The sequence below is a fragment of the Halolamina sp. C58 genome (assembly GCF_051195095.1).
In the GTDB taxonomy this organism is placed as follows: domain Archaea; phylum Halobacteriota; class Halobacteria; order Halobacteriales; family Haloferacaceae; genus Halolamina.
In genome coordinates this window covers 430988-486506 of sequence record NZ_JBNTJY010000001.1, presented here as the reverse complement: position 1 = coordinate 486506, position 55519 = coordinate 430988, and the positions used below count along the sequence as shown (strand labels likewise).

53 protein-coding genes (2 of these 53 cut by a window edge) are annotated in these 55519 nt (G+C 69.8%); 30 read left to right on the top strand and 23 right to left on the bottom strand.

Features of this window, described 5'->3' with window-relative positions:
* From ACQUSM_RS02595 to ACQUSM_RS02585, 3 genes are all read left to right on the top strand, one after another.
* A protein-coding gene (locus ACQUSM_RS02595) for a DNA topoisomerase VI subunit B (RefSeq protein WP_435115422.1) crosses the window boundary here: on the top strand, positions 1–2433 show its 3' portion. It extends 27 nt beyond the left edge of the window; the window shows 2433 of its 2460 coding nt (coding positions 28–2460); the start codon falls outside the window, past its left edge; the stop codon is at positions 2431–2433.
* Positions 2430–3527 carry a DNA topoisomerase IV subunit A gene (locus ACQUSM_RS02590; protein WP_435115420.1) on the top strand — a complete coding sequence of 366 codons (1098 nt, stop codon included), beginning with the start codon at positions 2430–2432 and terminating at the stop codon, positions 3525–3527. Before ACQUSM_RS02595 ends, ACQUSM_RS02590 begins: the two co-directional genes overlap by 4 nt.
* 212 nt (positions 3528–3739) lie before the next feature.
* Positions 3740–4549 (top strand): nucleoside phosphorylase, encoded by an 810-nt coding sequence (locus ACQUSM_RS02585; protein ID WP_435115418.1) that lies wholly within the window; start codon positions 3740–3742, stop codon positions 4547–4549.
* Here ACQUSM_RS02585 and ACQUSM_RS02580 read toward each other — a convergent pair whose 3' ends face one another.
* From ACQUSM_RS02580 to ACQUSM_RS02550, 7 genes are all read right to left on the bottom strand, one after another.
* The gene (locus tag ACQUSM_RS02580) at positions 4550–5320 is read right to left on the bottom strand and encodes a class I SAM-dependent methyltransferase (RefSeq protein WP_435115415.1); all 771 of its coding nucleotides are present in this window, start codon (positions 5318–5320) and stop codon (positions 4550–4552) included.
* Between the two features lie 62 nt (positions 5321–5382).
* Positions 5383–6000: a CDP-alcohol phosphatidyltransferase family protein gene (locus tag ACQUSM_RS02575; RefSeq protein WP_435115413.1), complete on the bottom strand. Its 618-nt coding sequence runs from the start codon at positions 5998–6000 to the stop codon at positions 5383–5385.
* Complete coding sequence (locus ACQUSM_RS02570) at positions 5997–6533, bottom strand: adenylate kinase family protein (RefSeq protein WP_435115411.1); 537 nt, start codon at positions 6531–6533, stop codon at positions 5997–5999. Before ACQUSM_RS02570 ends, ACQUSM_RS02575 begins: the two co-directional genes overlap by 4 nt.
* Positions 6530–7618 (bottom strand): histidinol-phosphate transaminase, encoded by a 1089-nt coding sequence (gene hisC, locus ACQUSM_RS02565; protein WP_435115408.1) that lies wholly within the window; start codon positions 7616–7618, stop codon positions 6530–6532. The genes ACQUSM_RS02570 and hisC overlap by 4 nt, the downstream gene beginning before the upstream one ends.
* A 602-nt stretch (positions 7619–8220) precedes the next feature.
* Positions 8221–8961: a hypothetical protein gene (locus ACQUSM_RS02560; RefSeq protein ID WP_435115405.1), complete on the bottom strand. Its 741-nt coding sequence runs from the start codon at positions 8959–8961 to the stop codon at positions 8221–8223.
* A 124-nt stretch (positions 8962–9085) separates the two neighbouring features.
* On the bottom strand, positions 9086–10435 hold the full coding sequence (gene hflX, locus ACQUSM_RS02555; protein WP_435115403.1) for a GTPase HflX: 1350 nt from the start codon (positions 10433–10435) through the stop codon (positions 9086–9088).
* A 328-nt stretch (positions 10436–10763) separates the two neighbouring features.
* Positions 10764–11693, bottom strand: coding sequence for an FKBP-type peptidyl-prolyl cis-trans isomerase (locus ACQUSM_RS02550; RefSeq protein WP_435115401.1), 930 nt, complete (start codon positions 11691–11693; stop codon positions 10764–10766).
* Positions 11694–11822: 129 nt separating this feature from the next.
* Between ACQUSM_RS02550 and cyaB the strand changes: the two genes are divergently transcribed.
* The 7 genes from cyaB (at position 11823) to ACQUSM_RS02515 (ending at position 17556) form a co-directional block, all read left to right on the top strand.
* Positions 11823–12377, top strand: a complete 555-nt coding sequence (cyaB, locus tag ACQUSM_RS02545) for a class IV adenylate cyclase (RefSeq protein ID WP_435115399.1) — start codon at positions 11823–11825, stop codon at positions 12375–12377.
* Between the two features lie 59 nt (positions 12378–12436).
* Positions 12437–13651 (top strand): methionine adenosyltransferase, encoded by a 1215-nt coding sequence (locus ACQUSM_RS02540; protein ID WP_435115397.1) that lies wholly within the window; start codon positions 12437–12439, stop codon positions 13649–13651.
* A 30-nt stretch (positions 13652–13681) separates the two neighbouring features.
* The gene (locus ACQUSM_RS02535) at positions 13682–14152 is read left to right on the top strand and encodes a phosphatase (protein ID WP_435115395.1); all 471 of its coding nucleotides are present in this window, start codon (positions 13682–13684) and stop codon (positions 14150–14152) included.
* A gap of 48 nt (positions 14153–14200) precedes the next feature.
* Positions 14201–15253 carry a CNNM domain-containing protein gene (locus ACQUSM_RS02530; RefSeq protein ID WP_435115393.1) on the top strand — a complete coding sequence of 351 codons (1053 nt, stop codon included), beginning with the start codon at positions 14201–14203 and terminating at the stop codon, positions 15251–15253.
* Between the two features lie 56 nt (positions 15254–15309).
* Positions 15310–16494: a tRNA sulfurtransferase gene (locus ACQUSM_RS02525; protein ID WP_435115391.1), complete on the top strand. Its 1185-nt coding sequence runs from the start codon at positions 15310–15312 to the stop codon at positions 16492–16494.
* 51 nt (positions 16495–16545) lie between these two features.
* Entirely contained in the window at positions 16546–16992 is a 447-nt protein-coding gene (locus tag ACQUSM_RS02520) for a DUF5804 family protein (protein WP_435115389.1), read from the top strand.
* A 171-nt stretch (positions 16993–17163) separates the two neighbouring features.
* On the top strand, positions 17164–17556 hold the full coding sequence (locus tag ACQUSM_RS02515) for a hypothetical protein (protein ID WP_435115387.1): 393 nt from the start codon (positions 17164–17166) through the stop codon (positions 17554–17556).
* 3 nt (positions 17557–17559) lie between these two features.
* Here ACQUSM_RS02515 and ACQUSM_RS02510 read toward each other — a convergent pair whose 3' ends face one another.
* Complete coding sequence (locus tag ACQUSM_RS02510; protein ID WP_435115385.1) at positions 17560–18501, bottom strand: PLP-dependent cysteine synthase family protein; 942 nt, start codon at positions 18499–18501, stop codon at positions 17560–17562.
* Positions 18502–18603: 102 nt separating this feature from the next.
* Here ACQUSM_RS02510 and ACQUSM_RS02505 point away from each other — a divergent pair, with 102 nt between their 5' ends.
* From ACQUSM_RS02505 to ACQUSM_RS02490, 4 genes are all read left to right on the top strand, one after another.
* The gene (locus ACQUSM_RS02505; protein ID WP_435115383.1) at positions 18604–19167 is read left to right on the top strand and encodes a transporter; all 564 of its coding nucleotides are present in this window, start codon (positions 18604–18606) and stop codon (positions 19165–19167) included.
* Positions 19168–19237: 70 nt separating this feature from the next.
* Positions 19238–19633, top strand: a complete 396-nt coding sequence (locus ACQUSM_RS02500; protein ID WP_435115381.1) for a thioredoxin family protein — start codon at positions 19238–19240, stop codon at positions 19631–19633.
* Positions 19634–20105: 472 nt separating this feature from the next.
* Positions 20106–20240: a hypothetical protein gene (locus ACQUSM_RS02495; RefSeq protein ID WP_435115378.1), complete on the top strand. Its 135-nt coding sequence runs from the start codon at positions 20106–20108 to the stop codon at positions 20238–20240.
* Positions 20241–20359: 119 nt separating this feature from the next.
* A complete protein-coding gene (locus ACQUSM_RS02490; RefSeq protein ID WP_435115376.1) occupies positions 20360–20530 on the top strand; it encodes a hypothetical protein in 171 nt (56 codons plus the stop codon).
* Between the two features lie 50 nt (positions 20531–20580).
* Here the strand turns inward: ACQUSM_RS02490 and ACQUSM_RS02485 are convergent, their stop codons facing one another.
* The 3 genes from ACQUSM_RS02485 to ACQUSM_RS02475 are packed head-to-tail and all read right to left on the bottom strand — an operon-like array spanning position 20581 to position 25745.
* The gene (locus tag ACQUSM_RS02485; RefSeq protein ID WP_435115373.1) at positions 20581–22773 is read right to left on the bottom strand and encodes a thioredoxin domain-containing protein; all 2193 of its coding nucleotides are present in this window, start codon (positions 22771–22773) and stop codon (positions 20581–20583) included.
* Between the two features lie 45 nt (positions 22774–22818).
* A complete protein-coding gene (locus ACQUSM_RS02480) occupies positions 22819–24360 on the bottom strand; it encodes a glycosyltransferase family 39 protein (protein WP_435115371.1) in 1542 nt (513 codons plus the stop codon).
* Entirely contained in the window at positions 24357–25745 is a 1389-nt protein-coding gene (locus ACQUSM_RS02475) for an arylsulfotransferase family protein (protein WP_435115369.1), read from the bottom strand. Before ACQUSM_RS02475 ends, ACQUSM_RS02480 begins: the two co-directional genes overlap by 4 nt.
* 116 nt (positions 25746–25861) lie before the next feature.
* On the opposite strand from ACQUSM_RS02475, the gene ACQUSM_RS02470 reads away from it, so the two are divergent.
* The 3 genes from ACQUSM_RS02470 to ACQUSM_RS02460 all read left to right on the top strand — a co-directional run bounded on the left by ACQUSM_RS02470 (position 25862) and on the right by ACQUSM_RS02460 (position 29942).
* Positions 25862–27628: an ABC transporter substrate-binding protein gene (locus ACQUSM_RS02470; RefSeq protein ID WP_435115367.1), complete on the top strand. Its 1767-nt coding sequence runs from the start codon at positions 25862–25864 to the stop codon at positions 27626–27628.
* A complete protein-coding gene (locus tag ACQUSM_RS02465; RefSeq protein ID WP_435115365.1) occupies positions 27625–28491 on the top strand; it encodes a phosphatase PAP2 family protein in 867 nt (288 codons plus the stop codon). Before ACQUSM_RS02470 ends, ACQUSM_RS02465 begins: the two co-directional genes overlap by 4 nt.
* Before the next feature lie 203 nt (positions 28492–28694).
* Positions 28695–29942, top strand: coding sequence for a PQQ-binding-like beta-propeller repeat protein (locus ACQUSM_RS02460; RefSeq protein WP_435115362.1), 1248 nt, complete (start codon positions 28695–28697; stop codon positions 29940–29942).
* Between the two features lie 15 nt (positions 29943–29957).
* Here the strand turns inward: ACQUSM_RS02460 and surE are convergent, their stop codons facing one another.
* The 3 genes from surE to ACQUSM_RS02445 form a co-directional block, all read right to left on the bottom strand.
* Positions 29958–30794 (bottom strand): 5'/3'-nucleotidase SurE, encoded by an 837-nt coding sequence (gene surE, locus ACQUSM_RS02455; RefSeq protein ID WP_435115360.1) that lies wholly within the window; start codon positions 30792–30794, stop codon positions 29958–29960.
* A 44-nt stretch (positions 30795–30838) separates the two neighbouring features.
* Complete coding sequence (locus tag ACQUSM_RS02450) at positions 30839–30964, bottom strand: hypothetical protein (RefSeq protein ID WP_435115358.1); 126 nt, start codon at positions 30962–30964, stop codon at positions 30839–30841.
* Positions 30965–31614: 650 nt separating this feature from the next.
* A complete protein-coding gene (locus ACQUSM_RS02445; RefSeq protein WP_435115356.1) occupies positions 31615–32808 on the bottom strand; it encodes an NAD(P)/FAD-dependent oxidoreductase in 1194 nt (397 codons plus the stop codon).
* A 164-nt stretch (positions 32809–32972) separates the two neighbouring features.
* Between ACQUSM_RS02445 and menD the strand changes: the two genes are divergently transcribed.
* Positions 32973–34784, top strand: a complete 1812-nt coding sequence (menD, locus tag ACQUSM_RS02440; RefSeq protein ID WP_435115354.1) for a 2-succinyl-5-enolpyruvyl-6-hydroxy-3-cyclohexene-1-carboxylic-acid synthase — start codon at positions 32973–32975, stop codon at positions 34782–34784.
* A 59-nt stretch (positions 34785–34843) separates the two neighbouring features.
* The gene (locus ACQUSM_RS02435) at positions 34844–35761 is read left to right on the top strand and encodes a 1,4-dihydroxy-2-naphthoyl-CoA synthase (RefSeq protein WP_435115352.1); all 918 of its coding nucleotides are present in this window, start codon (positions 34844–34846) and stop codon (positions 35759–35761) included.
* Positions 35762–35773: 12 nt separating this feature from the next.
* On the opposite strand, the gene ACQUSM_RS02430 is transcribed toward ACQUSM_RS02435, so the two are convergent.
* Complete coding sequence (locus ACQUSM_RS02430) at positions 35774–36286, bottom strand: NUDIX hydrolase (protein ID WP_435115350.1); 513 nt, start codon at positions 36284–36286, stop codon at positions 35774–35776.
* 127 nt (positions 36287–36413) lie between these two features.
* Between ACQUSM_RS02430 and ACQUSM_RS02425 the strand changes: the two genes are divergently transcribed.
* On the top strand, positions 36414–37307 hold the full coding sequence (locus ACQUSM_RS02425) for a 1,4-dihydroxy-2-naphthoate polyprenyltransferase (protein WP_435118266.1): 894 nt from the start codon (positions 36414–36416) through the stop codon (positions 37305–37307).
* Positions 37304–38365, top strand: coding sequence for a mandelate racemase/muconate lactonizing enzyme family protein (locus ACQUSM_RS02420; protein WP_435115348.1), 1062 nt, complete (start codon positions 37304–37306; stop codon positions 38363–38365). The genes ACQUSM_RS02425 and ACQUSM_RS02420 overlap by 4 nt, the downstream gene beginning before the upstream one ends.
* A 288-nt stretch (positions 38366–38653) precedes the next feature.
* Here ACQUSM_RS02420 and ACQUSM_RS02415 read toward each other — a convergent pair whose 3' ends face one another.
* Positions 38654–40129 carry a Na+/H+ antiporter NhaC family protein gene (locus tag ACQUSM_RS02415; protein WP_435115345.1) on the bottom strand — a complete coding sequence of 492 codons (1476 nt, stop codon included), beginning with the start codon at positions 40127–40129 and terminating at the stop codon, positions 38654–38656.
* A 176-nt stretch (positions 40130–40305) separates the two neighbouring features.
* Here ACQUSM_RS02415 and ACQUSM_RS02410 point away from each other — a divergent pair, with 176 nt between their 5' ends.
* The 4 genes from ACQUSM_RS02410 (at position 40306) to ACQUSM_RS02395 (ending at position 45082) form a co-directional block, all read left to right on the top strand.
* Complete coding sequence (locus ACQUSM_RS02410; RefSeq protein WP_435115343.1) at positions 40306–41580, top strand: O-acetylhomoserine aminocarboxypropyltransferase/cysteine synthase family protein; 1275 nt, start codon at positions 40306–40308, stop codon at positions 41578–41580.
* A complete protein-coding gene (metX, locus tag ACQUSM_RS02405; RefSeq protein WP_435115341.1) occupies positions 41577–42890 on the top strand; it encodes a homoserine O-acetyltransferase MetX in 1314 nt (437 codons plus the stop codon). Before ACQUSM_RS02410 ends, metX begins: the two co-directional genes overlap by 4 nt.
* 84 nt (positions 42891–42974) lie before the next feature.
* The gene (locus tag ACQUSM_RS02400) at positions 42975–43571 is read left to right on the top strand and encodes a TetR/AcrR family transcriptional regulator (protein ID WP_435115339.1); all 597 of its coding nucleotides are present in this window, start codon (positions 42975–42977) and stop codon (positions 43569–43571) included.
* Positions 43568–45082: an MATE family efflux transporter gene (locus ACQUSM_RS02395; protein ID WP_435115336.1), complete on the top strand. Its 1515-nt coding sequence runs from the start codon at positions 43568–43570 to the stop codon at positions 45080–45082. The genes ACQUSM_RS02400 and ACQUSM_RS02395 overlap by 4 nt, the downstream gene beginning before the upstream one ends.
* A gap of 498 nt (positions 45083–45580) precedes the next feature.
* On the opposite strand, the gene ACQUSM_RS02390 is transcribed toward ACQUSM_RS02395, so the two are convergent.
* Together ACQUSM_RS02390 and ACQUSM_RS02385 are read right to left on the bottom strand one after the other, a co-directional pair.
* The gene (locus ACQUSM_RS02390) at positions 45581–45826 is read right to left on the bottom strand and encodes a MarR family transcriptional regulator (protein WP_435115333.1); all 246 of its coding nucleotides are present in this window, start codon (positions 45824–45826) and stop codon (positions 45581–45583) included.
* A gap of 54 nt (positions 45827–45880) precedes the next feature.
* Positions 45881–46642, bottom strand: a complete 762-nt coding sequence (locus ACQUSM_RS02385; RefSeq protein WP_435115331.1) for a TrmB family transcriptional regulator — start codon at positions 46640–46642, stop codon at positions 45881–45883.
* A 127-nt stretch (positions 46643–46769) separates the two neighbouring features.
* Between ACQUSM_RS02385 and ACQUSM_RS02380 the strand changes: the two genes are divergently transcribed.
* Positions 46770–49289, top strand: coding sequence for an efflux RND transporter permease subunit (locus ACQUSM_RS02380; RefSeq protein WP_435115328.1), 2520 nt, complete (start codon positions 46770–46772; stop codon positions 49287–49289).
* 4 nt (positions 49290–49293) lie between these two features.
* On the opposite strand, the gene ACQUSM_RS02375 is transcribed toward ACQUSM_RS02380, so the two are convergent.
* On the bottom strand, positions 49294–50730 hold the full coding sequence (locus tag ACQUSM_RS02375) for a hypothetical protein (RefSeq protein ID WP_435115326.1): 1437 nt from the start codon (positions 50728–50730) through the stop codon (positions 49294–49296).
* 120 nt (positions 50731–50850) lie between these two features.
* On the opposite strand from ACQUSM_RS02375, the gene ACQUSM_RS02370 reads away from it, so the two are divergent.
* A complete protein-coding gene (locus tag ACQUSM_RS02370; protein ID WP_435115324.1) occupies positions 50851–51402 on the top strand; it encodes a hypothetical protein in 552 nt (183 codons plus the stop codon).
* A gap of 44 nt (positions 51403–51446) precedes the next feature.
* Here ACQUSM_RS02370 and ACQUSM_RS02365 read toward each other — a convergent pair whose 3' ends face one another.
* The 3 genes from ACQUSM_RS02365 to ACQUSM_RS02355 all read right to left on the bottom strand — a co-directional run bounded on the left by ACQUSM_RS02365 (position 51447) and on the right by ACQUSM_RS02355 (position 53458).
* Entirely contained in the window at positions 51447–51755 is a 309-nt protein-coding gene (locus tag ACQUSM_RS02365) for a cupin domain-containing protein (RefSeq protein ID WP_435115322.1), read from the bottom strand.
* A gap of 64 nt (positions 51756–51819) precedes the next feature.
* Positions 51820–53169, bottom strand: coding sequence for a hypothetical protein (locus tag ACQUSM_RS02360; RefSeq protein WP_435115319.1), 1350 nt, complete (start codon positions 53167–53169; stop codon positions 51820–51822).
* Between the two features lie 55 nt (positions 53170–53224).
* Positions 53225–53458 (bottom strand): DUF2249 domain-containing protein, encoded by a 234-nt coding sequence (locus tag ACQUSM_RS02355; RefSeq protein ID WP_435115317.1) that lies wholly within the window; start codon positions 53456–53458, stop codon positions 53225–53227.
* Positions 53459–53790: 332 nt separating this feature from the next.
* On the opposite strand from ACQUSM_RS02355, the gene ACQUSM_RS02350 reads away from it, so the two are divergent.
* Genes ACQUSM_RS02350 through ACQUSM_RS02340 form a run of 3 tightly spaced genes read left to right on the top strand, consistent with a single transcriptional unit; the run spans position 53791 to position 55334 of the window.
* The gene (locus ACQUSM_RS02350; RefSeq protein ID WP_435118264.1) at positions 53791–54165 is read left to right on the top strand and encodes a helix-turn-helix domain-containing protein; all 375 of its coding nucleotides are present in this window, start codon (positions 53791–53793) and stop codon (positions 54163–54165) included.
* A complete protein-coding gene (locus ACQUSM_RS02345) occupies positions 54162–54428 on the top strand; it encodes a DUF7521 family protein (RefSeq protein ID WP_435115315.1) in 267 nt (88 codons plus the stop codon). The genes ACQUSM_RS02350 and ACQUSM_RS02345 overlap by 4 nt, the downstream gene beginning before the upstream one ends.
* Positions 54429–54482: 54 nt before the next feature.
* Positions 54483–55334, top strand: coding sequence for an SDR family oxidoreductase (locus ACQUSM_RS02340; RefSeq protein WP_435115313.1), 852 nt, complete (start codon positions 54483–54485; stop codon positions 55332–55334).
* Between the two features lie 49 nt (positions 55335–55383).
* Here the strand turns inward: ACQUSM_RS02340 and ACQUSM_RS02335 are convergent, their stop codons facing one another.
* A protein-coding gene (locus ACQUSM_RS02335; RefSeq protein ID WP_435115311.1) for an ABC transporter permease crosses the window boundary here: on the bottom strand, positions 55384–55519 show its final stretch. It continues 749 nt past the right edge of the window; only the last 136 of its 885 coding nucleotides appear in the window; its start codon lies beyond the right edge, outside the window — the gene reads right to left on this strand; the stop codon is at positions 55384–55386.

Here is a 55519-nt window from a genome sequence, read left to right as displayed (position 1 = left end):
GAGGGCACCACCACGGCCGAGGAGTTGGCCGAGGGGCAACGCGAGATCTCCATCGCCGAGTTCTTCGAGAAGAACAAACACATGCTCGGGTTCGACTCGGGCGCCCGGGGGCTGGTGACGGCCGTGAAGGAGGCCGTCGACAACGCCCTCGACGCGACCGAGGAGGCCGGCATCCGGCCCGACATCTACGTCGAGATTCGGGAGGTGGGGGACTACTACCGGCTCATCGTCGAGGACAACGGGCCCGGGATCACCAAGGAGCAGCTCCCCAAGGTGTTCGGGAAGCTGCTGTACGGCTCGCGGTTCCACAAGCGCGAGCAGAGCCGCGGCCAGCAGGGGATCGGAATCTCCGCGGCCGTGCTCTACTCACAGCTCACCTCCGGCAAGCCCGCGAAGATCACCTCCCGCACGCAGGGCAGCACCGAAGCGGAGTACTTCGAGCTCATCATCGACACCGACACCAACGAGCCGGAGATCGGGACCGCCGAGACCACCTCGTGGGACCGCAGCCACGGGACGCGCATCGAACTGGAGATGGAGGCCAACATGCGCGCCCGTCAGCAGCTCCACGACTACATCAAACACACGGCGGTCGTCAACCCCCACGCCCGAATCGAACTCCGGGAGCCGGGGCTCGACGAGCCGCTGAAGTTCGAGCGTGCGACCGATCAGCTCCCCGCCGAGACGAAGGAGATCCGACCACACCCCCACGGCGTCGAACTGGGGACGCTGATCAAGATGCTCGACGCGACCGACTCCTACTCCGTCTCCGGGTTCATGCAGGAGGAGTTCACCCGCGTCGGGAAGAAAACCGCCGACAGCGTCCTCGACAACTTCCGCGACCGCCACTTCGGCCGCGAGCTCGGCTGGCCCGCCCGGAACGGCGCCCCGACTGCCGACGTGGCGGCCGACGTGGAGGCCGCCCTCCGCGAGGCTGTCTCGAACAAGGGCGCCGACGCGACCGACGTGTTCGCCGAGCGGATCGCGAACAGCCTGACCGAACGCGAGCGGACGACGTACTCCGGGCTCGTCGAGATCGTCGGCACCGTCGCCGACGAGGTCGGTGCCGAGACGGGCAAGACGTTCGGCTCGACCGTCCGGGAGAACGCGGTCGAGGCGGCGTGGGGCGAACTCACCAAGTTCGGTAGCTCTGAAGACGACGAGGCGGACGACGACCTCGACCGGCTCACCCCGACGCTGTACGAGCTAGTCGACGACGCCACCTCGACGCGGAAGGACGACGCCGCGGTCAACGGGCTGGCCGAGCGACTCGCCGAACGGTTCGTCGCGCTCGGTGACGACGGCCCGAACCGGATGCGGCTCACCCTCGACGGGCTGAAGACGCTCGTCGACGAGGCCGCCGACACCACCGAGGAGTACGACGACGAGACGTTCGGCGACACCGCCCGCGAGAACGTCGTCGAGACGCTCTGGTCGCGGATGGAGACGGTGCCGGACGACCCGCCGAACGTGGGCGAGATCGCGGCCGACCGCGACACCGCCTCCGAACTACTGGAGGCGATGCGGGAGACCGACATCCTCTCGCCGCCGACGGACTGTCTCGCTCCGATCACGGCCGAACTGGTCGAGGCCGGGCTCCGGAAGGAGTACGACGCCGACTTCTACGCCGCCTCGACCCGGGACGCCGAGGTCCACGGCGGCGACCCGTTCGTCGTCGAGGCCGGCATCGCTTACGGCGGCGACATCCCCGCCGACGGCGGCGTCGAACTGCTTCGCTTCGCGAACCGCGTGCCGCTCGTCTACCAGCGCGGCGCGTGTGCGACGACGAACGTTGTCAAGCGCATCGGCTGGCGGAACTACGGGCTCGATCAGCCCGGCGGCTCGGGGATGCCCTCGGGGCCGGCAGTGATCTCGATTCACGTCGCGTCGACGAACGTCCCGTTCACCAGCGAGTCCAAGGACGCGCTGGCGTCGGTGCCCGAGATCGAAGACGAGATCGAGCTCGCGATCCGCGAGGCCGCCCGCGAGCTGAAGTCCTACCTCAACAAGCGCCGCTCGATGGCCAAGCGCCGGGAGAAACAGGACGTGCTCGGGCGCATCCTCCCGCAGATGGCCGAGAAGGTGGCCGAGGTCACCGGCCGCGAACACCCCGACATCGAGGGGGCGATGGCCCGGATCATGAACAACGTCGGCGTCGACCGCGAGCGCGACGGCGAGACAGTGACCCTGCGAGTCGAGAACCACTCCGACCGGAACGAGAGCCTGGAGATCATCGAGATCGTCTCCGCCGAGCCCGAGGGGCTGCCCGACGGCGTCGACGCGATCGAGATGGACGAGGAGTGGTTCGTGAACTGGAACCCCGACGTGGGGTCGGGTGAGACGGTCGAACTGGAGTACAGCCTGCCGACCGACGCCGACGCCGACGCGACCGTCGACGGCGTCGACGACGAGAAACTCACGGTGAACGCATGAGCACGAAAGACCTGAGCGACGCGGAAGCGCGGGAACGGCTGATCGATCTGGCCGCGGACTTTTACGACCAGTTTGCGGCCGGCGAGATCCCCCGGATGGAGCTGCCCACCCGGACGAAGAGCAACATCGAGTACGACCCCGAGAAGAGCGTCTGGGTGTACGGCGACCGGAAGTCCACCCGCTCGGCCAACTCCGTCAGCGGCGCCCGGAAGCTGCTGAAGGCCGCCTACACGATCGAGTTCCTCGCGAACCAGCTCGACGAGGACCGCTCCTCGACGCTGCGAGAGCTCTACTACCTCTCCGAGTCGTGGGACAACGAGGAGGCCCAGTTCAACGGGCAGGACGAGTCGAACAACCTCGTCGAGGACTTGGAGATCATCACGGGCGTCACCCGCGAGGACTTCCACATGCGGCCCGAGGAGTCCGGCGCGACCCTGATGGGGCCGCTGAAGCTGCGCGAGCAGACCCGCCGCGGCGAGCGGGAGATCCACTGCCAGCTCGACGTGGGCGAAGGCGGGTACCAGATCCCCAACAACCCGGACACGATCGAGTTCCTCGACCACGACATCGACTTCGTGCTCTGTGTCGAGACGGGTGGGATGCGCGACCGCCTGATCGAAAACGGGTTCGACGACGAGTACAACTGCCTGATCGTCCACCTCAAGGGCCAGCCCGCCCGCGCGACCCGGCGGATCACCAAGCGGCTCCGCGACGAACTCGACCTCCCGGTCGTGGTGTTCACTGACGGCGACCCGTGGTCCTACCGGATCTACGGCTCCGTCGCGTACGGCTCGATCAAGTCCGCCCACCTCTCGGAGTACCTCGCGACGCCGGAGGCCCAGTACGTGGGGATCCGCCCGCAGGACATAGTTGACTACGACCTGCCGACGGATCCGCTGTCGGACTCCGACGTGAACGCGCTGGAGTCCGAGCTGGAGGACCCGCGCTTCCAGACGGAGTTCTGGAAGGAGCAGATCGAACTCCAGTTGGAGATCGACAAGAAAGCCGAGCAGCAGGCGCTCGCTTCGCGGGGGCTGGACTTCGTGACGGACACGTACCTGCCCGACCGGCTGGAGACGATGGGCGTGCTGTAACCCCTTTCCGTCAATTTCCGCCGAACAGTTGCTCCCGCAGGATTCCTTCACCGACGCGTCCAGTCTCGCCCTCGACAGATCGATATAGCTGATAGCGGTTGAAAGCCGACACTCGGGGCGAAACGATCGCGCTGGGGTCGAACTGGACCCGAGACAGACGCGACCGACAGCGAACGACAGCCTTACGCCCCACAGCGGAGAACCCGGGAAGCATGTCCGACGCGTCCGACGAGATGCAGTACCACGTCGAACTCGAACCCGGCGACGTCGCCGACAGCGTCCTACTCCCCGGCAACCCCGAGCGGATCGACAAGGTCACGCCGCTGTGGGACGATCACGAGGAGGTCGCCCACCACCGCGAGTACCGCACGGCCACGGGCTCGTACGAGGGGACGCCCATCTCCGTCACGTCCACGGGGATCGGCTCGCCCTCCGCCGCGATCGCCGTCGAGGAGCTCGCCCGCGTCGGCGCGGACACGTTCATCCGCGTCGGCTCCTGTGGCGCGATCCAGCCCGAGATGGACGTGGGCGATCTGGTGATCACTCGCGGCGCCGTCCGACAGGAGGGGACGAGCAAGGAGTACGTTCGCGAGGACTACCCCGCGGTCGCCGACGAGGAGGTCGTCTCCGCGCTGATCGCCGCCGCCGAGCGACTCGGCCACGACTACCACGTCGGGCTCACGATGTCCGCCGACTCCTTCTACGCCGGCCAAGGCCGGGAGGGGTTCGACGGGTTCGAGGCCGCCGGCAGCGAGGACCTCGTCGAGGACCTCAAGGAGGCGAACGTCCTCAACATCGAGATGGAGGCCGCCGCGGTCTGTACGCTCGCAAACGTCTACGGGCTGCGGGCGGGCGCGGTCTGCTCGGTGTTCGCGAACCGCACCACGGGGGAGTTCATGACCGAGGGGGAGTCCGTCGCCGCCGAGACCGCCAGTCTGGCGGTGAAGCTGCTCGCGAAGATGGACGAAGTGAAGGAAGAAGCCGGCGCGGACCGCTGGCACGCCGGGCTGAGTCTGGACTGATTACTGCGCGACCGCCCAGAACCGAACACTCTGAGGGATTTTCCACAGCACGTCCGGCTGATCGCTCTCCTCCGGCTCGTTCTGTTCGACCTCGTGGTTGTGGTGTTCGAGCAGCCGCCGCACCTCGAAGCCGGCGTCGACGAGGCCGTTGTGGAGGTCCGCAACGGTGCGATCGAAGACGGTGAGCGTCTCCTCGAACGCCTCGTCGATCTCGATCTCTCTGGGCCCCGGATCAACGTAGCTCTCCGCGAGCGTTCCAGTCTCGGGGTCCAGCGCCTCGTGGAGGGGGTGCAGCACGCTGAACACGAACACGCCGCCCTCACGGAGCACGCGGTGGGCCTCCGCGAACGCACGATCGACGTGTTCGACCATCTGGAACGCCGCTTCCGAGGAGGCCACGTCGAAGCGGTCGTCCGGCAGCGGGAGGTCGGTCACGTCGCCCTGCACGAACTGCGCGTCGACGCCGTACTCGTCGCGGAGCTGCCGCGCGTACCGGAGCTGTTCGCCCGAGAAGTCCACCCCGACGGCGGGCTCGGCACCGATCTCGGCGGTGCCGACGGTGCCCTGCCCGCCGCCACAGCCGAGTTCGACGTACGCCTTCCCCTCGACGCTTTCGAGGATCTCCGGCTGCGGGCCGCCGGGGGCGTCGGCGGCGAACGGAGAGGGTGCGGGCGGGAGTTCGTCCTCGTCGGTGTCGGAACGCCAGATAGCCTGGAAGTCGTCGCTCCACTCGTCCCAGAGCCGTCGGTTCGACTGGTGGAGGTCGCGCATGGCGCCGGCTGTGCGCGGGGTAGGTATCAGTTTTCTGTTCGTTCGAAACGTGTTCGCACGTGTCAGGAGAGGTCCGACCACGCACCCCAGAACCGCTGGAGTGCGGTGAGGTGGCCGACGATCGCGAAGAGAACGAGCAGCAGTTCGACCGCGCCGAAGCCGGCGACGATCTCGCCGGGGAGTACGAACGCGACGACGCCGACGATCCCCACGAGCGCGAGGCGGTCCGCGCGGCCGAGCAGGCCGCCGTACTCCCGGCCCAGCCCGACAGCCTGAATCTGCGTGCCGAGGTAGGAGGTGAGCAGCACGCCCGTCACCGCGAGCAGGCCCAGCGCGTACGCGTCGGCGCCCGCCGCGAGCCCGGCGATGATGAGCACGTCCGCGTAGCGATCGAGCACGTGATCCAGCAGGTCGCCGCCCTCGGAGTCGGTGCCGAGGCTGCGGGCGAGCGCGCCGTCGACGAGGTCGAGCCAGCCGTTCGCGAACACGAAGACGCTGGCCGCGAGGTAGAGCCAGAGCGGCCCCTGCCCGCCCGCGAGCGCGAACGCGCCGCCGGCGGCGCCGGCGAAGAGGAACGCGATCACGCTCACGCCGTCAGGGGTGAGCCCCAGCGCCTCCGCGGCGTCGACGAACGGGACGAGCAGGCGGTCCGCGATGTCGCGGTACTGATCGAGCGTCACAGCGCCCCCGTGAAGTCGACCGTGCCGGCCGACGGTTCGCGCTCGCCACGCAGGGCGGCGATCACGTCGTCGACGACCGCCTCGACAGGCCGGTCTGTAGTGTCGATCTCGTAGACGTTCTCCTCGCCGTACGTCCGGACCGCCTCGCTGAGCACGATGTCCAGCGCCTCGCTCTCGGCGTTCTCGGCGATCTTCGCGTCGGGCTCGTCGCGCTCGGCCAAACGCCCTTCCAGTTCATCGGGGTGACAGCGCAACACGATCGCGGCGTCGGCGTCGAGGTGGTGGGCGAGGTGGGAGTCGAGCAGCCCGGACCAGTCGCCGAGGTACTCCCGGATCGCGTCGAGGTCCGCGACGAGCGAGCCGCGTTCTTCGTCTTCACCTTCGTGAAGTCCCTCCTCGCGGATCAGGTCGTTGAGGTGGTGGACGGGGATGTCGAGGCGTTCGCCGACCGCCTCGGCAACCGTGCTCTTGCCGGTCCCGGGCGTGCCCGTGAGCGCGACGCGGTCGAACGCGAGGTCGTCGCTCCCGCTCATGCCGTGGCCTCCAACTCGGCGAGCACGTCGTTCAGCGTCTCGACCGCCCGACGCGTCTCGGCTTCGGTCCCACAGGAGATCCGGACACAGCCCGGCAGGCCGAACGAGCTGCAGTCCCGGACGATCACGCCCTCCCGCTGGGCGGCCTCGGCGACGGCGCTCCCGTCGCCCACGTCACAGAGCACGAAGTTGGCCTCGCTGTCGAACGTCGGCGCGTCGAGGTGGTCGTGGATGTGCGCCCGCGCCCACTCGGCGCTCTCGACGGACTTCTCGACGTGTGCGTCGTCCGCTAACGCGGCCATCGCGGCCCGCAGCGCCATCTCGCTGGCGGCGAAGGGCGTGGAGACCTTCGCGTAGGCGTCACCCCACGCCGCGGGAACGAGCGCGTAGCCGATCCGCAGGCCCGCCAGCCCGTACGCCTTCGAGAACGTCCGGAGGATCGCGAGGTTCTCGTAGTCGTCGAGCAGGTCGACGGCGGAGGGCTCCTCGGCGAACTCGCCGTACGCCTCGTCGATTACGACCAGCGAGTCGTCGCCGACCGTCCGGAGGAGCGTCTCGATCTCCTCGCGGGCCATCGTCGCCCCCGTGGGGTTGTGCGGCGACGTGACGAACACCATTCGCTCGCCGTCGTAGGCGTCGAGCACGGTGTCGGCGGTCATCTCGAATCCCTCGGCCTTCGAGAGCTCGTAGGTGTGCACGTCGCCGTGGTGGTAGCGCGCGCTCATCCCGTAGTAGGAGAAGCCGGGGTCGGGGACCAACACGGGGTCGTCGGGGTCGAGCATCGCCCGCGAGAGGTAGTCGATCGCGCCGTCGGCGCCGGGGCTGACCCAGACCTGCTCGGTGTCGACGTTCCAGTAGTCGGCGAGATCGGCCGTGAGGTCGGTGTGGGCGGCTTTGGGGTAGACGGAGATCTCCTCGGCCGCGCCGCGGACGGCGTCGACGGCCGCGGGGCTGGCGCCGTGTGGGTTCTCGTTCGAGGAGAGCTTCACGAGCTCGTCGGGATCGAGGCCGAGGTCGCGAGCGACCTCCTCGACCCCCCGGCCCGGAACGTACTCGACGTGGGCGGAGAGGTCGCGTGGTTGCATATCGCGACGTTCTCGGTGATGGGGGATAAGGCTCCCGCCCTCTGTTCGGGTGTGGCAGTATTGGGGTTTAGTCAAGGGGTGGTGACAGATTCTCGGGTTGGGGATTGCGGTGACAGCAACAGCAGCTCGATCGCTGGCCACTTGCGACCGCAGTGTGCCGGGCACGAGGCCCGGCACAGTTCGGAGTCCCCCACCCCTCCCCCCGCGAGCGCCAACGTGGCGCTCGCGAGGCGTCCACCGCCACCGCACCGCGGCCGCGGTCGGCGCGTAGCGCACGCGGCCTCGTGCCGCGTGTCAGAGCGGGATCGAAGATCCCGCAGGCCGTACGGGCGACGCACGGGTCGCCCGTACGACAGCGCGAGGGACGAACGAGCGAACGAACGTGAGCGAGTGAGTCGGCTGGGGAGGAAGCGAGGCGGGAAAACTCGCCGAAGGCGAGGTAAACCGCCTCGAAGCGAGCGGGGAGCAAAGCGACCCGCGAGCGATGAGAGCTGTGCGGGGCGGTTGCGGTCACAAGTGGTCAGGCTCACTCCGCGGTCCTGTCGCTAGCTGTCTCCACGAACTCGACGAAAACATCCGAAACCGCCCGGACGAAAACGCCGCTACTCCCGCCGCTCCTCGATCAGCCGCGTCTCGACGGCCGCCTGCACGACCTCGGACACGTCGCCGAGGCTGTTCGAACTGTTCGCCACAACACCGTTCAGCATCGCCTCGTGGTCGCGCAGCCCGGCGACGGTCAGCTCGTCGTCTTCGGGCACGTCGTACGCCTCGGCGACCGCCGCGACCACCACATCACCGCGGTCCTGCTCCTCGTCGGCGACGGCGTCGAGCAGGCCGCCGAACACGTCGTCGGCCTCGACCTCGACCCGCCGCTTCAGCGTGCCCGGCGACTCCACGTCGCCGCCGAGCAGCCCCGCGAGATACCCCTTCACCGAGCCGACGACGTACTCGTCGAGCGTCTCGTCGCTCTCGTCGGCCCGCCGCGCGGCGAAGGCGCGCACGAACGGGTCGAGTTCGATGTCCAGCGACGAGCGGTCCTCCTCCTCGCTCTCGTGGTCGTCGGTGCTCGCCTCCGGCGTCACTTCCGTCTCGCGCTCGGGAGCGTCCTCGCTGCCGTGATCGTCGGCCTCCGGCGTCACGCCCGTCTCGCGGTCGGTCTCCTCGTCGCCGCCGCGGTCGTCGCCGTCGGCTTCCGGCGTCACGCCCGTCTCCGGGTCGGCGTCGTCGCCCTCGGTTGCGTCGGCGCCGTGGCTCCGCCGGCCGCTCACGTTGTTGCCCGTGCCGAGCGTGTCGATTCGCCCCTCGATGTCCCGTCGTCGGTCGTTACCGCCGTTGTCAGTCATGGTTGAGCACCGCGTGCGTGGCCGGCGGGCGCCGCCGTGACCGCACCCGCGGCCGTGTGCCGCACACACAAGCCCCCTCGGGGCAGAGTGAGAAAAAGTCAGCGGAGCAGCACTGGGGTCGCGATCAGTCCCTCTTGATCGACGCCGCCCGGGAGCGCGCGCGGTCGACGACCGTTGGCCGGCCGGCAAACCGAACGCGGACGCGGTCGCCCTCGTACTCGGCGTCGGCGCGGCCGTGCTCGTGAGCCCACGCGAGGAACGACTGCGTCGTCCCGGTGTTGGGGAGCTCGAACCGCAGTTCCTCGGTCGGCAGTACCTCGGCCACGGTGTCGCGCAGGCGGTCGATCCCGGCTCCCTCGATCGCGCTGACCGGGAGCACGGCCGCGGCACGGTCGCCGGCGACAGATTCGACCACCTCTCGGCGCCGGTCGAACCCGTCGTCGTCCACGAGATCGACCTTGTTGAGCACGATCAGGAGCTCGCCGCGGGGGTCGTCGAGCTCCCCGAGCGAGACCCGGAGTTTCTCGCGCAACTCCGAGAGCGGGTCGCTCGCGTCGGCGACCAGCAGCGCGGCGTCGCTGTCGGCGACCGCATCGAGCGTCGCGCTGAAGGAGGCCACGAGATCGTGCGGGATGCCGTCGACGAGGCCGACGGTGTCGGTCAGCAGCACGCGCCGCGCGTCGATCTCCGCCCGCCGGGTGGTCGTGTCGAGCGTCTTGAACAGCCGATCTTCCACTTCGGCGACGCCGTCGAGGTCGTTGTGGCCCGGCGCCATCTCGTCGACCGTGAGGTCGTCCGCCAGCCGGTGCAGCAGCGTCGACTTGCCCGCGTTGGTGTAGCCCGCGATCGCGACGAGATCGAACCCCTGCTCGCGGCGCTCGGCACGGCGCTCGCCGGCTCGGTCGGCGAGTTCGTCGAGCTTGTTCTCGACGGTTCGAATCCGTCGCTCGGTGTCGACCACGCGGGAGCCGGTCTCCGCGGCGCGCTGGAGGTGAGTCCGTTCCTCGGTCTCGCGGAGGCGGGGGAGTTCGTACCGCAGCCGCGCGAGTTCGACCTGCAGACGGGCGGCCTCGTCGCCGGCCCCGGCCTCGAAGATATCGAGCACGAGCCGGTGGCGGTCGAGGACGGCGGTGTCGTCCGGGAGCAGTTCGGTCAGCGAACTGTACTGCCCGGGCGTGAGTTCCACGTCGAACAGCGCCGCGTCGGCGTCGGTCGCGACCACGCGCCGGGCGAGCGCCTCGGCCTTCCCGCGGCCGACGTTGTACTGCCCGTCCTCGGCGCGGCGCTGGGTGAGCGCGTCGACGACCTCGTACCCCGCTGCGGCGGCGAGGCGCTCGATCTCGGTCGTGTCCGGCTGTTGGTCGGCGTCGCGGGCGACGACGATCGCGGTCCGGTCGGCGTCGCTCGCTGGCTGCTGGTCGTCGCTGGTGGTCGCCGGCTGTGCGTCCGTTTCGGCAGGTGGTGAATCTTGCAACGTTGGTGGGGGGTGGGCCCCTCGCCGTGGACGGGCGACGACGGCAGGATCGACCCGCGGCCGGCGGGAGACCCGAGGCTGTCGGAAAACGGTGCCACAGGTGGTCTCCCGCCGCTCACAGCGTGGTTTCGGAACCACGGGTGCCGAGGCTGGATCCTCGCTGCATGCCGAGGCTACTGCCTCGCTGCTTTCCGAGGCTGTCGCCTCGCCGCCGTCACGTGAGCCGCGCGGGCTCAGTAGAAGTCGAGCTCCATCGGCTACGCGCTACTGGCGTCGGATTGCGCAAAAAGGTTCGGCCGGTGTGTGACGGCGTCGCGTGTCGGCTGCGTTACTCGTCTTCGAGCTCGTCGACGATCTCCTCGGCGTCGACGTCGGCGTCTTCGAGATCCTCCTCGATGTCCTCGATCTCCTCCTCGATCTGCTCGGCGCCGCCCATGCCGCCCATCATACCGCCCATGCCGCCCATCATGCCGCCGCCGCTGCCGTCGAAGACCTCCTCGACGACCACGCGGTCGAGGTCGAGGCGGTCCATCAGGTCCTGAGCGACCTGGCTCTTCTGGAACATCCACTGCTGGTTCATCTGCATCTGCTGGGTGGCCTCGATGTAGAGGGAGCGCTGCTCGACCTCCTCGGTGGTCTCCTCGCCGTCCTCGTCCTCGACGGTCTCCTCGACCGTCTCGGTCTCGATGCGCAGGTCCGGCTCCATCTGGAGGTACATCCCCAGCAGCCCCTTGGCCTTCTCCTCGTCGTCCTCGACCACGTCGACGATCTCGTACTCGTACTCGAGATCCTCACCCGCCAGCGGGTGGTTGAAGTCGACGCGGGCGCGGCCGCCGATCACTCGCTCGACGTAGCCCTGATCGCCGTCGATCTGGACCTGTGCGCCGGGACGACGGTTCTCCTCGTCCAGCTTGTTGGCGCTGACGGTACGGACCTGCTCCTGATCGTACTCGCCGAAGCCGTCCTCGGCGTCGATCTCGACGGTGCCCTCGTCGCCGACCTCGCCGCCGATCAGCGCGTCGTCGACGCCGGGGAACACGTGGCCCTCGCCGACGACGATGATGCGCGGCGAGAAGTCGTACTCGTCGTCGTCGATGCCGGCCTCCTCGGCCACGTCCTTCCGGGTCGTGTCGACGACGCGGTCGTCGCTGACGGTGCGGACGTTGTAGTCGATGCGGACGAAGTCTCCCTCCTGAATTCCCGACTCGGTCTCGGCTGCCTCGGCCTCGCTCTCGGCGTCGGCCTCGTTTTCGCTCATACGTCTACGGTCACGTGTTCCACTCTTAAGGACAACGTTTCGGGGCTGGACGCCCCGACGCCGGCGGCCCCGCCGGCGCGCCGAGGCCGAGAGGGCAGGCTTTTCGTCGCCGCCGCCGTCGCCGAAGCTATGTACGAGGTCGAACTCAAAGTCGCGGCCGACCACGGGCCCGTCCGGGAGGCGCTTGCCGACGCCGGCGCCGAGCCCGTCGATCACGTCCGACAGGTGGACACGTACTACGACGCCCCCCACCGCGAGTTCGCCGAGACCGACGAGGCGCTCCGCCTGCGCGAAGAGACCGACCTCGACGCCGACGTGACGACGACGAAGCTCACGTATAAGGGGCCGCTCGTCGAATCCGAGTCGAAGACCCGCGAGGAGCACGAGACCGCCGTCGCCGACGGCGTCGCCGCCGCTGGCGTCCTTGACGGGCTCGGGTTCGAGCCGGCCGCGACCGTCGAGAAGGAGCGCGAACGGTTCGAACTCGACGGCTACACCGTAACCCTCGACACGGTCGACGGGCTCGGTTCCTTCGTCGAGATCGAACGCGAGGCGCCCGAACCCGAGATCGAAGCCGTTCGTGAGCGGGCACAGGAGCGACTCCGCGCGCTCGGGCTCGATCCCGACGACCAGATCCGCACGTCCTACCTCGGCCTGCTGCTGGACGGCGATGCTTCGCAGTAATTTCCGCCTCCCGGATCGTTTCCGAAGGTTATAGACCACGCGCCGCGGAAGAGAGGGCAATGACGCGGAACGTTCAGGTTTCCGAACTCGACCGGCGGGCGGTCGAGGACCAGCAGGTCGAGATCGTCGAGCGAAAGGGGATCGGCCATCCCGACTCTATCTGCGACGGTATCGCCGAGAGCGTCTCTCGGGCGCTCTCGCAGCTCTATCTCGATCGTGTCGGCAAGGTACTTCACTACAACACCGACGAGACACAGCTCGCTGCGGGGCGTGCGGCGCCGGCCTACGGCGGGGGCGAAGTGATCGAGCCGATCTACATCCTCATCGTCGGCCGCGCGACCAAGAGCTACGAGCGCGACGGCGAGACGATCGAGCTGCCCGTCGACTCGACGGCGCTGGCGGCCGCCCGGGAGTACCTCCAAGAGGAGATCCCCGAACTGGAGTACGGCACCGACGTAGTCGTCGACATCCAGCTCGGCGAGGGCAGCGGCGACCTGCAGGACGTGTTCGGCGAGGAGGAGGTCCAGGTGCCGATGGCCAACGACACCTCCTACGGCGTCGGCCACGCACCCCTGACCGAGACGGAGACGATCGTCCACGAGATCGAGCGGGGGATCAACGGCGAGTACGCCGCCGAGAACCCCGAGGTCGGCCCGGACGTGAAGGTGATGGGCAAGCGCGAGGGCGACTCGATCGACGTGACCGTCGCCGTCGCGATGGTCGACAAGTACGTCGAGAGCCTCGAAGCGTACAAAGCCGCGGTGAAAGAGGTACAGGCGTACGCCGAGAGCCTCGCCCGCGAGCACACCGACCGCGAGGTCAGCGTCGAGGTCAACACCGCCGACGACTACGACGCCGGCTCGGTGTATCTCACCGTCACCGGCACCTCCGCCGAGCAGGGCGACGACGGCTCCGTCGGCCGCGGCAACCGCGCCAACGGCCTCATCACGCCGAACCGACCGATGAGCATGGAGGCCACCTCGGGGAAGAACCCGGTCAACCACATCGGGAAGATCTACAACCTCCTCTCGACGGCGACCGCCGAGGACGTGGTCGCCGAAGTCGACGGGATCCGCGACCTCCAACTGCGCCTGCTCTCCCAGATCGGTCGCCCGATCGACGAGCCCCACGTCGCCGACGCACAGGTCGTCACCGCCGACGGCGTCGACGTGGCCGACATCGAGGCCGAGGTGAGCGAGATCGTCGACGACAACCTCGCGAACGTCACCGAGATCACCCGCGAGGCGATCGAGGGCGACATCTCGACGTTCTGACCGTCCCTCGACCCGGGCGAGTCGGGGCCGATGAGTGAAATCTCGGACGACACGGACTGGACGTTCCTCCGACCGATCGGCTCCGTCGCCGACGAGCCAGTTATCGCACCGCTGAACGAGCGTGGGCTCCACCTCGGCAACCGTCACGCCGCCGATCCCGACCGCCACGAGCGTCGGTTCGACGCCGTGGTCTCCGTCTCGACTGCGGCGTCCCCCCTGACGACGCACCACCACCCGTTGACCGACGGCGAAGGGAACGACTGGAGCGCGTTCGCGGCCGCCGTCGACGCCGTGCGACGGCTCTCGGGGACGGGCGACGTGCTCGTCAACTGCAAGGCGGGTGTGAGTCGGAGTACTGCGGTGCTCGCGACGGCGGTCGCCGCCGAGCGCGGCGCGTCGTTCCGGGACGGGCTGGCAACCGTCGAGGCGGCGCGGCCGGAGGCGGTTCCCCACCCGGCGCTGGTCGAACTCGGGGTGGTGTACCTCGCCGCGAGGGGGTAGGCCTCGGAGCCACCGGGCATTTACCGGGGGCGATCCAGAGACACGCCCATGCAGACGTTCGAACTCGCAGTCAGACTCGTCGCGGGGCTGGGACTGATCCTCGCGAACGGTTTCTTCGTCGCGATCGAGTTCGGGCTCACCCGGGCCAGACAGTTCTCGAAGGAGGAGTTCCTCGGCGACAGCGACAGCGCCGCCCTCCGGCGCGCCTGGGAGATGACCAACGACCTCGAACTGTACCTCACCACCTGTCAGGTCGGGATCACCGCCTCCAGTATCGCGGTGGGGATCGTCGCCGAGCCCGCGCTCGGCGCGCTGTTCGAGCCCCTCGTCGGGGTCAGCATCGGGGCGATCATCGCGTTCCTGATCATCAACCTCGTCCACCTGACCCACGGGGAGCAGACGCCCACCTACCTCGGCGTCGAGCGCTCCCGGATGGTCTGTAAGTACGGCGCGACGCCGCTGTACTGGTGTAACCGACTCATCCTCCCGATCATCAAGCTGGGCGACTGGGTCGCGAAGGCCACCCTCGGCCTGTTCGGCATCGAGATGACCGGCGCGTGGCTGGAGGCCGAGGAGGACGCCATCGAGTCCCGTGCCGACCTCCACAAACGGCTGGGCTCGGTGCTCTCGAAGGGCGAGATGTCCGAGGAACGCCGCGAGGAGGTACTGAACGCGCTCACGATCGGCGATCAGCAGGTCAAGGACGTGATGGTGCCGACCGAGGAGATCGTGGCGCTCTCGACCGAGGTCGACACCGAGGAGAACTTCCGCCGGATGGAAGACCACCCGCACACGCGCTACCCGCTGATCGGCGAGGATCTCGACGACTTCCGCGGGATCGTCTACTTCCCGATGCTCGCTCGCTACCGCGACAGCGTCGCCGACGGCGATATCGACTTCACGAACCTCTCGGCGGCGCCGATGACGATCTCCGGCGACACGAGCGTCAGCAACGCTATCGACCAGTTCCAAGTCGAGAGCCAAGAGCTCGCGTTCGTGCTGGAAAACGGCGACGTGGTCGGGATGGTGACCGTGACCGACCTGCTCGAGTCGATCACCGGGCAGATCGAGGACCCGATCGACCTGCTGGACGAGGAGTAACGGTCGCGTCCGCCCCGGAAGGAAACACCCATGCTCGCCCGCCCGCTACCCCGCCCGTGCAGCAGTCACCGGAGCTCGCCGTCGTCCGCTACGGGGAGGCGGGGATCAAGAGCGACAAGGTCCGCGGGCAGATGCTCGACCGCCTCGCCGCGAACGTGCGGGCGGTTCTCGACGATCGCGGGATCGCCGGGGCGGTCGAGCGCACGTGGTCGCGGCTCCTGATTCGACCGACCGATGGCGACACCGATTTCTCTGCGGACGAGGCCGCCCGCGCGGCCGCCGACACCTTCGGCGTCGTCTCGACGCGGCCGGCGATCTCGACCGCCCCCGAGATGGAGGCGCTGGCCGAGGCGGCGGTCGCGCTGACCGACGACCACCCGGAGGGCGCCACGTTCGCGGTCCGCGCGAACCGCGCCGGCACGGCTGAAGTCCACCCGTTCACGAGTCAGGAGGTCGCGAGCGAGGTCGGCGCGGCGATCGGAGAGGCGACCGGCGCCGACGTGGACCTCGACGACCCCGACCGCACGTACCGCCTCGACGTCCGGGAGGACGAGGCGTTCGTCTCCGCCGCCGAGTACGAGGGGCCGGGCGGGCTCCCCGTCGGCACGCAGGGGACGACGGTCGCGCTGTTCTCCGGCGGGCTCGACTCCCCGGTCGCGGCGTGGGAGCTGTTCAAGCGCGGGCTCGAAGTGGTGCCCGTCTACCTCGATCTCGGCGACTACGGCGGCCCGGACCACCTCGCCCGCGCGACCGAGACCGCGCGGACGGTCGCCCGCTCGGCGCCGCACGTCGACGCCCGACTGCGGGTCGTGCCCGCGGGCGACCTCGTCGACGATCTGGTTGCCGAGACGGGCCCCACCAGAATGCTCTCGCTTCGACGCGCGATGCTCCGGGTCGCCGAGGCAGTCGCCGACGACGTTGGCGCCCACTCGATCGCGACGGGGGAGTCGATCGGGCAGAAGTCCTCCCAGACCGGCCCGAACGTCCGCGTCACCGACGCTGCCGCGAGCCTGCCGGTCCACCGCCCGCTGCTCACGCGGGACAAGCCGGAGATCGTCGAGCAGGCCCGCGAGATCGGGACGTTCGTCGACGCGACGACCAACGTGGGCTGTGAGCGCGTCGCGCCCGACTACCCGGAGACGAACGCGACGCTCGCCGAGGTCGAAGCCGCCGAGCCCGACGACCTGCTCGCCCGCGCGGCGGCGCTGGCCGACGAGCGCTCCGTCGTCGGCGACGACTGAGCCCGGCGGCGGACCGCAACCCACTTCTTCCGCGCCGGCGACCCCCCGACGATGGCGCAGGTCTGTCTGCTGGGCGAGCCCGAGAGCGACCTCCGGTACGAACTGCTCTCCCGGGAAACCGCCCGGGAGGCGCTCTCGACGTACGAGCTACGGGAGCCCTACGCGAACAGCCTCGCGCTCGACACCGTCTCCATCGGTGCCGCGGTGTCGCTGCTGAACGACCTGAACTGGTACCTCGTCCGGTTCGTCCGGACGGCGCTGGTGCAGTCGGACTCGGTGTCGGAGACAGAGTGGCTCTCCCGCGAGCTGGCGACGGCGATCCGCGACGGCGACGTGGACCCCGCCGACACCGGCGACTTCTTGCAAGTGTACGGGGTCGAGGAGGGTCGACCACAGGACCCCGCTTTCGTCGAGCGGGAGGGCGACTGGACTCCCGAACGTGAGGGGTACGACGAGGTGCTGGTCGTTCGGGTGACCGAGGACGAGTTCGAGCCGTAGCGACCGCCACAAGACGTTTACCGGGCTCCGCTCTCGGTTTCGGTCATGCGCGCCCTCCTCCTCGCGGTTCTGGTGGTGTTGTCCGGCTGTGCCGCCGTCGGCCCGGGCGGAACCGCGTCCCCGACTCCGATTCCCACCCCGACCGGTCCCTGCGAGGTGAACGATCGCCCGATGCCCGAAGCCGACAGGAACGAGGTGGCGACCGACGAGTACCCCGAGCGCCCCGACTCGCTCACCGCGGAGACGGTCGGCGCCTTCGTCGCGTCGTTCGAGGAGACGTACATCCAGAACGCCGCGCTCGCCGGCGGGCAGAACGTCACCTACATCGAGACGTACACCGACGACGTGAACGTCACCGCCCACGGCGACACGTACGTCGTTCGGCTGACCTCGTACACCAACGGCAACTACCGAGATACGGGCGGGGAGACGCCGATCGAGGTCCACTGGGACGGCGCGCCCGAGCCAGTCACGTATCTGGTCACCGAGGAGAGGATACTCCGCGGCGAGGGCGACCTCACGACGGATCGACTCCGCCACCAGCCGACGGTAGCCTGTTTCTGATCGCTACTCGTCGCACTGCCACTGGCAGTCCTCGGCGTCCTCGGCCTCGAACAGCCCCGTCGACATGTACCGCTCGCCGCCGTCGGGGAACACCGTCACCACGAGTGGATCGTCGACACCCGCCTCGGCGAGTCGTTCGGCGGTCCGACGGGCGGCGACGTTGGCGGCGCCGCTGGACTGCCCCACCAGAATGCCCTCCTCGCGGGCGAGACAGCGACACTCCCGCTCGGCGGTCGGGAGGTCCACGGCCTCGACGGCGTCGATCAGATCAACGTCGAGGTTGGGTGAGACGAACCCCGGCCCCATCCCCTGATACTCGTCGTGGCCGGCCTCGCCGGTCGAAAGCACGGCGTTCTCTCCGGGCTCGACCGCGACGACCTCCATCTCGGGGAACGCCTCCAAAAGCCGGCGGCTCGTCCCCGTCAGCGTCCCGCCGGTGCCGACGCCGGCGACGAACGCGTCGATCTCGCGGTCGTCGACCTGTTCGAGGATCTCCGGGCCGGTGGTCTCGTAGTGGGCACGGGGGTTGGCGGCGTTCTCGAACTGCCGGACTTGGACGTAGTCGCCCGTGGCTTCGAGCTCGTCGGCGCGGTCGCGGGCGTCGCTGATGTCGCCGTCGACCACCTCGATGTCGGCGCCGTAGGCGCGCATGATCCGGCGGCGCTCGGGCGATTTCGAGCCGGGGATGACGATCCGCACGTCGTACCCTTTCACCGCCCCGATCAGCGCGAGCCCGATCCCGGTGTTCCCGCTCGTGGGCTCGACGATCGCGTCGCCCTCACCGAGTTCGCCGGCCTCCTCGGCCGCCCGGATCATGTACAACGCCGGGCGGTCCTTCGCGGAGCCGCCGGGGTTCTTCGACTCCAGTTTGGCGGCAACCGTGCCGACCGGCGACGCCACTTCGACCAGCGGCGACCCGATGGCGTCGATCACGTTCGCGTCCATCTACCCGGACGTACCCGGGTCGGGAGTAAAGGGGTAGCGACAGCGGCCTCCGGACCATCGACGGCCACCAGAGATTTTTACCCGCGGACGAACTGCACAACCATGAGCACCGACAGTGCAACGGAGAAACTGCCGTTCGGCGCGGGCGCGGCTGCCGGCCTCGGCGCGTACCTGCTCGGCTACCTGATCACCTACGTCTGGCAGAGCGGCTCGATCGAGGAGCGGCTGTCGGCGTACAACTTCATCGCCGAGCTGTTCGGCGGCGAACCGATCGCCGTCTGGCAGGGGATCGGCTGGCTGTTCTACAACGCCCACTTCGTCGCCACCCGGATCGACGGGTTCGGCGGCACGCAGTCACAGAACTTCATCGCCGGCAGCGACGGCGGTTCGATCGCGCTGCTGTACGCGGTCCCGATCGTCCTGCTGCTCGCGGCGGGGCTGCTGACCGCGCGGCTCGCCGACGCCCACGAGCCGGCTGACGGCGCGGTCGCCGGCGCCGCGGTCGCGATCGGCTACTTCCCGCTGGCGCTGCTCGGCCGGTTCCTGTTCTCCTACCAGGGCTCGGCGGCGCCGGATCTGGTCACCGCGGTGCTGCTCGCCGGGCTGGTGTACCCCCTCGTCTTCGGCGCCGTCGGCGGCGTGCTCGGGAGCGCAGTCGGCGACTGATCGGCGCTCGGAGGCGGCGACTGACAGCCGCCGACGTATGACTTATCCTCGCCGGGGCCCACCCTCGTGTATGGCCAACGCAGAGACTGACGCACCCGAATCGACGCTCGCGACGCTCCAGCCGGACCCGACGTGGAGCGCCGACGCCCACGAGGAGACGGTCGAGGCGCTCGGCGAAGAGGGGCTCACGTTCCGCATCTGGGGCGGCGACTGGTGCGGCGACTGCCGCCAGCAGCTGCCCGCGTTCGCGGCCGCGCTTTCGGCCGCGGGCGTGCCCGACGAGCGGATCCACGCCCACGCGGTCGAGCGCGTCGACGGCGAGAAAGTCGGCGACGGCGTCGAGGAGTACGGAATCGACCTGATCCCGACGGTGATCGTCGAGCGCGACGGCGAGGAGATCGCGCGGTTCGTCGAGAGCGAGGCCCGACCGATCGCGGTCTACCTCGCCGAGGAAATTTCCGAGTGAGTTCGGGGTGAGGTTCCGGATTGGTGGTCGGTTCGAGTAGCTTCGCTAAGTACAGCAAAGCAATTTAACAGAGAATATTACAAGCGCTACATGGTCCGTGTTGATGTCCTGTCCGTTGCGCTGTTCTGGTTCGTTCTGGGGTATCTAAATTGTCGGAGGCCAGCGATGATGTACCGTCTCAAACACTGGCCGGCAGCACCAGACTCGAATGTTGGGGAGAACGTTCGTACGACGTATCGTCGTCTCGGCTATATTGCAGCCGCAATCGGTATCCCATTTCTCGTCTGGGGATTGGTTGCTCCGTGATGGATACGCAATCTCACTTACCGTCGGCTCCAGTCCGACCTCCGCGGCAAGAGCCCGCTCGACGTACGCACCTGCTTCCCGAACTCCCCGAATGTGTCGTGTGTTACCACTCCCTGCTCAGCTTTTTACTGTCGTCTCTCCAACTACTGCTTGAGGTGACGACGACGTGCTCCAAAACTCACTGAGCGTGCTTCTCCCCGGGCAGGGGACCCAGTCGCGCGACCAGCGTTCGGTCGTGGACGACGGGCTCCGTGCCTGCTACACGCGCGTCGTCGTTCCCGCCGTCCGGTGGGCGATCTGACGCAGATCGTTCCCCGACGGCCCCGTCCCGATCCCGACTCGTTCGGGCGCTGACGCTCGAACCCCGGGTACGGCGACGTGGCTCGTATCGTTCCGCTGACGCATCCCCCTCCACAGACGATGTACCCACCACGGAATCCGGACCATCGGACGTATCGCGATCCACCCACCTTCGGGACGACGCTGCTGTTCGCCGCGCTGCCGCTGACGGTGGTGTTCGCGGCGGCGTTTCCCGCGGTCACCGCCGGCCTGCTGGTCGGCGCCGTCGCGGGGGCGACCCTGCAGCGATAGCCCGCTCCCCTCGCGGGAGTCGGTGACCCGAGAGGGTCACGCGGACAGTCCTACAGGTTCTCTTCGACCCAGTCGAGCGCCGCTTCCAGATCCGTCTCCGGCGGCGAGCAGGTACGCGACCGACACGCGTACACCGTCGGCTCGCCGTCGCGGGCCTCGCGGCCGGCCCAGATCGGTGGCGCCTCGTCGAGCCCGAGTTCGTCGAGCCACGCCTGCAGCCCCGACTCCGTCGGCGGTCGGCGGGCGACGACCGCACCCGGGAGGTGGCGGTCGGCGAGGGTCTCGCGCCACGCGGCGGGCAGCTCCTCGGCCGCGACGGTGAGTTCGAGCGAGCCCCGCTCGGCCGCGTCGGCCGCCATCGCGAGCGTGCCGTGCTCGACGGGGCTGGCCTCGATCCGACCGCGGTGGGTCGCGAGCGTCTCCCTCGCGACCGCGCCGAGATCGTCGTCGCTGAAGTGATCCAGATCGAGCAGCAGCGAGACGGCGGCGCCGACGCTGGAGGGCGTCGACTGGTCGGTCAGCTCCTGGGGCCGCGCGACGAGCTCCTCCCCGTCGTTCGGGGAGAGGTAGAGCGTCCCGTCCTCAGCGTCGTAGAACGAGTCGGCGACGACGCCGGCGAGGTCGAGCGCGAACGCGAGCGGTGCCACGTCGCCGGTGGCCTGATACAGTTCGAACGCGCCGCGGCCGAGAAACGCGTAGTCCTCCAGCGCCGCGTCGATCCCCACCTGCCCGTCCTTGAACCGCCGGGAGAGGCGGTTGGCGTCGGCGTCCCACAGATGTTCGCGGACGAACTCCAGCGCCGACTGCGCGCGCTCGATCCGGGCGTCGTCGCCCAGCACGAACCCCGCACGGGCGAACGTCTCGATCAGCAGGCCGTTCCAGCCCGCGAGCACCTTCTCGTCCCGGAGCGGTCGCGGGCGTTCCTCCCGAGCGGTGAACAGCCGTTCGCGGGCATCGTCGAGCAGGTCGCGGATCTCGTCCTCGTCGTCGGGCGTCTCGACCGTCTCGCCCGCGACCTCGATCTCGGCGCCGACAAGCTCCGCGACGGGCACCGTCTCGTTCAGCACGCTCGTGCCGCCCTCGAAGTTGCCGCCGGAGACGACGCCGTAGCGCCGGCAGAACAGCGTCGCCGCCGGCTCGTCGAGCACCTCACGGACCTCGGTGGGCGTCCAGACGTAGAACGCCCCCTCCTCGCGCTCCGGCGCCTCGCCCTCGTCGAGCCGTGAGTCGGGCGTCTCGCTGCGGGCGTCGAGCGTACTGAAGAAGCCGCCCTCGGGGTGGGAGAGCTCCCGTTCGGCGAACTCGAGCGTCTCCCGGACGATCTCGGCGTACCGCTCCCGCCCCGTCGCGCGGTAGCCCGCGAGGAACGCTGCGGGGATGGTGGCGTTGTCGTACGCCATCTTCTCGAAGTGCGGGACGGTCCAGTCCTCGTCGACGCAGTAGCGGTGGAAGCCGCCGCCGAGGTGGTCGTACAGCCCGCCGCTGCCCATCGCGTTCAGCGCGTTCTCCGCGACCGTCAGCGGTTCGGGGTCGTCCGACAGCGCCGCGACGCGGAGCAGGAGTTCGACCCGTCCCGGCTGGGGGAACTTCGGACTCCCCCGCCCGAATCCGCCGTGCTGACGGTCGGCGCCGCGGATCGCCGCCGCCGCGGCGTCGTCGAGGATCTCGCTGCTCGGGGGGTCGGTGGCCCCGTCCGGCGAGTCCGCCGGCGCCATGCGGTCCCGCGCCGCCGAGGTCCACTGCTCGGCGCGGTTCTCCATCTCCTCGCGCTGCTCGGGGTCGGACCACGAGTCGGCGATCTGTCCGCAGAGCTGCTCGAACCCGGGGACGTTGCGCCCCGGCTGTGGCTCGGGCGGGAAGTACGTCCCCACGTAGAACGGCTTCCCCTCGGGAGTCAGAAACGCCGACAGCGGCCACCCGCCGCCGCCGGTGACGAGCTGGCAGACGGTCTGGTAGACGCGGTCGAGATCCGGCCGCTCCTCGCGGTCGACCTTGATCGGGACGAAGTTCTCGTTCAGGACTTCGGCCACCTCGGGGTCCTCGAAGGACTCCTCGGCCATGACGTGACACCAGTGGCAGGCCGAGTAGCCCACCGAGAGGAAGATCGGCACGTCGCGCTCGCGGGCCTCCGCGAGCGCGTCGTCGTCCCACGGCTGCCAGTTCACGGGGTTGTCGGCGTGCTGCTGCAGGTAGGGGCTGGCCGCCCCGGCGAGTCGGTTCCGGTCGCTCGAAGCGTCACTCATTGTCCGGGGAGAGCGCCCGGACGGGGAAGTAGCCGGTGGTCGCGGCTACTCGGCCGCGCGGAACACGACCACGCCGTCGTTCTCGTAGGCGCGCTGCCAGTCCGGCGACGCCGCGAACGAGCGTTCGAGCGTCCCGAACGTCACCTCGGGATTCCCCCGAACCGTGTACGCGCCCTTCGGGAGGGAGACGTACTCGGGATCGGCGCCGACAGCAGCCAGCTCCCCCTCGACGCAGGCCGCGGAGTCACACCGCGAGACCGCCTCGAACGACGCTAACTGCGTCGCGTACGCGTCCGGGCCGCGCCACTCCACCCCCCACGGGCCGACGAGGATCGTTCGGTCCGCGAGCGCCGGGAACCACTCCGCGGCGTCGCCGAGCACGACGAACGTCGCATCCGGCGCCGTCTCGCGCTCGGCCCAGTCCATCGCCGCCACGTCCTCGTCGTCGAGGAACTCCGGGGTCGAGGGGTCGCTCGCGAGCGTCATCTCGTGAGCGAGGTACGTCCCGCCGGCGACGCTCGCGAGCAGGAGACACGCCGCCGCCGCGACCTCGCGACGGCCGGCTGCGCCCGTTCCGGGCAGCGAGACGCGACCGTTCAGCGCGGGGAGTCGCCGGGCCACGTCGACGGCCGCGACCGCCGCGACGACGCTCCCGACGGCGAAGACGAACCGCGGCTGGGCGAACAGTAGCTCCGCCGCGAGCGTCCACGCCGCGAGGAACCACTCCCGGCGGGCCCACAGGAGGTACGCGGCGCCGAGCAGCGGCAGCGCGGTGAACGAACTCAGCGCGCCCACCAGCGTCGACACGCCGCCGCCGACGCCGCCGTGAGTGCCCGCAGCGCCCGTGAGCACGCCGATCCCGTGGGTGCTCGTCACCCAGAGCAGCCACGGCGACGCGAGGAGCGCAGCGCCGAGGCCGACCGCCGCGCTCCGCGTGAATCCGGCGACGGAACGGTCCCGGACGCCCCACAGCAGGACGTAGGTGACGACGACGAACAGCGAGTACGTCGGGTGAGTGAGCACCGTCGCGCCGACCGCCAGCGCGCCGACCGCGACCGCCCGCTGCGAGTCGTGATCGAGCGCCCGGTGGCCGGCGTAGATCGCGGTCAGCGCGTAGCAGAACGCGAACGCCCGCACCACGCCGCCCGCGGAGACGTGCCACTGGAGCAGTTGGGGGTTGAGCGCGACGGCGACGCCCGCGAGCGCGCCCGCAGGCCGGGAGCCCGCGTAGTCCCGCGCGAGCAGGTAGACGGGCACGATCCCGGCCAGCACGCCGACCGAGGGGAGCACGCGCGCCAGACCGATGGGATCCGCACCGAGATCGAGCAGCACCGCGAGCACGTAGAACTGTAGCGGGGGGTAGGCGAAGGGGACGCCGTCGGCGGTGTACCCCGTGATCTCGGCCGGCGACGCGTAGCCGTTGGCGGCGATCGTCTCCGCGATCCGGAGGTAGAGCCCGGCGCCGTACGCGGGGTAGGGGTTCGTCGCGAGGTAGACGGCGACTGCGAGCAGCCCCGCCGCGAGCCCGGCGCCGAGCCACGGGGCGTCCTCGCGCGTGATCGGAGTTCGGTCGCTGTCCGGGGTCATTTCCGACGGATCTCGATCGGCGATCGGACCGAGACTGTTCGGTCGAGCCAGCGGTACTCCAGCGTCGCCCAGCGCAGCAGGCTCCCGAGCAGGACGACGATCGCGCTCCCTTCCAGCAGCCCGACCCAGCGCGGGAAGGCGTACGAGATCCCGTTCCCGATCGCCGGCGGCAGCGCGTTCTGAACGCGGTCGAACAGCGACGCGTTCTCGGGGGCGGGCTCGCGGCTCGGCAGCCCCAGCGACGCCGCGCTCTCACCGCCCGCGCTCTCGTCGCTTGTGCCCAACCGCTCGGCCTCGTAGGGGAACCCCACGTCGGCCGACCAGACGATCTCGCCCTCCCGGTCGACCTCGACCACGCGGTCGCCGTTGGAGTCGGTGATCAGCGTGTGGCCGTTCGGCAGTCGGTCGGCGTCACGGGGCCACTGCATCCGCTGGTCGGCCCACGTCCACGACTCGACCCACTCGCCGTTTTCGCGCTGGTACTCGACGATCCGGCCGTTCTCGGAGTCGCCGACGAGCAGCGCCGGGCCGCCCCGCTCCGCGGGGATGAAGTCGGGGTTGTGCTGCTCGTACAGCGTCGCGTGGTCGCCGTCGGTGCCGAGCGTCCAGTTCTCCAGCAGTTCGCCGTCCATGCCGACAAAGGCCACCTGGTCCTGATTGCGGAGGCTGACCATCACCGCTTCCTGCCCGTCGATCTCGACGTGCTCCACGTCGTTGATGTGCGTCCAATCCTCGGGGAAGGGGCCGCCGCTGGAGACGGGGTAGTCGGCCCGTGCCTCCCACGACCACTCGATCAGCCCCGTCGTGGTGTTGACGATAAACGCGCGGTCCTCGGCGATGTCGGCGATCAGGAGTCGGTCGTCGTCGATGCGGTCGGCGTCGTGCCAGCGCGTGGAGTGTTTGCCGGCGGTGATCCGGCTGAACACGTCGGTTCGCTCGCCCGTGGTGAGGTTGACGCGCTCGACCCCGTTCCGGGTGCAGACCGAGCCGTCGCATTCCTCGGCGTCGAGGTGGTCGGCGTAGACGAACTCGACCGTGTGGCTGGTACCCGCGACGGGGTCAACGTCCCAGTAGCGCGTGTGGTCGTTCTGGTAGTAGTAGACGCTCCCGTCCGGGGCGAACGCCGCGAGTTCTGCCTGTGCCCGCGGGGCGTCGCTCTCGTCGCTGACGAACGCGTTGGAGTCCGTTGCGACGACGGTGACGTTGTCGCGCTCGCCGACGACGGCCGCGTCGCTGCCCGAGCGGAACGCCTGCTCGACCGCGGGATCGCCGGTCACGCGGTCGTTCGTGCGTTCGCTCTCGGCGTAGCCGGCGACGACGGTCGTCGCGGAGACGACGATCAGCGCGGCGAGCAGGAGGCGGGCTGGCCGCTTGGCGAACGGCATCGCCGGGAGGGAGATGGGGCGGGCGCTAAAGTCTGTCTGAAACCGCCGGCACCGCCGGCCGTCCCGGGAGCGAGTAGCATAATCCATATATCCGTCCGAGTTCCACCTGAAGGAAGATGCGGAACCAGCCACGGCTGCCGACGGACCGACGGTCGGTCCTCGCGGCGTTGGGCAGCGGCGCCGCCGTCCTCGGCAGTGGCTGTCTCCGGCGGGCACGGAACCTCACGGGCTGGCAGTCCGCACAGCCCGTCGAGCTCCGGATCAAGACGCTGCCGGCCGACGCCGACCCCTACGCCCTCGGGCTCGCACGACAGGTCGCCGCGTGGTTCCGCGAGGCGGGCATCGGCGTCGACGTGCTCCCGATGGCCGAGCAGGAGCTCGTGCGCCAGTGTCTGCTCCGGTCCGAGTTCGACCTGTTCGTGATACGGCTGCCCGAGAAGTTCCGGGACCCCGACGCGCTCACCACCCTGCTGCACTCGCGGTTCGCCGACGCGCCGGGGTGGCAGAACCCGTTCAGCTACACCGACCTCGACGCCGACGCGGCGATCGAGCGCCAGCGCCGGACCGACGGCGAGGAGCGGCGGGAGGCGCTCGCCCGCCTCCAGCGGCGGATCGCCCGGTCCCAGCCGTTCACGATGCTGACGGTGCCCGACGACGTCCGGGCGGCACGAACCGACGGCGACATGAACTGGCGGGCAGCCGACCTGACCGACCCGCTCGACTACCTGCGGCTGGGCAACAGTGACGGCCGGCTCCGGATCGTCGGCACCGACCGCCGGGCGACCACCAATCTGAACCCCCTCTCCGTCGAGTTCCGGCGCAGCGGCGTGTTGACCGGGCTGCTGTACGACCCGATCGCACGCCCGGCCGACGGCGAGTACACGCCGTGGCTCGCGTCGTCGATCGAGTTCGCGGCCGACGGGGGGCCGACCGCGCAGGTGACGCTCAGGGAGGACGTCAGCTGGCACGACGGGGAGTCGCTGACCGCCGAGGACGTGGTGTTCACCTACGACCTGCTCGCGGACACGACGCTGGGGGACGACGAGTCGGCCGCGGTGCCGTCCCCGGAGTTCCGCGGCCGGCGCACGCTCGTGGACGACGTGTCCGTCGTCGACGACCGCCGGGTCGCGATGTCGTTCGGCGACGCCCACGAGGACGTCGCCCGGCGGGCGCTGACGGTGCCGATCCTCCCCGAACACGTCTGGCGCGACCGGACCGACCCCGCCGCGATCGGCGGCATCCCGGTCGGGACGGTGACCGAGGCGCTGGTCACGAACAACATCCCCCCGGTCGGGAGCGGCCCGTTCGAGTTCGTCCGGAACGCGCCGCGTGAGCGTCTGCTGCTCGAGCGCGTCGACGACCACTTCTCGGCACGCGAGGGGGTCGAGCTACCGGATTGGATCGCCGACTCCGCGCTCGACGCGCTGTCGGTTCGGGTCGTCGGCTCGGACGTGGCCGCCGTCGAGGCGGTGACCGACGGCGAGGCGGACGTGACCGGCACCGCCGTCGGCGCCTCGACGGTGCCGCGGATCGGCCGCGCCGACGCGGCCGAACTGCTCGTCCGGCGGTCGGACCGGCCGTACGTGCTCGGCTACAACACCCGTCGCGCACACCTCACCAACCCCCGGTTCCGGCACACGCTTGCGCAGCTGATCGACGAGGCGTTCCTCGGCGACGACGTGCTCGACGGCTACGCCCGGCCCGCGGTCGGTCCGCTTCAGGGGACGGCGTGGTACCCCGACGATCTGGCGTGGGACGACGGGAACCCGGTCGTCCCCTTCTTCGGACAGGACGGCGAACTGAACGTCGAGACGGCCCGCGAGTCGTTCCGCGAGGCGGGCTACCAGTACGACGACGACACGCTCGTCGGGGGGACGGCATGAGCCTGCTGACCGTTCTCTCTCACGTCGTCGTCGTCGTTCTCGTGCTGCATCTGGTGAGCCTCGGCACGCTCCGCTGGCTCTCCGGCACCGGAATCCGTCGCGGGTCGCTCCGAGAGAACGTCCGCGCGGTCGGCCCGACGGCGGCCGTCCTCGGCGCGCTGCTGCTGGCTAACGGCACCGTCAGGGACGTGGGGGTCCACCTCTCGTGGCTGATCGGCCTGAACGTCACGGGCACGATCCACGCGATCGAGGGGGCGTTCGTCGCCGACCTCCAGTCGTTCGCGACGCCGCCGCTGACGGCGTACTTCAGCTTCGTCTACGTGTTCGGCTACGTGTTCCTCCTGACGTTCCCGCTCGTGCTCTACGCGCTCCACGACGACACGCGCCCGCTGTCGGCGACGCTGGTGGCGTACGCGCTGAACTACGGGATCGGGCTCGTCTGTTACGTGCTGTTCGTCGCGTACGGCCCGCGGAACTTCATGCCCGGCGCGGTAGAGTCGCTGCTGTTCACCAACTGGCCGGAGGTGCAGGCGCTCACGAGCCAGGTCAACGAGAACACCAACGTGTTCCCGTCGCTGCACACCTCGCTGTCGGCGACGGTCGCGCTGCTGGCCGCTCGCTACCGTTCGACGGCGCCGGGGTGGCTTCCGATCGCGGCGGTCGGCGGCGGCTCGGTCGCGATCGCGACGATGTATCTGGGCATCCACTGGCTGACCGACGTGCTCGCCGGCGTCCTGCTCGCGGCGTTCAGCGTCGTCGTCGGCGTCCGGTTCGCCGAGCGCAGACACGGGGAGAGCGAGACCGACTCGGGCGAGCGGTTACACGGCACTGCGGGCGGCGTTGTCGAGCAGTTCAGGCGGTAGTCCGGCGGCGTCGCCCACGGGCCGGATACGAACGAACCGCCGGTCGTCGAACGCCGGGCCGAATGCCCGTGTGACGCGACCGGAACCGATCGAGTGACCGAAGAGTACGTATCGAACACGAATGCATAAAACCCCGACGGGCGTAGCAGCTCGCGGATGTGCCCTCCAGAACGCACGATACGTCGGTTCCCGAATCGCTCGTCATGAATCGGCGCACAGTTTTGACGGCCGGGTGCGTCGGGACAGCAGCGCTGTCGGGCTGTCTGTCGATCCTGCCGTCGGGCAGGCCGGACACGCCGCTGCCGCAGACCCCCGACGGCTCGTGGAGCCAACACGGCGCCGACAGCGGAAACACGTTCGCGTCGGCCGTCGCCGCCCCCTCCCGCGGGAATCTGGCGTGGGAGTCGGCAGCGTTCACGCGGTGGGACCCGGTGATCGCCGACGGGACTGTCTACACCACGAACTTCGACGCCAGCAACGAGGGAAGCGCGATCGCCCTCGACGCACGGGACGGAAGCGAACAGTGGCGGACGACTCTCGGCGGGGAGAGCGACCACGGCCGGGCGCTCGTCGGCGACCGGTTCCTCGTGGCGTCCGGCGAGGAGGTCGTCGCGCTCGACCGAGAGAACGGCGACGTCGTCTGGCGACAGGCTCTCGGGGAGTCCGAGTCCGGCGGTGAGCGGAGCTACTTCCCGGAGCTGCTCGCCGTCGACGACCGGTCGGGGATCGTCGTCGTCCCGCACCGAGCGGGGTTCGAAGCCCTCCGAGCGGAGAGCGGCGACCCCCACTGGGAGACGGCCGGCGTGTCAGGGCAGCGAGTGACGCCGGCGATCCACGACGGCACCGTCTACGCGGTGGGGGTCGTCGACGGCACGGACAGCCTCGCGGCGTTCGGCGTCGACGACGGAGCGACCCGCTGGACGGAGGCGCTCGACGAGCCGGCGATGGACGCCGATCCGGTCGCGACCGAGCGTGGCGTTTTCGTCGTGGACGGGAACAGCCTCGGCATCCACGACCCCGAAACGGGGGAGCGGACCAGTGAGATCGGCTTGGCCGAGATCGACGGGACGGAGACGACGACGCTGGCCGTGGACCACGGGACAGCGTTCGTGGCGAACAGCGAGGCGCTTCTCGCGGTCGACCTCGAGAACGAAACGGTGCGGGTGCTACACGACGACGACGTGTACGCCCAAGGGATCTCTGTCGGGAACGAGACGGTGGTCGCGATGGTCGACGGCTCCGAGTACGTCTCCACCGACCTCCGCGATACGATCACGGCCTTCGACCGGGAGACGGGGGAGGTGCGGTGGAACTACGTGATGGACGGGTTCCACTCGGTGACGATCCCGCCGATCCTCGCCGGCGGCGCCGTGTTCTTCGCGACCAGCAGCGTCGGCGCGCTGGCGGCGCTCGGCGACGTGGATGCGGGCGACAGTGAGTGGCTCGGCTGACCCGACAGCCCGAGTTCACTCCGCGTCGAGACTCTCGACGACGCCGACGAGCGACTCGCTCTCGGCGTGGCCGTGATCGACCGACAGCGGCGACACCGACACCTCGCCCTCGACCATCGCGCGGCGGTCGCTCCCGTGAGGGTAGCGCTCCTCGTGGCGGTCCTCGAGCGGGAACGGGTTCTCGAACCCCTCGGTGTCGGGCCAGACCGAGTCCGAGAGCTGAACTGCGGTCTCGCCGTCGCCGAGATCGCGGTCTTCGTGTCCTTCGTCGTGGGCCACGTCGAGGTCGTAGTCGTGCGTGGGGCGGGTGATCCGCGCGTCCGGGTCCGGCGAGTCGACGGGCGCGTTGACGTTCAGCAGGTCCACGTCGTCGTACGTGTCGGTCGCGAGCGCGCGGTCGAGCAGGTCCGCGGCCACCCGCGCGGGCCGGGCGAAGTCGTACTCCTCCGGTGGGTGGGGGAAGAAGTCGACCGCGTGGTACGCCGACACCGCGAGCGCGGGGACGCCGAGGAAGGCTGCTTCGATCCCCGCGCCGACCGTGCCGGAGCGCCCGACGACGTAGTTGCCCGCGTTCGGGCCGTCGTTGACGCCGGAGACCACGGCGTCGAACTCGGTGTCGAGGCCGTTGAGCGCGTAGGCGACGCAGTCCGCCGGCGTGCCTTCGAGGGAGTACCCCCACGGGTGGTCGTGGCGGACGGCGCTGCTGGATCGCGTGCGGCCGACGCCGCTCTGGTTCTCGTGGGGCGCGACGACGGTCACGTCGCCCACCGCGGTGAGCTCCTCGCGCAGCGAGGCGAGGCCGGAGGCGTCGATCCCGTCGTCGTTGGTGAGGAGGATCTCGGGGTCGCTCATACGGGGGATCGACGGCTGCGGGTAGAAACGGTTGCGGTATGGCGTTACGAGCCGAGCCAGCGGGCGGTCCCGCCGGCGACCAGTACGAGTGCGCCGGCGACGAACGTGCCGGGAACCGGGAACGCGAACAGGATCGCGCCGAACGCGAGGACGAGTGTGGATGCTCTCATCGGGAGAGGAACGTGCGGCTGGCCGGGGATATGGGTTGTGGCAGGGTAGTGGCCAATTGTGTGGTTCGATCGTTTCGCCGTTGAGGAGGTTTGGCGCTCGGTGTTGTCACGTCGGACAGCGGCAACGACCGCGGCAGCAACAGCATCGTGATCGCGGGCTACTTGCGACCGCAGTGTGCCGGGCACGAGGCCCATCATCAGAAATCGGAGATTTCTGATTGGCAAACGAGAGCCTGCGGCTCTCGTTGACGGCACAGCACGGAGTCCCCACCCCTCCCCCCGCGAGCGCCGTAATTGGCGCTCGCGAGGCGTCCACCGCACCGCTGTGGCAGTCGGCGCGAAGCGCGAGCACCTCCGTGTGCGAGCCGAGCGCGAGGGACGACTGACCGAACGTAGTGAGGGAAGGAGTCGGTTGGGGAGGTTCGAGGGCTGTGCGGTGCGGTCGCAAGTGGTCAGCGATAGAGCTGCTGTCGCTGTCGCGGTCACAAAACCCCGTGCAGTCAACTAACCCCACAGCTACAACACCCAAACCGCCCACAAATTCTGGAAAATGCAAGAAGTGCCGGTCGTTCGAACGCTCCGTCGATACCCAGCCGAGCGTCGATCTACTGTCCCATCAGCCAAAAACAGCGGTTCTTCCGCCTACCCGCTCACATGTCGCCCCAGGCGCTCACCCCTCGGCCGACCGAGGAGACCGACGCGATCCACCGCACCGCGGCCGCCTTCTTCAGGAACTTCGCGCCGACGCCGCCGAACGTGTCGAACGGGAGCGCGTCGATGTCGTGGGCGACCGCCTCGTCGCCGACGGAGATCAGCGTCCCCTTGTCCTCGTACGTCCACTGCGAGAGCGGCCGGCCCTGGACGGCGTTGACGAGGTTCTCGCCCGCGACCTCGGCGGCGGTCCACGCCGCAACCGCGGTGGGCGGCGCGACGTCGTCCTCGCCCTGATCGATCAGTGCCGTGTCGCCGATCGCGAACACGCGGTCGTCGCTGGTCTGGAAGTCGCGGTCGGCGAACACGCGCCGGGAGCGCTCGTCCTTGTCGAGATCGGTGTTCTCCAGCTCCTCGCGCCCGGTGATGCCGCCGGTCCAGACGAGCACGTCGTACGGCATCTCTTCGGGCTCTTCGTCCTCGCCGCCGCCGACGTACACCGTGTCGTCGTCGACGCTGGAGATGAACTCGCCGCACTCGATGTTCACGTCGGCCGCCTCCAGCCGGCTCCGGATCGCCTGCTGGACGTCGTCGGGGTTGCCGGGGAACACCTCCTCCAGCCCCTCGACGAGGTGGACGTCGATCGGGGCGTCGTGCTCGTCGCGGTACGCCGCGATCTCGCCGGCGGCCTGAATGCCCGACAGGCCGGCGCCGCCGACGATCACTTGCGCCGGGTCGGCGACGGAGGCGTCCGCGGCGGCCGCCTTCACGTCCTCGTGGATCTCGCGGGCGTCAGCGAGGCTCTTGAGGGTGAGCGCGTGCTCGCGCAGCCCGTCGATGCCGAAGAAGGCGGTGGCGCTGCCGACGCCGAGCAGGAGGTAGTCGTAGTCGACCGGGTCGCCGTCCTCGAGCTCGAGCGTTCGGTCGTCGGTGTCGAGGTCGACGACGCGGTCCTGGACGAACTCCCCCCAGTCGGGCAGGATCGACTCACAGGGGATCGTGATCTTCGAGGCCACGTCCGGGTTCCGGATCACGCGGTGGGCCTCGTGCAGTACGAGGTGGTAGTCGTGTTCGTTGATCCAGACGAGCTCGACGTCGTCTTCCAGCCCGGCGGCGGGCAGTTCCTCCTTGAGCGAGTCGACGGTTCCGGCGCCTGCGTAGCCGGCCCCGACGACGACGATGCGGTCGGTCATGGCCGGAGGTGACACGGGCTCCGGTAAAGTCGCTACGGAACCGCCCCGGGATCGCGGGTTTCCCGGCGGTGACGCCGGCGGCGTGGCCGTATGGACGCCACGACGGTCGCCGCCGTCGACCCGGGAACGCAGGAACCAACAGCCCCGGCCGCGACGGTCCGACAATGACTGCGCCGAACCGCAACACGCTCTGGGCCCGGGCGATCGTCGACGAGCTCGCCCGGGGCGGCGTCACCGCGGCCTGCATCTCGCCGGGGTCACGATCGACGCCGCTGACGGTCGCGTTCGACGAACACGAGGCGATCCGGACGTTCTCCCACCTCGACGAGCGCGCCGCGGCGTACTTCGCGCTCGGGCGGGCCCGCCGCACCGGCGAGGTGACGCCGTTGGTCTGTACCTCCGGCACGGCCGCCGCGAACTACCACCCCGCCGTGCTGGAGGCCGACCAGTCCCGCGTCCCGCTGCTCGCGCTCACGGCCGACCGACCGCCCGAACTCCGGGACTCCGGCGCGAACCAGACCGCCGATCAGGAGAAGCTGTACGGCGACGCCGTCCGGTGGTACAAGGACCTGCCCGAGCCCGAGGCCGAAGCTCGGAAGCTCCGCTCGCTGCGGACGACCGTCGCCCGTGCGCTGGCCGAAGCCGGGGGGACCGACGCCGGCCCGGTTCACCTCAACTGCCCGTTCCGCAAGCCGCTCGAACCGACCGAGGTGCCCGGCGACGTGCCCGAGGATCTCGAAGCGCTCGCCGCCGAGGGGCGGAAGCGGGAGGGAAGCGACGCTACCGCCCCGACCGGCGTCGGTGCCGGATCGTCGGCGCCCGCGTTCGTCGAGCGCGCGCAGGGAACGCCCGAACTCCCCGACACCGAAATCCGTTCGGTGGCCGAGAAGCTGGGGGTCGAACGCGGGCTGATCGTCGCCGGGCCCGCCGATCCCACCGAGATCGACCCCGAGGCCGTCGTCGCGCTCTCGCACGCGACGGGGTTCCCGATCCTCGCCGACCCCCTCTCCGGCCTGCGCTTCGGCGGCCACACCCGCGTCGCACCGGTGCTCGGCGGCTACGACGCGTACCTCGACGAATCGGTCACGGCTGACTGGCCCGACCCCGAGGCTGTCCTGCGGATCGGTGCCTCGCCGACCTCGAAGCCGCTGCGGAAGTACCTCGCCCGGACCGACGCCGAGCAGTTCGTCGTCGACCCGGCGGGGAAGTGGCGCGAGGCGGAGTTCACTGCGACCGATCTGGTCGTCGCGGACCCCTCGCGGCTGGCCGAGGCGCTGGCTCGGGTCGTCGCCGGGCCCGACTCCGCGGACTGGCGGGAACGGTGGGCCGAGGCCGAGCAAACCCACTGGGAGATGGTCGACGCCCACGAGGGGCTGTTCGAAGGTGGGATCGTCGCCGACGCGGTGGAGGCGGCCCCCGAACCCACGACGCTGTTCGTCTCGAACTCGATGCCCGTGCGGGATCTCGATCGCTTCGCGCCGCCGAGCGCGGACGCGGTGACGGCGCTGGGCAACCGCGGCGTCTCGGGGATCGACGGAATCACCTCGACCGCACTCGGCGCTGGGTCGGCGACGACGGACCACTTGACGCTCGTGATCGGCGACCTCGCGTACTACCACGACATGAACGGGCTGCTCGCGGTCGCGCGGTGTGACGTGGACGCGACGATCGTCCTGCTCAACAACGACGGCGGCGGGATCTTCCACATGCTCCCGATCGAGTCGTTCGAGCCGCCGTTCACCGAGCAGTTCAAGACGCCCCACGGGATCGACTTCGAGCCGACCGGGGAGCTGTACGGGCTGGACTACGAGCGGGTCGACTCCCGGGCGGGGTTCGTCGACGCCTACAGCGAGGCGGTCGAGAGCGGGGGGAGCACCGTCGTCGAGGTCGTCACCGACGCCGCCGACTCCCACGCGGTCCGCGACGAACTCCGGGCGCAGGTGGTCGACGCACTCGGCGGCGATCCGGCGAACTGAGGGCGCCCCACGGCCGGGCCGACCGCGGGCTTTTTGCGCGCCGGCGTCGCGGTTCCGACATGGTCTCAGAGCTGTTCGACCCCGACCGTTGGGAGCAGGTCGACGGCGCCGACGAGTTCGACGACATCACCTACCACCGCGGCGTCGATTTCCCGGCGGTGCGGATCGCGTTCGACCGCCCCGAGGTGCGGAACGCGTTCCGGCCCGGCACCGTCGACGAACTCCACGCGGCGCTCGATCACGCGCGCAAGCAGGCCGACATCGGCGCCGTGCTCCTGACGGGCAACGGCCCCTCCGAGAAGGACGGCGGCTGGGCGTTCTGTTCGGGCGGCGACCAGTCGGTCCGCGGCGGCTCGGGATACGAGTACCGCGGCGACGACGAGGCCGCCGAGGACGAATCCGAGTCCATCAAACAGGCCAAGGCGGGCCGGCTTCACATCCTCGAAGTCCAGCGGCTGATTCGGTTCATGCCCAAGCCCGTCGTCGCCGTCGTCCCCGGCTGGGCCGTCGGCGGCGGCCACTCGCTGCACGTCGTCTGTGACCTCACGCTCGCGAGCGAGGAGCACGCGAAGTTCCTCCAGACCGACCCCGACGTTGCCTCCTTCGACGGCGGGTTCGGCTCGGCGTACCTCGCCCGCCAGATCGGCCAGAAGAAGGCCCGCGAGGTGTTCTTCCTCGGGAAGACCTACTCCGCCGAGGAAGCGGTCGACATGGGAATGGCCAACGAGGCGGTCCCGCACGACGAACTGGAGGAGACGGCGATCGAGTGGGCCGAGACGATGACGAGCAAGAGCCCGACGGCGATGCGGATGCTGAAGTACGCGTTCAACATGGCCGACGACGGGATGGTGGGGCAGCAGGTGTTCGCGGGCGAAGCGACGCGGCTGGGGTACATGACCGACGAGGCGAAGGAGGGCCGGGACGCGTTCCTCGAAGGCCGAGAGCCGGACTTCTCGGACTACCCGTGGCACTACTGATCCGCGGAAGGGTCAGACCCGGCTTCGTGTCCGCTCGAACAGCGCTTCGGCGTGATCGCGGGCGAACAGCGCCTCCGGGAGCTCCGAGAACCACGCGGCGTCGGTGATCGACTCGTCCTCGACACCGAGATCGCTGCCGACGGTCGTACTCACCGGCGTCGCCTCGAAGCCGACGACGGTGAACGCCGCCGAGCGCTCGCCGTCGGTGCAGACCGACTCGATGGCGCTGTGTGGCCGTTCGGGGACGATGTCGACGCCCGCCTCCTCGCCCACCTCGCGAACGACGCTCTCGGTCAGCGACTCGCCGTGCTGGAGTGTCCCGCCCGGGAGCATCCACGACCCGTCGTCCTCGTCGTAGATCAGCAGGATTCGGCCCTCGCCGTCGAGCACGGACGCGACGGTGACCCAGCCGGTGGTGAACGGCTCCCCGTCGACGAGCTCGTCGAACCGCTCGGGCTCGACCTCGTGGCGCTGCTTCGCCTCGTAGAGGTCGTCGTAGGTCGTTCGCGGGTCCGTTCGGTCCACGGTTCGCTCTCCGACCCCACGCCGGAAACGGTTCCGACTTCCGGCAACCGCAGTCGCTTTGGGGCGCGCCCGCGAACCACGAGCAATGAGTTCGAACGCGGAGCCGTCGCGGGCGAAAGCGTGGGTGATGGCCGCCCGCCCCCAGACGATGCCGGCGGCGATCTCGCCGGTGGTCGTCGGCGTCGGCGTCGCCGTCCACGAGGGGCTGTTCGCGCCGGTCCCGGCCGCGGCGGCGCTGCTGGGCGCGATCCTGATCCAGATCGGCACCAACTTCGCGAACGACTACTACGACGCGATACAGGGCGCCGACACCGAGGACCGCGAGGGGTTTACCCGCGTGACAGCGGGCGGATTGATCGAACCCGCCGCCGTCAAGCGGGCGATGTGGCTCACGTTCACCGCCGCGATCCTCGTGGGCACGTACCTCGTCTGGGTCGGCGGCGTCCCCATCCTCGTGATCGGCCTGCTCTCGGTCGCCTCCGGGATCGCCTACACCGGCGGGCCGTATCCGCTGGGCTACCACGGATTAGGTGACCTGTTCGTGTTCGTCTTCTTCGGGCTCGTCGCCGTCACCGGGACCGTCTACGTGCAGGCCGCCGCGGCCGTCGCCGGCGTGCCGACGACACTCCCCGCGGGAACGGTGCCGTCGCTGGCCCTGCTCGCGAGCCTCCCCATGGCGGGGCTCACGACGAACGTCCTCGTGGTGAACAACGTCCGGGACAAGGAGGAGGACAGTCGAACCGGGAAACGGACGCTCGCCGTCCGCTTCGGCTACGGCGTCTGTCGCGCCGAGTACGTCGCGATGCTCGTGCTCGCCTACGCGGTTCCGGTGTTCCTGTTCGTCGAGGGGTTCAGTCCGTCGATTCTGCTCCCCTTGTTCTCGCTGCCGCTGGCAGCGATCGTGGCCCGCACGGTGCTGACGCGGACCGACGGTGAGGCACTCAACCCCGCGCTGGAGCGAACCGGGCAGCTACTCGCGCTGTACGCGGCACTGTTCACTGCCGGTCTGATCCTCGGATGAGCCCGAGCCTGCGCCCGTTCACGCTCGACCTCGCCGAGCCGCTGTCGACCGCCGACGGGACGATCGACGAGCGTCGCGGGCTCCTCGTCGGCGTGGAACGTTCCACCGACGCGGGGACGGTTCGTGGCGTCGGCGAGGCGACGCCGCTACCCGGCTGGACCGAAGCGTACGAAGCCTGTGAGACCGCACTCGCCGATCCGCCGGAACGGTGGCGAAGCGGCGAGGCCGACCTCACGACGGACCGACCGTCGGCGCCGGCTGCCCGCCACGGCTACCGGCTCGCAGTGCTGGACGCGGAAGCGCGATCACGCGGGGAGCCGCTCGCGGCACTGCTCGCCGGCCGCGACGGGTTACCGGTGCCAAGCGAATCGGTGCCGGTCAACGCCACGGTCGGCGATGGAGGCGTCGACGAGACCGTCACCGCCGCTCGCACGGCCGTCGACGCCGGGTTCGACTGTCTCAAGCTCAAAGCCGGCGCTCGTTCGATCGACAGCGATCTCGATCGCGTGACGGCGGTCCGTGAGGCCGTCGACGCGACGATCCGAGTCGATGCGAACGGCGCGTGGGACCGCGAGACCGCTACGGAGGCCGTCGACGCGTTCACCTCGATGGGTGTCGAGTACGTCGAACAACCCCTGCCCGCAGCTGAACTTTCGGGACTGGCGGCGCTCCGCGGTCGCGGTGTCGACATCGCGGTCGACGAGTCGATCCGGGCAGTCGGGATCGAGGCGGTACTCGACGCCGGCGCGGCCGACGTGGCGGTGCTGAAGCCGATGGCACTGGGCGGGCCGGACGCCGCGGTCACCGCAGCCGGGCGGCTGTCGGCGGCTGGCGTCGACCCGGTCGTGACCACGACGATCGACGGGGCAGTCGCTCGGGCCGGCGCAGTTCACGTCGCGTCCGCGGTTCCGGGCGACCGCGCGTGCGGGCTCGCGACTGGGGGGATGCTCGCGTCGGATTTGGGGGCGGATCCGGTGCCGGTCGTCGAGGGAGAAATCGCCGTTCCCGACGGCCCGGGGAACGTCGGAACGGCGTTCGACGACCTCGTGTGGGACTGAACAGCTGCTTCCGGAGATAGCGAACAGGCGACACGATCGCTCGCAGGGCGGTGTGTCGCGCTCCCGCCTCGGTCGCCCTGCGACAGTTCTCAGCGCACGCAGGGGGTGGTCGACCTATCCGGGATAAGTCTCGGGGAGGGTGGTCAGTCGTCCTCGCCGGCCGACCAGCGCCGGCGAGATCAGTCGTCCACCGCGGCAGACCGTCGCCGCGGTGATCAGTCGTCCGTCACGGCAGCCCATCGCCGTGACGATCAGTCGTCCCGCTCGGCTGACAGCGTGCCGAGCGAATCAGTCGTCCGCGACGGCTGGCTCGCCCTCCGCGTCGACGCCACCGCGCGGCGGCGCCGCGTCGAGGCCGACGCCCGCCAGCGTCAGGACCACCAGCACGAGCGGCGAGAGGAACGCGAAGAAGTAGTACTGCGCGTACTCGGTGAGGATGAACAGCGATGTCCCGCCCTGCAGGTTGAACACGCTGGCCATGAACACGCCGCCGGCGTGCCACGGCAGCAGCGCGCCGGTCGGCGTCCCGGCGGACTCGACCGCCCGCGAGAGCACCGACGTGTCGAGGTCGTGCTCGTCGAACAGCTCCCGCAGCGTCATTCCGGGGACGACGATGCTCATGTACTGCTGGGCGGAGAACGCGTTGACGGCGAACGCCGAGATGCCCGTCCCGATGACGAGGCTGCGCTGCCCCGTGACGAGGCTCGCAAGCTGTGATGCGAGCGTCGAGAGCACGCCCAGGTGGTCGAGCAGTCCCCCGAGTGCGAGCGCGAGCACGACCACCGAGATCGTCCACGCCGAGCCCGCGAGCCCGCCACTGACGAGCAGGTCGTTCACCAGCGTGACGCCCGTCTCCGGTGCGGTCCCGTTGAGGAACACGTCCCACGCGGCGGTGAAACCGGTGCCCTGCACGAGCACCGTCGTCCCGGCGCCGGCGAACACGCCGGCGACGAGGGAGGCGAGCGCCGGAACGCCGCGGATCGCCAGCGCGAACGTGACGAGCAGCGGGACGAAGACGAGCAGGCCGAGGTCGTACGTCCCCGCGAGCGCGCCGCGGATCTCGGCGACCCGCCCCGTCGGAATAGCGCCGCCGGCCTGAAGCCCCAATCCGGCGTACAGCAGCACCGAGAGCCCGAACGCGATCGCGGTGCCGAGCCGCATCGAGAGGATGTGGTCGTACAGCTTCGTGTCGGTCACCGCGGCCGCGAGGTTCGTGGTGTCCGAGAGCGGCGACTGCTTATCGCCGGCGTAGGCGCCGGAGAGCACCGCCCCAGCCGTCATCGGGATCGGAATACCGAGCCCCGAACCGATGCCGGTGAACGCGACGCCCAGCGTCCCCGCGGTCGTCCACGAGGAGCCGATCGAGAAGGCGACGATCGCCGCCAGCAGCGCCGTCGCGGGCAGGAACGTCTCCGGCGTGAGGATCCCCAGCCCGTAGTACATCAGTCCGGGGATCGTCCCGGCGGAGATCCACGTCGCGATCAGCGCGTAGATGGTGAAGAGGATCAGAATCGCCAGCAGCCCCATCCGGAGCCCGTGCTCGACCCCGTCGGCGAGATCGCCGTACCCCACGCCGATCCAGTAGCGGCCGACCAGCGCCGCGAGCACGACGCTCCAGAGCAGCGGCGCGTGGGGCGCCATCCCCAGCAGGCCGGAGCCGATACCGAGGAAGACGATGATCCCCAGCGTCGGCACGAGCGCCTGTTCCAGCGTCGGTGACACGTCGAGCGAGCTGTCCGTCGTCGAACCATTCGTAGAGCTCATTTTCGTAGCCGAGACAATTACCTTGGAGAATAAAGGGCTGACGGGACGGGCGTGATTTGGTGTTTGGTGGCACCCATCACTGCTGGTCAGGGCTCCATCCGGGGACGAGTAGCGGCGACGGCCCGGCGAGTGAATACTCCCGTGCATTTTTGTCTATCGAGGTATGCGCTACATACATGACTCGCGGGTTCCGGAGCCGGAGCCTCCACGGCGGCCACGAGCCGGACGCCGAGGGGGGGTCGTTCGCACCGCCGATCCACCAGACCACGTCGTACCGGCTGGGTAGCGCCGATCGCGCCGCCGACCTCTACGCGCTGGAGTCGGAGGGCGACGTGTACAGTCGCATCTCGAACCCGACCGTCCGGGCGCTGGAGCACCGGTTGGGGTCGCTCTCCGGCGGGGTCGGGGCCGTCGCGACCAACGCCGGGATGGCCGCCGTCGACGCGCTGACGACCGTGCTCGCGAAGGCGGGCGAGAACGTCGTCACCGCGGGCGACCTCTACGGCGGCACGACCGCGTACTTCGCTCACACTGCGACCCGCCGGGGGATCGAGATCAGGACCGTCGACACGCTCGACTACGACGCCTACGCCGACGCGATCGACGAGGAGACGGCGTACGTCCACGTCGAGACGATAGCCAACCCCTCGCTGGTGACGCCGGAGTTCGAACGACTCGCGGAGATCGCCCACGAACACGCGACGCCGCTGGTCGTCGACAACACGTTCGCCTCGCCGGCGCTCTGTCGGCCGATCGAGCACGGCGCCGACGCCGTCTGGGAGTCGACGACCAAGTGGATCCACGGCTCGGGGACGACCGTCGGCGGCGTCGTGGTCGACGGCGGGACGTTCCCGTGGGACCACCCCGACGCCGACTACGACGAGCTCTCGGGGGAGAACCCCGCCTTCGGCGTCGACTTCGCGGAACGCTTCGGCGAGGCGGCGCTGACTCACGCGCTCCGCCAGCGCGGGCTCCGGCCGCTGGGCGCTCAACAGACCCCCTTCGACGCGTGGGCCACACTGCAAGGGCTGGAGACGCTCGACCTGCGGATGGATCGTCACTGCGAGAACGCCGGCATCGTCGCCGAGCACCTCCGGGATCACCCGGACGTAGCGTGGGTCACCTACCCGGGGCTCGACGACCACCCCACCCACGAGAACGCCGAGCGCTACCTCGACGGGTTCGGCGGCATGATCGCGTTCGGGCTCGAAGACGGGTTCTCGGCGGGGAAACGGTTCTGCGAGGAGGTAGAACTGGCGAGCTTCGTCGCCAACGTCGGCGACGCGCGCACGCTGGTGATCCACCCCGCCAGCACCACGCACGCGCAGTTGAGCGAGGAGGAACAGCGCGCCGCGGGCGTCTCTCCGGACCTGATCCGACTCTCTGTCGGGCTGGAGGAGCCCGAGGACATCGTCGAGGACATCGACGCCGCCATCGAGCGATCGACATGACGGAGACCGAAAGCTCGACGCCGACACACGTCGCCGACACGCGCTCGGTGGGCGCGTTCGAGTTCGAACGCGGCGGCTCGGTGCCGGATCTCGAACTGGCGTACGAAGCCTACGGCGAGTACGACCCCGACGGCGGCCCGAACGGCGAGGGGAACGCGGTACTGGTCTGTCACGCGCTCACCGGGAGCCAGCACGTCGCGAGCGCACCGGACGGGGACGAGGGGAGCGACACCCCGGACACAGCCGGGCAGGCCCGCGCGTGGTGGGACGACGTGGTCGGCCCCGAGCAGGCCATCGACACCACCGAGTACTTCGTCGTCTGCGTGAACGTTCCGGGCTCCTGCTACGGCTCGACGGGGCCCGCGAGCCCGCACCCCGACGGCGGCGTCTGGGGGAGTTCGTTCCCGGCGGTCACCGTCGGCGACTGGACCCGCGCGCAGCGCCGGCTGCTGGACGAGATCGGCGTCGACCGCCTCCACGCCGTCGTCGGCGGCAGCGTCGGCGGTATGAACGTTCTCGACTGGGTCCGTCGGTTCCCGGAGGACCTCGACCGCGCCATCCCCGTCGCGGCCGCCCCGCGGCTCGACCAGCAGCTCTTGGGCCTCAACGCCACCGCGCGGCGGGCGATCCGCGGCGATCCGGCGTGGCACGAGGGCGAGTACGCCGCCGAGGGGACCCACCCCGACCGCGGGCTCGCGCTGGCGCGCCAGCTCGGCCACCTCAGCTACCTCTCGAAGGCGTCGATGGACCGCAAGTTCGACCGCGGCGAGAGCGAGTACGACGCCGAGTCGCCGTTCCCGACCGACCCCGCGGCGGCGGCGTTCCCCGACCGCGAGGTGGAGTCGTACCTCGACCACAACGCCGGCCGGTTCGTCGACCGCTTCGACGCGAACAGCTACCTCTACCTGACCCGCGCGATGGACGACTTCGATCTCGCCGCCGGCTACGACTCCGACGCCGACGCGCTCGCGGCGTTCGACGGCGAGGCGCTGGTGCTCTCCTTCACCGGCGACTGGCACTTCCCGGCCGAGGCCGGGGAGACGCTCGCGGACGCGTTCGCGGCGACGGACACCCCCGTCGCACACCACGTCGTCGACTCCGACCACGGCCACGACGCGTTCCTCGTCGAACCCGAACGAGTGGGGCCGCCGATCCGTTCGTTCCTCCGACACGGCGTCGATGGTGACGCCGTCGACGACACGGGCTGTGACGACGCCGGCGACGATGGTGGCTGCGACGACGGCGACGCCGACACTGCGAACCCTCGCCCGCCGACGCCCGGAACGCCGTGCTCCGGGTTCATGGGCTGAGTCCCCACGGGAGCCCCCCACGTCGATTTCCCCGACCGTAGGCCTTTTGACTAACCGAACAGTCTGACTAACTAGTCAGTCAGAATGAGCACTGGAGAGTCGACCAGCGATATCACCGAGGGGACGTACCGCGCGCTGTGCAAACACGGCTACGCGGACGTGACCATGGAGGATATCGCCGCGGAGACGGACAAGAGCAAGTCAGCCCTCCACTACCACTACGACAGCAAACACGATCTGCTGGTCTCGTTTTTCGACGATCTGCTGGAGAGTTTCACCGAGCGGCTCGACGCCGTGGCGGGGGAGAGCGCCTACGACCGCCTGCTGGACCTGATCGACACGATCCTGCTCCCGCCGGACGACGACGCCCCGGATCGGGGGTTCCAGACGGCGATACTGGAGATGAAGGCACAGGGCCCCTACGACGAGGCGTTCCGTGAGCACCTGCAGACCCACGACCGGACGCTGCGTGACCACGTGGAGAAGCATCTCGCGGCGGGCGTCGAGAACGGGGAGTTCCGGTCGGATCTCGACGTGGAGGCGTCGGCGGACTTCCTCGTGACCGTGTTCAACGGCGCTCAGACCCGCAGCGTCGCAGTCGGCCGACCGATCGAGGAGACCCGCGAGACGCTGCGAGCCCACATCGACTCGATGATCGTCGCCGACGGGGGGTGCCAGTGAGCCTCCGCGACCAGCTCGCGGGCGTTCGGCGGCTGTTCGAGCGAGCGTTCAATCAGGAGGAGCTGGATCTGACGGAGGGCGGCATCGCCAAGCCGCTGTTCATCCTGGCGATCCCGATCGTCATCACGAACCTGTTCCAGACCGCCTACAACCTCGCGGACACGTTCTGGGTCGGCCGCTACAGCACCGAGGCGCTGGCGGCGATCAGCTTCGCGTTCCCGATGGTGTTCCTGCTGATCTCGATGGGGATGGGGCTCTCCGTCGCCGGCAGCGTGATGATCGCCCAGAACATCGGCGCCGGCGACGAGCGCGAGGCCGACTACGCCGCCTCCCAGACCGTGTCGTTCGCGGTCGTCACCTCGATCGTGCTGGGCGTGCTCGGCTACTTCGTCGTCGACACGCTGGTCGAGATCTACGGCGCCTCGCCCGACGTGAAGCCGCTGGCGGTCAACTACATGGAGGTCATCTCGCTGGGGCTGGTGTTCATGTTCGGCTTCATCATGTTCATCTCCCTGATGCGCGGGGCCGGCGACACGGTGACGCCGATGATCGTGATGGCGATCTCGGTGATCATCAACATCGTGCTGGACCCCTTCTTCATCTTCGGGTTCCAGAACAACCCCCTGTTCGCGATGATCGGGATGTCCGGGCTACAGGAGCAGCTGTTCGCGATGACGGGCTATACGGGCGACGGGCTCCGGGGGGCCGCCATCGCGACCATCTTCTCGCGGGCGCTGGCGTTCGTGATCGGCTTGGGGATCATGTTCCGCGGGAACCAGGGCGTCCAGATCCGGCTCGGGGATATGGCGCCGGATCTCGACTTCGCGCGGCGCATCCTCGAGATCGGCGTTCCCGCCTCCGTCGAGGGCGTGGGCCGGGCGCTCTCGGTGAACCTCCTGCTGATCGTCGTCGGCCTGTTCGCGACGCCGGTCGTGTCGGCGTACGGCATCGGTACACGCGTGCTCTCGGTCGTGTTCATGCCCGCGATCGCGATGGCCCGCGGCGTGGAGACGATGAGCGGGCAGAACATCGGCGCGGACAAGCCCGACCGCGCCGCGGCGACCGCCGCGTTCGCGTCGAAAGCCTCCTTCCTGATCCTCTCGGCGGTGGGCGTGATCGCGTTCGTCTGGGCCGAGCCGATCGTCTCGATCTTCGTCGGCGCCGACCAGCCCGACGCTGGACGCGTGATCGAGGTCGGCGCGCAGTTCATGCGCTTCGTCGCGCCGACGTTCGGCTTCATGGGGATCATGCGCGCCTACAACGGCAGCTTCCGCGGGGCGGGGAAGACGACCGTCGCCGCGGTCATCTCCGTCGGGACGCTGATGGCGTTCCGGCTGCCGATCGCGTGGCTGGGCTCCCAGACGTTCAACCTCGGCCCGGACGGGCTGTGGCTCTCCTTCGCGCTCTCGAACGTGTTCGGCGCGACGCTGGCGTACCTCTGGTACCAGCGCGGGACGTGGCGGAACGTCAGCGTCGACCGGACGCCCGGGCCGGCGCCCAGTGACGACTGAGTAGTGGGCGAGATCGGATCAGCAGCGCTACTGCTCTTCGTTCGTGGCTGTGAGCGTCATGGTTCGGTTTCTGGTTGCGCTCGTGACTGCAACCGCGACAGCAACAACAGCTCGATCGTTGACTACTTGCGACCGCAACCGTCCCGCACAGCCCTCAATCCTCCCCAGCCGATTCGCTCCCTCACTTCGTTCGGTCGCTCATCCCTCGCGCGCTCGTTCGCGCACGGAGGCGCTCACGTCGCGCGCCACCGCTGGCTGCGGTGGCGGTGGCGGTGGACGCCTCGCGATCGGCGACCGTCGCCGATCGCGGGGGGAGGGGTGGGGACTCGGCGCTGTGCCGGGCCTCGTGCCCGGCACACTGCGGTCACAAGTGGTCAGCGATCGAGCTGCTGTTGCGGTCGCGGTCGCTGTTCCAGTCACTGACGGCGTTGTGGTCGGAGAACCCCCACCTACGCACAGACACCAACCACACGACCTCACCTACCGGAGAGAAACCACTTACCGAACGATCCGACAGCGCTCCCCGGCCCGCTCCACGTAGCCGGCCGACTGCAGCGACCGCAGCGTCGGCAGCAGTTCGATCAGCTGCAGATCGAGCGCCTCGGCGATCCGGTCGACGGTCGCTTCCACGACCGACGAGAGGTAGACGTACACGAGCTTCCCGGCGGTCGAGTCCACGTCCGCCGGCGGTTCGGTGCTGAGTTCCGTCGTCGCGTCCGCCCGATCGGGCTGGGTCTGCGTCATTGAGTACGCCGACGGGTTCGACATCCGTAAAGGTTGGTTACAACGATCGTCGAACTACAGCCCGTCGGTGCGCTCCATCCCCGAGTCGATCCCGGACTGCATGAACTGCGCGAGGATGCGACCGATGCTGCTCTCGGCGGTCCACATCGCCTCCTCGCCCACGGCGTCGTCCGTCGTCGCCGACAGCAACACCGTGTCGCCGTCGACCATCAGCGCGCGGCCGGCGAAGTCGCCGGGGTTGTCCTCGTCCATCACGAACACCCGGACCGGGCTGTCCCCGAACCGTTCGCGCTGGCCGGGCTCGGCGGTGACGACGATCACGGCGACCCCCTCTCGGGCGCGCTCCCGCAGCGTCTCGGCCAGCGCGGTCGGGATCGATCGAGCGTCGGGCGCGACGAACACCACCCGCTCGGTCGCCGTCCGGAGCAGGTCGTCGACGCGGTCGTCGATCGGCTGGCGGCCGCGCAGCGTCGCGACCGTGCCGCCGGTGCCCCCGTCGTCGCCCTCGGTCCGGAGCTCCGCGAGGTTCTCGAACGCGCGGTCCCGTTCGCGTTCGAGCCGCCGACCAAGCTGCTCCCGAGCGGTTTCGAGGCTCACCGGCCGATACTCCTTGGGCGAGGACGCGATCAGTTCGGCGAGTCCGCGTTCGACCAGATCGTCGGCGGCGCCGTACACCTGCGACCGGGGCACCGCCGAGGCGTCGCTGATCTCCTGTGCAGTCCCCGTCCCGAGGCGCTGCAGCGCCGCGAACACCCGTGCCTCGTAGTTCGACAGCCCGAGTCGCTTCAGCGCGTCGACGGCGTCTCGTGTGCTCATTGACGTAACGGGACCTCCGGTCGACCGTGGCTTCGTCGGGCGAGGGTATGAGTGGCCGGGGTCCACGTGGAGAATATTTTGTACTAATCTACAATATTTATGTTCGTCCGCGGACAGGGGACAGTCGATGAAGCTCGCCGAGCGCTACGCCGCGGTCGTGACCGACCACAGCAAGCTGGTGATCGCCGCCGTCCTCGTGCTCTCGCTGGTGGTCGGCGCCGGTGCGGGGAGCGTCGACGGCGGGCTCACGATCGCCGGGTTCAGCAGCGACTCGCCGGAGGCTGCCGCGCTCGACGACATCGAGCGGAACTTCTCGGTCGCGGGCGAGAACACGACGACGGCACAGGTGGTCGTCCGGGGCGAGAACGTCCTCACCAAGGAGTCGCTGCTCGAGACGTTGCGGCTCCAGCGCGCGATCAGAGCGGACGACTCGATCAACGCGACGCTGCGGGCCGAGCAGCCGACCGTCGGCGTCTCCAACGTCGTCGCGACGGCGGCGTACTACGAGTCCCGCGGCGGGGGCGGCCCGCCGCCGTCGCTCGGCGCACAGATCGACCAACTGGAGTCGATGTCCGCCGCGGAGGTCGAGTCGACGGTCGACCGCGTGCTCGACCCCGAGGCCGACACCCGGGGCGACCCCTACGCGCTGCTGTCGACGGCGTACGAACCGGGCTCCACGTCGGCGCCCGCTCGCATCCTCCTCGTCTATCAGGACACCAGCGGCGCGGCGACGGACAGCCTCCCCGCCGAGGTGACCGACGCCCAACTCGAACTGCAGGCGCTCGCAGCCGAGGAGATCACGTCGACCGAGCAGTTCACGTTCGCGCCGGGGATCGTCGACGAGGAGAGCGGGCAGGCCACCGGCGAGAGCTTCGCGATCATCTCGCCGGTCGCGCTGCTGCTGATTCTCGCGGTGCTGGGGATCGCATACCGCGACGCCGTCGACGTGCTGCTCGGGCTGCTCGGCGTCGCGCTGGTGCTGGTCTGGATGGCCGGCTTCCTCGGCTGGGCGGGGATCGGGATCACCCAGATCCTGATCGCCGTCCCGTTCCTGCTGATCGGGCTGAGCATCGACTACGCGCTCCACGTCGTGATGCGCTACCGCGAGGCCGGCGTCGACGATCCCAGCCTCGCGCCGCGGGCGGCGATGCGCCGCGGCCTCGCGGGTGTCGTCGTCGCGATCGGCGCCGCGACGTTCACGACCGCGGTGGGCTTCCTCTCGAACGCGGTGAGCCCGATCGTCTCGATCCGGGAGTTCGGGCTCGTCAGCGGGTTCGGGATCGCGGCCGCGTTCGTCGTGTTCGGGCTGCTGTTCCCGGCGCTGAAGCTGGAGATCGACGGGCTGCGGGAGCGCGTGGGGTGGCCGCCGAACCGGTCCCCGTTCGGCCGCGGCGAGCGCGTCGGGCGCCTGCTGCGTGTCGGCCCCGAACTCGCCCGCCGCGCGCCGTACGTCGTGCTCGCGGTCGCGGTCGTGCTCGCGGCCGGCGGCGGCGTCGCGGCGACGGGGATCGACACGACGCTCGACCAGACCGCGTTCCTCCCGCAGGACTCGCCGGACTGGATGAACGTCCTCCCCGCCGCGCTCCAGCCCAGCGACTACGACCTCCGGGCGAACGCCGAGTACCTCAACGAGAACTTCGTCCAGTCCCGCGGCGACTCGCGGGCGGAGTTCCTGATACGCGGCCCCGTCGCCGATCCGGGGACGCTCGACGCGCTCGCGAACGGTCGCGACGCGCTCCGAGGTACCGAATCCGCGGCAGTTCGCGCCGACGGCAGCCTCCAAGTGACGGGCCCGATCGAGACGATCGAGGCCGTCGCCGCCGAGAACGACACCGTCGCGGCGATGGTCGACGACGCCGACACCGACGGCGACGGCGTACCCGACGAGAACCTCGCGGCGATCTACGACGCGGTGTACGACGCGAACCCGGACGCGGCTGCGGCAACGATCCACCGCGAGGAAGGGGAGTACCGCTCCCTGCGCGTCTCCGTCGCCCTCACGGGGACCACGAACACGCGGACGATCACCGAGGAGATGCGCGGCGTCGCGACCGAGATGGAGTCCGGGAGCAGCCTCGACGTCGTCGCGACCGGCTCGCCGATCACGACCGAACTGGTCCAGCGCTCGCTGCTGCGGACGCTCGTCGAGGGGTTCCTGATCACGTTCGGCGTGATCCTGGCGTTCCTCGCGATCATCTTCCGGCTGCGGTACGGCTCGGCGACGCTGGGCGCGGTAGTGCTGTTCCCGGTCGTGCTCGCGCAGGCGTGGCTGTTCGGCACGATGTACCTCGCCGATCTGGCGTTCACGACCGAGACGGCGATCATCGCCGCCATCGGGATCGGGATCGGCGTCGACTACGCGATCCACATCGGCGAGCGGTTCGTCGAGGAACGCGACGGCGGCCGCGAGCCGATCGCCGCGCTGACCCGGACCGTACAGGGTACCGGCGGCGCGCTGCTGGCCAGCGCGGCGACGACGGCCGCGGGGTTCGGCGTGCTCGTCCTCGCGCTCGTCCCCTCGCTCCAGCGGTTCGGCTTCATCACCGCGGTCGCGATCACGTACGCGTTCCTCGCGAGCGTGCTGGTGCTGCCGAGCCTGCTGACGGTGTGGGGGCGGTTCGACGGCTCGGTCGAGTCGAGCCCCTGAGCGCTCAGTCCCGCAGGCGCCGCCACGTCGCGAGCGATATCGCGCCCGCCGCGCCGAGCAGGCCGAACCCGGGGGCGCTCACGCTCTCGCTGTCGGCGGCCGGCGTCGACGTGGGCGCAGGAGAGGATGGTGTCGGCGTATCTGGGGTCGACGACGGCGTCGGCTCCGCGGTCGGCGCGGGCGTCCCCGTCTCGGTCAGCGCCGGCGGCGACGCCTGCTCGCCGGCGCGGTTCGGGAACGTCACCAGCGCACCCTTGCCGGCGTTGTACCGCCCCCGCGAGTGGCTGCTGGCGACGAAGAACGCCTCGGTGGCGTACTGCGCGGTCCAGAACGTCCACTCGTGGGGGTCGCGCCACCACGCCAGCAGCTCCGGGTTCCGCGGGTCGCTCACGTCGTGGATCTTCACGCCCCCGTCGTACCACGAACTGTAGAGGCGGTCGCCCCTGATCTCGAAGTTGTGCGGCGTGGTGTTGATCTCGGCCTTCTCGGGGTTCCGGGAGGCGGGCGCCTCGATGGTCGCGAGCCGCTCCGGCGCGGTCTCCTCGCGGACGTCCCAGAGTTCGATCTCGCCGAGGGGTTGGATATCGCTTCCGTCAGTGAGTTCGGTCGGCCACGCCTCCTTGTTGAGAACGAGCAGCGAGGCGTCGTCGTTCACGGCCGCCGTGTGGTGGTTCCCCGGCATACTCAGCGAGTGAAGAACGGCATCTGCCGAAATCTCCGCGAGCGCCTCCGGCGAGCGACCGCCGATCCGGGTCACGGCCGTCGGCGCCGCCGGGTCGCTCACGTCGAGCACGAACGTGCCCGCGTCCCACTCGACGACGTACACCCGGTCACCCTGCGCGTACACGTCGTGGGCGAACCGGAGCAGGCCGTCCACCTCGGTCCACGCCGGATCGGCGTCCCGTGGCGCCCAGCGGCCGAGTTCGGTCGGCTCCCCGGCGACGTCGACGATCACCACCTCGCTCCCGTTGACCAGATACGCGCGCTCCTCGGTCAGCGCGGCGTTGTGGACGGGGAACTCTGTCTCGTGGACGGCGACGCGTTCCGGCTCTTTGGGGTCGGCGATGTCGTACAGCAGGAACCCCTCGACGACCGGCTCCTCGTGCCCGTTCGCGGGGCCGGCCACGAGCAGCCGATCGCCGGCGACTTTCACGTCGAGGATCTCCTGCATCGGCCCGCCCTCCCGCTCTGCCAACAGCCCTGTCCGGCGCTGGACCACGGCGGGCTCGCTCGGCGTCGAGATGTCGACGACTGCGAACCCGTCCTGGATCGCGACGTACGCGGTCTCGCTCTCGGGTCCGACGACGGCCTCGGTCGCGCCGCTGATCGAGACCGAGCCGAGCGGTTCGAACGTCGATCGTGCGGCCGATGCGGTAGCAGGGAGGGCGCCGACGGCGGGGATCGCACAGCCGGCAGCCCGGAGGAACTGACGCCGGTGCATCGCCCCGACGGTGGGAGCAGCGGCGCAAAAGCGTGCTGGAGGGTGAAACTGGAACTGTTGCTTCCCCTCCCGGACATGTTCGGAGCCACGAGTACGGGGCGAGAGCGCGTAGCGTCGACCATGTCCGGACTCTCACCCTTCGGCGGCGGCGGGAGCGACGACGCGACGTTCGACGAGGACGGCGAGTTCGTCCCCGAACACCTCCCCGAGCCCGGGCCGTTCCTCGACGGCCACGAGGTGCTCGTCGGCGACGACCACGTCGCCGTCCACGAGATCGCACACGAGCTGTTCGAGGAGCGCGGCGTGTACGACATGACGTTCGGCTACAACCTCGCGCGGCTGAACGCCGACACGCGCCACCCCGAGGCTGGCTTCCGGTACGCCGAGGAGGCGGACGATCCGAGCGTGCTCCGCGCCGAGTTCACGCCGACGACGGCGTTCTGCCCGCAGACGCACACGCTCACCGTCGGCGCGTTCCGGGCGTGGAACGGGCTCGCCGAGCGCCACGACTACGAGATCGTCCGGATCCGCGCGGCGCCGATGCATCAGGAGAGCGACGCAGTCAACGACCAACTGCGGTCGCTGGAGGAGGAGTACCGGGAGACGGGAACCGTTCCGGAGGCGGACGAGGACGGCGCGCCGACAACGGGCTCGCCGGACGCGCCGTTCTGACCCGCCACCGACGATCTCGCCGCCACTACTCCCTCGATACTGAGCTACGACTCCTCGCCCGTCGGCGCGAGCACGACGATCGCCGTGCTCGGCTCGACTGCGTGGGGGGAAATCGCACGCTCCCCGCTGAACCGGGCGAGTTCGCCCGATTCGAGTTCGTACGACTCGTCGTCGAGCGAGACCTCCAGCCGACCGTCGAGGAGATGCAGAACGACGTTCGTTCCGGGGTGGGTGTGGGCCGGGACCGATTCGCCGGCGTCGAGTGCGAGCCGGACCGTCCGGGGGTCGCGCTGCTCGAACACCTCGGCGTGGGGCGCCTCGGTCAGGTCGTCGATCGCGGTGATCTCGGGCATCGTCGGGGCTCCGTCCGGGCCGGGCCTGAGCGTTCGGCCGAAGACGTTCGTGCCGTCGACGCGGTCAGTCGTTCTCTGCCGACGCCGACGTGCCCTCGTCGACCGCCCACGTCCCGAGCAGCACCGCGAACAGCGACTGGGGCGCGTGCTCGCGGACGACGCCGGCGACGTTCACGACGAACAGCAGCGTCCCGGCGAGGATCGCGACGCCACCGACCGCCGAGACCGCCGACGGGAGGTCGAACAGGCCGTCGGCGACGAGCAGGGCGGTTCCCGCGAGGAGACACCAGAAGTCCGCCGCCGCGAGCCGGTCGTCGTACAGGTCGTCGACCATCGGCACCGGCTCGTACCCCAGTCGGTCGCTGTAGCGGTGGACCCAGACGACGAACGGGACGACGTGGTAGACGGTGCCGAGGACGACGAAGCCGACGACACCGAGCAGGAGCAGGTGGCTCACGCCCGGCCGACCAAGCAGCGCGCCCCGCGCGAGCGGATCCGCGAGCCACGCGGGCAGCGCGAGCGCGGCCCAGACCGCGGTCGCCGCGGCGACGACGGCGTACCGCGAGAGCATCGGCGTCCGCTCGACCTGCGTCTCCCGGAGACGCCGGGCGAGGACGACGGCGAACGCGACCAGCGCGAGCGCGACGAGGACGCCGCCGGCGCGTGCGGCGGTCGCCGACCCTACAAATCGACCGCCTGCGAGCAGGAGCACCCCCGCCGGGTAGCCGAACTCCTCGAACCGGCCCAGGGGAACGTCGATCCCGTGGAGCTCGGTCTGGGTGAACATCGTTCCGAGCTGGTAGAGCGCGCCCAGCACCGTCGTGAGCACGGCGCCGAACACCGCGAGCGTCGCGTGGGCGCCGACGACCGCCGGTCGGGGCACGGGGAGCACCGACGGCCGGACGAAGCCGACCGCGAGCAGCAGCCCCAACAGCGTCGCGAGGGCGAAGAAGCCGAGCGCGAGCGCGAAGTGGCGCTCGGTCGTGTCGAACGGCCGCGCCCGGGCCAGCGTCCGGCCGATGTTGTAGACGAACACCCAGAACCCCAGCAGCATCGCCGCGCCGAAGACGGGGAGAAGCGCGAGCCGCCCGGCGAGCAGACAGCCGGCGAACCCCACCACCCCGACCGCGATCAGCGGGAGCTGAACGGCGGCGAGCCGCGTGGAGTGGAGGTCGACGCCCGACCAGACCGGGACGAACTGCGTCATCGCGCCCGCGATCGTGAGACAGACCCACCCCACGAGCAGCAGGTGGGCGTGGGCGAGCGAGAGCAGCCCCAGACGGAAGTCGGCAACGGCGGCGACGCCGGCGACTGCGCCGAGCGGGAGGAACGCGCTCGCGACGAGGAAGTGTCGCAGCGGAACGGTCATCGGCGGCTGGCGGTCGGCGTCGACGTCGCCGGGGATCGCGCTCATACCGGACGAACGGACGCCAGCGGCCTCCCGCTGGCTGCGAACACGTTCGGGTCGGCTACCGCTTGGGGAACCGCGCGACGTACTCGTCGTCGGCGCGCTGTTCGACGCTGTACCCGTCGGGGTCGAACGCCTCGACCTCGGCCTGCATCTCGTAGAACAGGGGTTTGGGCTCGTGGTCGTTGACGATCACCAGCTCGTCGCCGCTGTCGAGGGAGTCGAAGGCGTCGTGGATCTTCGGGTGGCGGTCCGACGGCGGGATCTCGCGAACGTCGAGTGTGGTCTCGGACATCTGTTCGCGATAGCGGGTCGGTCCACCAGAGGGTTCGCCCGAACGCGTTCGGCTCGCGTCGGTCGGCAGAGCGTCCCGAACGTGTTCGGCAGCATCGATTGGTGGGCGAGGGTAGTACGGTCAGGTATCGATGCCATGTCGCAGCGACACCCTCACCGCGACCGATCCGGGACCAGTCGTGGACGCTCGTCGCCGGCCGACTGCGGTTCGATCGGCCGGCCCGCGAGCGCCGCCGACGAGCGCAGGGTAGCCAACGATGATCTCGTCACGACGACCACGGAACGATGACCGGACAGCTGTACGGGGCGAGCAAGCTCGCCGAACGGAGGACGATGAAACGTGACCCGATCGCGGTCGAGGCGCCGGAGCTACAGGACGTGCTCGACGCGCTGGACGATCCGGACTGCCGGGCGATCCTCGGCCAGCTCGACAGCCCGATGGCCGCCAAGGAGATCTCCGAGGCGTGTGACATCCCGCAGTCGACGACCTACCGCAAGCTGGACCTGCTCAGCGAGGCCTCGCTGGTCGACGAACGGACGGAGATCCGCGAGGACGGGCGCCACACGACGCGCTACGTCGCGGACTTCGAGGAGATCCAAGTGTCGCTCGACGAGGACGGCTCGCTCGACCTCTCGATCGACCGGACGGAGTCGACGCCCGAGGAGCGGCTCTCGGCGCTCTGGTCGGAGGTGCGTACCGAAACATGAACGTCGCCGTCGTCGTACTCAAGACGCTCACGCTCGTCCTCGGCGGCTCGATCACGCTGTACGCGGTCCGAGCCTATCGGCGTAACGGGTCGCCGGCGCTGCGGGCGCTCGCGGTGGGGTTCGGCGCGATCACCGTCGGCGCGCTGCTTGCGGGGATCGTCGACCAGCTCCTGCCGGTGAACAACGAGTTCGCGCTCGTCGTCGAGAGCGCGTTCACGACGCTGGGGTTCGGCGTGATCCTCTACTCGCTGTACGTGGAGTAGGGGGTCGGCGGCTCGGACACCGGGAATTATACTTCCGTCGGCCGATCCGGAGCCATGGCACTCGCGAACCCTGACCTCTCGGGATCGACGGCCTTCATCACCGGCACGACCCGCGGGATCGGTAAACAGCTCGCGCTCGCGCTCGCCGACCACGGCTGCAACGTCGTCTCGACGGGGAAGACGACCGACGACGACGACACCGAGCTCGCGGGCTCGATCGAGCAGACCGCCCGCGAAGTGCGCGAGCGCGGGCCCGAGGCGCTCGCGCTCGAACTCGACCTCCGCGACGAGGAGCGCGTCGAGACGGTCGTCGACGAGGCGATCGACCAGTTCGGCGAGATCGACATCGTGATCAACAACGCCAGCGCGATCCAGCTGGCGAACGTCGCCGACCTGCCGGCGGACCGCTTCGACCTGCTGACCGACGTGAACGTCCGCGGAAGCCACCTCGTCGCCCACGAGTTCGCCGACCACCTCGCGGCACAGGAGGAGTCGTGGCTGCTGTCGAACTCCCCGCCGATCGTGACCGACCGCTCGCCGGGGAAGGCGCCGTACGCGTGGTCGAAGCTCGGCATGTCGTTCATCACGCTCTCGCTCGCCGAGGAACTGCAGAGCGACGGCGTGGGCTGTAACACGTTCTGGCCGGTGACGACGATCGACACCCGCGCGAGCCGCTACTTCGGGCTCGGAACCGAGGACGACTGGCGCACCCCGGAGGTCGTCTCGGACGCGGTGCTCGAGATCCTCGCGCGCGACCCCGCGGAGTGTACGGGCAACAGCTTCTACGACGAGGCGCTGCTCCGCGAGGCGGGCGTGACCGACTTCTCCGAGTACAACGTCACCGACGGCGACCCGGCGCCGATGTCGGCACGGATGTTCGACCCGGAGTTCGAGCGCGAGGCCTGATCGACCCAACTGCAGCGACGAGAAGCCAGTAGCCCGCCAGCAACGGAACTCAGACGCTCCGGCGGCGGACCAGCCGACTCGCCAGCCACGTGCCCGCGAGGCTCCACGCGACCAGCGCCGCCACGAGCACCGGCATCGTCACGCCGGAGCCGACCAGCACGTCCGCCATCCCGCCGGTGACCGTC

Bases quoted from the DNA above. Each gene is read 5' to 3' on its own strand.
- ACQUSM_RS02590 (WP_435115420.1), top strand. From the start codon at position 2,430: ATGAGCACGAAAGACCTGAGCGACGCGGAAGCGCGGGAACGGCTGATC.
- ACQUSM_RS02585 (WP_435115418.1), top strand. From the start codon at position 3,740: ATGTCCGACGCGTCCGACGAGATGCAGTACCACGTCGAACTCGAACCC.
- ACQUSM_RS02580 (WP_435115415.1), bottom strand. From the start codon at position 5,320: ATGCGCGACCTCCACCAGTCGAACCGACGGCTCTGGGACGAGTGGAGC.
- ACQUSM_RS02570 (WP_435115411.1), bottom strand. From the start codon at position 6,533: ATGAGCGGGAGCGACGACCTCGCGTTCGACCGCGTCGCGCTCACGGGC.
- hisC (WP_435115408.1), bottom strand. From the start codon at position 7,618: ATGCAACCACGCGACCTCTCCGCCCACGTCGAGTACGTTCCGGGCCGG.
- ACQUSM_RS02560 (WP_435115405.1), bottom strand. From the start codon at position 8,961: ATGACTGACAACGGCGGTAACGACCGACGACGGGACATCGAGGGGCGA.
- ACQUSM_RS02550 (WP_435115401.1), bottom strand. From the start codon at position 11,693: ATGAGCGAAAACGAGGCCGACGCCGAGAGCGAGGCCGAGGCAGCCGAG.
- cyaB (WP_435115399.1), top strand. From the start codon at position 11,823: ATGTACGAGGTCGAACTCAAAGTCGCGGCCGACCACGGGCCCGTCCGG.
- ACQUSM_RS02540 (WP_435115397.1), top strand. From the start codon at position 12,437: ATGACGCGGAACGTTCAGGTTTCCGAACTCGACCGGCGGGCGGTCGAG.
- ACQUSM_RS02535 (WP_435115395.1), top strand. From the start codon at position 13,682: ATGAGTGAAATCTCGGACGACACGGACTGGACGTTCCTCCGACCGATC.
- ACQUSM_RS02530 (WP_435115393.1), top strand. From the start codon at position 14,201: ATGCAGACGTTCGAACTCGCAGTCAGACTCGTCGCGGGGCTGGGACTG.
- ACQUSM_RS02520 (WP_435115389.1), top strand. From the start codon at position 16,546: ATGGCGCAGGTCTGTCTGCTGGGCGAGCCCGAGAGCGACCTCCGGTAC.
- ACQUSM_RS02515 (WP_435115387.1), top strand. From the start codon at position 17,164: ATGCCCGAAGCCGACAGGAACGAGGTGGCGACCGACGAGTACCCCGAG.
- ACQUSM_RS02510 (WP_435115385.1), bottom strand. From the start codon at position 18,501: ATGGACGCGAACGTGATCGACGCCATCGGGTCGCCGCTGGTCGAAGTG.
- ACQUSM_RS02505 (WP_435115383.1), top strand. From the start codon at position 18,604: ATGAGCACCGACAGTGCAACGGAGAAACTGCCGTTCGGCGCGGGCGCG.
- ACQUSM_RS02500 (WP_435115381.1), top strand. From the start codon at position 19,238: ATGGCCAACGCAGAGACTGACGCACCCGAATCGACGCTCGCGACGCTC.
- ACQUSM_RS02490 (WP_435115376.1), top strand. From the start codon at position 20,360: ATGTACCCACCACGGAATCCGGACCATCGGACGTATCGCGATCCACCC.
- ACQUSM_RS02485 (WP_435115373.1), bottom strand. From the start codon at position 22,773: ATGAGTGACGCTTCGAGCGACCGGAACCGACTCGCCGGGGCGGCCAGC.
- ACQUSM_RS02480 (WP_435115371.1), bottom strand. From the start codon at position 24,360: ATGACCCCGGACAGCGACCGAACTCCGATCACGCGCGAGGACGCCCCG.
- ACQUSM_RS02475 (WP_435115369.1), bottom strand. From the start codon at position 25,745: ATGCCGTTCGCCAAGCGGCCAGCCCGCCTCCTGCTCGCCGCGCTGATC.
- ACQUSM_RS02470 (WP_435115367.1), top strand. From the start codon at position 25,862: ATGCGGAACCAGCCACGGCTGCCGACGGACCGACGGTCGGTCCTCGCG.
- ACQUSM_RS02465 (WP_435115365.1), top strand. From the start codon at position 27,625: ATGAGCCTGCTGACCGTTCTCTCTCACGTCGTCGTCGTCGTTCTCGTG.
- ACQUSM_RS02460 (WP_435115362.1), top strand. From the start codon at position 28,695: ATGAATCGGCGCACAGTTTTGACGGCCGGGTGCGTCGGGACAGCAGCG.
- surE (WP_435115360.1), bottom strand. From the start codon at position 30,794: ATGAGCGACCCCGAGATCCTCCTCACCAACGACGACGGGATCGACGCC.
- ACQUSM_RS02450 (WP_435115358.1), bottom strand. From the start codon at position 30,964: ATGAGAGCATCCACACTCGTCCTCGCGTTCGGCGCGATCCTGTTCGCG.
- ACQUSM_RS02445 (WP_435115356.1), bottom strand. From the start codon at position 32,808: ATGACCGACCGCATCGTCGTCGTCGGGGCCGGCTACGCAGGCGCCGGA.
- menD (WP_435115354.1), top strand. From the start codon at position 32,973: ATGACTGCGCCGAACCGCAACACGCTCTGGGCCCGGGCGATCGTCGAC.
- ACQUSM_RS02435 (WP_435115352.1), top strand. From the start codon at position 34,844: ATGGTCTCAGAGCTGTTCGACCCCGACCGTTGGGAGCAGGTCGACGGC.
- ACQUSM_RS02425 (WP_435118266.1), top strand. From the start codon at position 36,414: ATGGCCGCCCGCCCCCAGACGATGCCGGCGGCGATCTCGCCGGTGGTC.
- ACQUSM_RS02420 (WP_435115348.1), top strand. From the start codon at position 37,304: ATGAGCCCGAGCCTGCGCCCGTTCACGCTCGACCTCGCCGAGCCGCTG.
- ACQUSM_RS02415 (WP_435115345.1), bottom strand. From the start codon at position 40,129: ATGAGCTCTACGAATGGTTCGACGACGGACAGCTCGCTCGACGTGTCA.
- ACQUSM_RS02410 (WP_435115343.1), top strand. From the start codon at position 40,306: ATGACTCGCGGGTTCCGGAGCCGGAGCCTCCACGGCGGCCACGAGCCG.
- metX (WP_435115341.1), top strand. From the start codon at position 41,577: ATGACGGAGACCGAAAGCTCGACGCCGACACACGTCGCCGACACGCGC.
- ACQUSM_RS02400 (WP_435115339.1), top strand. From the start codon at position 42,975: ATGAGCACTGGAGAGTCGACCAGCGATATCACCGAGGGGACGTACCGC.
- ACQUSM_RS02390 (WP_435115333.1), bottom strand. From the start codon at position 45,826: ATGACGCAGACCCAGCCCGATCGGGCGGACGCGACGACGGAACTCAGC.
- ACQUSM_RS02385 (WP_435115331.1), bottom strand. From the start codon at position 46,642: ATGAGCACACGAGACGCCGTCGACGCGCTGAAGCGACTCGGGCTGTCG.
- ACQUSM_RS02380 (WP_435115328.1), top strand. From the start codon at position 46,770: ATGAAGCTCGCCGAGCGCTACGCCGCGGTCGTGACCGACCACAGCAAG.
- ACQUSM_RS02375 (WP_435115326.1), bottom strand. From the start codon at position 50,730: ATGCACCGGCGTCAGTTCCTCCGGGCTGCCGGCTGTGCGATCCCCGCC.
- ACQUSM_RS02370 (WP_435115324.1), top strand. From the start codon at position 50,851: ATGTCCGGACTCTCACCCTTCGGCGGCGGCGGGAGCGACGACGCGACG.
- ACQUSM_RS02365 (WP_435115322.1), bottom strand. From the start codon at position 51,755: ATGCCCGAGATCACCGCGATCGACGACCTGACCGAGGCGCCCCACGCC.
- ACQUSM_RS02360 (WP_435115319.1), bottom strand. From the start codon at position 53,169: ATGAGCGCGATCCCCGGCGACGTCGACGCCGACCGCCAGCCGCCGATG.
- ACQUSM_RS02355 (WP_435115317.1), bottom strand. From the start codon at position 53,458: ATGTCCGAGACCACACTCGACGTTCGCGAGATCCCGCCGTCGGACCGC.
- ACQUSM_RS02350 (WP_435118264.1), top strand. From the start codon at position 53,791: ATGAAACGTGACCCGATCGCGGTCGAGGCGCCGGAGCTACAGGACGTG.
- ACQUSM_RS02345 (WP_435115315.1), top strand. From the start codon at position 54,162: ATGAACGTCGCCGTCGTCGTACTCAAGACGCTCACGCTCGTCCTCGGC.
- ACQUSM_RS02340 (WP_435115313.1), top strand. From the start codon at position 54,483: ATGGCACTCGCGAACCCTGACCTCTCGGGATCGACGGCCTTCATCACC.